Genomic DNA, 57,243 nt, shown 5'->3' on the forward strand with positions numbered 1-57,243 from the left:
TTCATCACGCCTGCTGAGGAGTCAGGCGTCAGTCGTGATTCACGCGGGCGCGCTTGAGCAGTTTCTTGCAGCGTTCGGACAAGTGCAGCACGCGCAGGTGCTTGCCAGCCTTGGTGTAGCGATCTCGCAGCGCATTCAGCGCGGCGATGGCCGAGTAGTCGACGAAGCTCAGGTGGCGACAATCGATCGTCACGACGGGCGGATCGTTGGCGGGATCGAACTGATTGAGAAAAGGCGCCGTCGAGGCGAAGAACAGCGTGCCATGCAGAAGGTAAAGCTTACTGCCATCGGCTTCGAGGTGACTGTCGGCATAAAGCTCACGGGCCTGCTGCCAGGCGAAGTTGAGCGCCGCAATGATGATCCCGCAGAGCACGGCGGTGGCCAGATCGGTGAACACCGTTATGACCGTTACCGCGATGATCACCAACACGTCGTTCAGCGGCACTTTGTTCACCACCCGCAACGAGGCCCAGGCAAACGTCTGCTGCGACACCACGAACATCACCCCGACCAATGCGGCCAGCGGGATGCGCTCGATCAGCGGCGAAAGGAAGAGGATGAACAGCAAAATCATCACCCCGGCCACCACACCGGACAGCCGACCGCGCCCGCCGGAACTGAGGTTGATCACCGTCTGCCCGATCATGGCGCAGCCGCCCATACCGCCGAATACACCAGAGACCATGTTGGCCGCGCCCAGCGCCACGCATTCGCGATCCGGATAGCCACGGCTCTCGGTGATCTCGTCGGTCAGGTTCAGGGTCAGCAGGGTTTCCAGCAGACCGACCAACGCCATCAATATCGCGTAAGGGGCGATGATGCGCAGGGTCTCCAGGTTCCAGGGGATGTCTGGCAGCGCAAAGGTCGGCAAGCCGCCGGCGATGTGCGCCATGTCGCCCAAGGTGCGGGTCGGCAGGCCGAGCAGATAAACCGCCAGACCCACGCCCAGAATCGCCACCAGCGCTGGCGGCACGGCGCGCGTAAGACGCGGCATCACGTAAACGATGGCCATCGTCACGGCAACCAGCCCTGCCATCAGGTACAGCGGCGTGCCGCTGAGCCAGACGTCACCGCTCTTGAAGTGTTCCAGCTGCGCCAGGGCAATGATGATCGCCAGGCCGTTGACGAAGCCGAGCATCACCGGGTGCGGCACCATGCGCACCAGCTTGCCCAGTTTCAGCAACCCGAATGCGAGCATGATCAATCCGCCCAGCAACACGGTCGCCAGCAAGTACTGCACGCCGTGCTGCACCACCAGCGCGACGATCACCACGGCCATCGATCCGGCGGCGCCGGACACCATGCCCGGCCGCCCACCGAAAAGTGCGGTCAGGGTGCAAATGATGAAAGCGCCGTAAAGCCCCATCAACGGATTGAGGTGAGCCACCAGCGCGAAGGCGATGCATTCGGGTAGCAGGGCGAAAGACGTGGTGAGTCCGGCCAGGACATCGGCGCGCAGACGTTTGGGTTTCATGGGTGACCTAAAATACAGGCGGGGAAAGAGGGGGCGGATGTTACGGAATTGAGGGCGGCCCGGCCAGTTATTGGGCCGCCAGAAACGCAATCGCGGGCAAGCCACGCTCCCACAGGTTTTGCATCGTTCGCGAAACTGATGAACGACACAATACCTGTGGGAGCGTGGCTTGCCCGCGAAGAACGATGACGCGGTCTACAGCGAACTCAAACCATCTCGTCCCGAATCCATTCAATCACCGATGTACGCTTCGGCGCCCAGCCCAGCAATTCGCGCGCCTTTTTACCGCGAACCCGGCTGTTGGAGCCCAGGCCATAGTTGGCCATTTCATAACCCCACTCGGCTTCGGCCTCTTTCAGCGGCCAGTCTTGTGGCTCATCCAGATTCAGCGCTTGGGCGATCGCAGTGGTCATGTCGATGAACGACGCTTCACCGCTTTCGACGAAGTAGAAGGTGCCCGGTACGTTGTTGGTCAGCGCCAGCAGGTACAGGGAAACCACATCTTGAATGTGCACGTTGGACCAGATGTTCTGGCCGCTACCGACATGCCGGACCACGCCACTTTTACGCGCCTGTTTCAGCAAGCGTGGTAGCTGCACGCTGTCACGATTCACGCCCAGGCTATGGCCGTAGATCAGGGTGTTGCAGATCACTGCCGAGTTCACCCCGTCCTTGGCTGCGGCGAGGATCAGGTTGTCGATGGCCACGCGAGCAGCCTTGTCGACGGTAGGGGCCGGCAGGTTGTCTTCGTAATAGATAACGTCACTGGATTTGCCGCCCGACGCATCGCCGACGATGCTTGAGCCGCTGGTGTGCAGGAACACTTTGTTGGTACCGCGAAGTGCATCGAGCAACGCTTCTACCGCGCCGCGATGGTCGCTGCTGGCGGCGTTGATCACGGCGTCGGCAGCGCGGGCCTGGTCGGCCAGCAATGCGCTGTCGTCAAGCGTGCCGAGCACCGGGGTGATGCCCAAAGCACTCAGTTCATTGGCTTGTTCGGTACTGCGCACCAGGCCGGTGACCTTGTGACCCGCCCGGACCAGACCGGTGGCGATGGAGCCGCCGATGAAACCCGCTGCGCCGGTAATGAATACGTTCATGGAGAAACTCCCTGCGTTAATAAGTGATGCAGCCAGTATCGAGGACCGATGCCTGCGGAAACAGACAGCGTTGCCCAATTCACTCTTGCGCAGGGGTCACGAATCAGCCCTTGAAATCCGCGTTCGCGTAAGCCGCCAATTTGCCCTGGATGAAGTCCAGGAAGCACTGAATCCGTAGGGCTAGTTGCGAGTTGCGGTAGTACACCGCATTGATCGGCTGGCGATACCCGCTGTTGAAATCCGCCAGCAGCACCTGCAAACGACCGGCGCGAATGTCATCAATCGTCATGAAGTGCGACAGGCAGGCAATGCCCTGACCTTCCAGCACCAGGTGCCTGATCGTCTCGCCGCTGGAGGCGCTGATCGACGCCTGAATCGGCCAGCGATCACCGTGAACGTAACGCAGCGGCCATTGGTTGAGACCTTCGTTGTTGGTAAAACCCAGCAGCGTGTGCCCGGACAAATTCGCCACTTCAGCCGGTACGCCATGCTTTTCAAGATACGCCGGGCTGGCGACGATGTGCAGCGGGCTGCAACCCAGCGATCGAGCGTGCAAAGTCGAGTCGGCGAGCGTGCCGATGCGGATGGCGATGTCGGTACTTTGCTCGAGCAAATCGATGATCAAATCGTTGCTGTTGAGCTCCAGCTGGATGTCCGGATAGAGCCGGCGGAATTCGTCGATGTACGGCACGATAGCGTGCAGCATAAAGGGCGATGCGGCGTTGATCCGCAGACGCCCGGACGGGGTTTGCTGACGTGAGGTCAGGCGTTCTTCGAGCTCGTCCATCTGATCGAGAATCAGCTTGGCGTGCTCGAAGAAGTACTTGCCCTCTTCGGTCAGGTCCATACGCCGCGTGGTGCGGTTGATCAGCGTGGTATCGAGTTTCGCCTCCAGCCGCGACAGCGTACGGCTGACCGCCGAAGGCGTTTGCCCGACCTGTTCGGCCGCAGCGGAAATCGACCCGCATTCAATCACGCAGACGAAAATCTGCAACTCATCGGATCTGGCTTTCACGGATGCCCCTCATTCAAAACTGGCTTGATAGTAGCTGGATGCGGGGCAAAAGGAACCTTACGCCGGCAGGCCGAACACCTCGGTCAAATGCTGCTCATAGCGCGCGACATCGGCTTCGACATTCGGGCGCTTCATCACATCGACGGCCAGGAACGTCGGCAAACCGGTCATGCCGAGGAACTCGTTGGCCTTGTGGAACGGGAAGTACACCGCGTCCACACCCTTGGCTTCGAAGAAGTCGGTCGGGTCGTCGAAGGCTTGCTGCGGCGCGTTCCAGGTCAGGGACAACATGTATTGCTTGCCCTGCAACAGGCCACCACTGCCGTACTTTTGCGACGCGTCGGAACGGGTGCGGCCGTCGCTGGCGTAAAGGCTGCCATGGCCTTCGGTGAAGACTTCGTCGATGTACTTCTTGACGGTCCAGGGTGCACCCATCCACCAGCCGGGCATCTGATAAATGATCACGTCGGCCCAGAGGAATTTGGCGACTTCTTCGGCGACGTCGTAACCCTCGTCGATGAAGGTGGCTTTCACGTCGACACCGCCGCGATCCAGCACGCTCAGCGCGGCTTCATGCAGGGTGGTGTTGTAGCGGCCATCGGAGTGGGCAAATTTTTTGCCGCCATTGAGCAACAGGACTTTTTTCATGGGAAGTCTCGGAAGGTTGGAATTCGATGGCGGCAGAGTAGCGATCTGCCTCGCGCGGAATAAGCGCTGAATTCACAAAATTCATTTGACCAATACGCACGAATCGACAGGTGATTGTTGCCATAGACTTGCGCCGATTCTGAACTTGAGGAGATTTTTGATGAGTGAAATGCAAGGCTTCATCCTGCACGCCAAGACCCGCCCGGAAAAATCTGACGCCTTTGAAGCGTTTTTCAGCGGCTATGTGGAAGCAAGCCGCGCCGAGCCCGGTTGCATCGAATACCACATGCTGCGCGATAAACAGGACCCGACGCTCTTTATCTTCTTCGAGATTTGGCAGTCCCAGGCCCACCTCGATGTGCACTCGAACCTGCCGCACATGAAGCAGTTCCTCGAGCAGCGCGATGAGTACCTGGAGCGGGATTTCGATATCCGCGCCATCGGCATGCTCAGCCCGTCGTCCGCTACCCGCTGATCAGCAAGTGGCCGCCGAGCACGCCGAGGCCGATGAAGAACACGCGCTTGAACAACACGGCGCTAATCCGCTGGCGCAGCCATTGCCCCAGCAACATGCCGAGCACCGCCGGGATCAGCGCCAGCAACGACGCACTCAGCTCGCCGCCGCCTAGTGCGCCGCGCCATAACAGGCCGGCGGCCAAGGCCAGGGTCGAGACGGTGAACGACAGACCCAGCGCCTGCACCAGTTCATCCTTGCTCAAGCCCAAGGCTTGCAGATAAGGCACGGCCGGAATCACGAAGACGCCGGTGGCCGAAGTGATGACGCCCGTCAACACACCGCAAAGCGGACCGAGCCAACGCTCGGTGTGACGGCCGACGCGCAAGGTCGGCAGAAACAATCCGCTCAACGCATAGAGCAACAGCGCCGCGCCCAATCCCCGCACGACCCAATGACCACCGGCCATGCCGATCCACAACGTGCCCGCCCCGGTGCCGATGAAGATCGCCAACAGCATCGGCCACAGGCGTTTGATCAACCCTCGCAGATGCCCTCCGAATGTCAGTTGCCAGACATTGGTAAGCGTCGCGGGGATGATCAGCAGCGCGGCAGCCTGCGACGGAGCCATAGCCAGACCGAGCAGGCCCATTGCGATGGTCGGCAGGCCCAGGCCGATTACACCCTTGATCATGCCGGCCAGCAGAAAGGTCGCGATGACCATCAAGGAAAGGGCCAGACCGAGGTTTTGATAGAACGCGGCGAGAGTATTCATGGCGCTATCGTGAGCCCGGATTGGCTGCTTGAAAATCTGCCATATACTGAGACAGCCTCTTGTTTTGGTAGAGGCTCGACCTTCGGAACACACTATGCACTTCGACCTGACCGACCTGCGCCTCTACTTGAACATCCTCGACAGCGGCAACATCACCGCCGGCGCCGCTCGCAGTCATCTGTCCCTGGCGGCGGCGAGTGCACGCATCCGCGCCATGGAGGCTTCGTTGGGGATCGAGTTTCTGCAGCGAGGTCGCCGCGGTGTCAGCCCGACGCCGGCCGGCAAAGCCTTGGCACAACACGCCCGGGTCCTGCTGCAACAAGCCGAACGCATGCAGCAGGACCTGGCCGAATACGCCAAGGGCGTCAAAGGTCAGGTGCGACTGTTGTGCAATACCACGGCGATCACCGAGTACCTGCCGGAGTTGCTCGCGGACTTTCTGCGTAAACACCCGAATCTCGACATCGACCTTCAAGAGTTACCCAGTGCGCGCATCACCCATGCGTTGCGTCAGGGGGCTGCGGACCTCGGGATCGTGTCCGACGCCGTGGACACCGATGACCTGCAGACCCGGCCGTTTCGCGATGACCCACTGGTGCTGATCCTGCCTTCTGACCATCCCCTGGCCGAAACGCCGTCACTGACCTTCGCCGACACTTTGAGCCATGACTATGTGGCGCTGGGCGCCAGCAGTGCATTGGCGATCCACCTGGAAGAACAGGCCCTGCACATTGGCCAGCGCATGCCGATCCGCATTCGCGCCGACGGCTTCGACGGGGTCATTCGTATGGTCGCTCGCGGCGCAGGGCTGGCCATTGTGCCGCGGATGGTCATCGAGCGCTGGCCGCAGGTGCAAGCAGTCACGATCCGGTCTCTTCCCGAAGATTGGGCCAACCGCACCCTGAAAATTTGTGCCCGCGACTTCGACAACCTGCCTGGTTACGCCCGGGCATTGCTGGAAGCACTGACCCCGAGAACGCCTTGACTCTACCGTTAGGGGCAGACTCTATGCTGCGAGCTTCATTTCAGGAGTACACGCGATGAGCAAACGAATGCTCGTGATTCTGGGGCACCCCTCCACCGACAGTTTCTGCGGGGCACTGAGCGAAACTTACGTCCAGGCCGCCAAGGATGCCGGTCATGACGTGCGCCTGCTGCGTCTGGATGCGCTGGACTTCGATCCGGTCTTGCACGACGGCTATCACACGATCCAGCCGCTGGAGCCGGACCTGTTGCAAGCCCAGGCCGATATCACTTGGGCCGAACACCTGACGTTCGTTTATCCGATCTGGTGGGGCGGAATTCCGGCCCTGATGAAGGGCTTTCTTGACCGTATTTTCCTGCCCGGCTTTGCCTTCAAATACCGTGAGGGCAAGGCCTTCCCCGACAAATTGCTCAAGGGACGGACCGCACACCTGCTGGTGACCATGGACACGCCGCCCTGGTATTACAAATGGGTCTATCGCATGCCCGGCCTGCACCAGATGCGCAAGACAACCCTGGAGTTCTGCGGCATCAAGCCGTTGAAGACACTGACGTTCGGGCCGATCCTGGGTTCCAAGTCGACCCAGCGCGACGCCTGGCTGGAACAGGCCCGGGTCACCGCCGGCAGCTGACACCCCCTCGCTGTTTGCTGACGACGCGTCCTCGCCGTCAGCCCCTCCCCACGTCCCCTTCAAGCGGTCGTTCGTCGGTTGTGCGCGTCATTTACATGCTGCTGCAATCTTTGAACGCTATTCACTATATTATTCGCTCCGATCAGTCATGAAGTCTGGTCGCGCTACACCCTGTTTGATCATCGAGACGGATCTTTATGTATATCGGCAAAGCCGCCCAGCTGTCGGGCACCACAGTTAAAAGCATTCGCCATTACGAAGAAATCGGCCTGTTGCCCGAGCCCAAGCGTGAAGGCAAATACCGCATCTACAGCCAGCAGAGTGTCGAAGTATTAACGTTCATCAAGTGCGCCCAGCAACTGGGTTTCAAGCTCAAAGAGCTGCAGGTGATGTTGAACAACTACCACGGTGAAGAATTCCCGTGGGACATGGCGCAAAAAGCGATCGCCGAAAAAAAGGCCGAGCTGGTCTCCCAGATCGGCGCTCTACAGCAACTGCACAACGGCCTCGAAGAATTCGAAAACAACCTCAACGATGCCCGAGAGGAATGTCAGTTCGAGCGTATCGCCCGCTATGGCGAAAAAAACCCGAGCAATACGCTGAACTGAAGACCCTGCTGCGCCGGATGACCCGGCTCGCAGGTCACTTGCGCGCCTGCGTTACCGGTTATCAGGTCAGCTCAACGCTGGCTCCCGCACTGCTCGATCTTGTCCAGGCACCGGCGCGACCGGAACAATCGTCGCAAAGAACCACGGCGACACCAGCGTTACCAGCAGAATGGTCATGACACCGCTGGAAAACAGCGCCATCGCTACCAGTGCGCCCAAATCGACAATCGGCTTGAAGTCGGAAAACAGCAGCGCCATGAAGCCCACGGAGAAAATCACCACGTTGACCACGGTCGAACGGCCGACGCTGTGCATCGCCTGCAAAATGGCCGCATCGACATGAATTCCTTGCTGCACCAGCAGTTTGATTCGTGACAGCAGGTGCACCGCGTAATCGACCACACCGACTACCAGGAACGTCACCAGCGTCGTGCCGATGTTCAGCTCGATGCCGAACAGGAACATGCAGCCATAGACCGTCACCGAGGTGGTCAACAGGGTCAGCATGCCGAGAACGCCCAGGCGTACCGACTTGAGCCAATACATCATCATCAGCGTGACCACCACCAATGCCAGGGAAAAACTCAGGACCTGGCCCTGGGTGATTTCCTGCAACACGCCGGTCCAGATCAATGGCGTGCCGGCGTGCGTCACTTCGAGGTTGGCCGGTTTGTTCACCAGCAACCAGGCATCGAGCCGATCCAGCATGTCCTGGTAGTCGCTGGCCACCGAGGACGTCATGGTGTACAGCGTCAGCGCCTTGGAGTAGTCGGCATTGAGCACGTTGTTGAGGTCCGAGCCGCCGCCGTTCTCGAACAGCATCACGTGTTGCTCGATCAGCGAATTGCCCGGCACCTCGAACCGCTCGACCTGTCCTTCGTCATTGACCGACGTGACCTGCTCTGTCGCCTGGGGCACGCGCAAGTAGTCTGGGTTCATGTCGTTGAGCACCAGGTTCATGCGCTTGACGTAAGTGGCCAGAGAGTAGCCGTAACTGACATGCGGTTGCTGCTTGATGAAGTGGTCGAGCTTGTCGATGAACTGCACCACCTCTGTGGTCAGCACGCCGCGCGGCTCTTTGCTGTCGATGGCGATCCAGCCCGGTGCCGTGCCCGCGACCTTGGCGTGGTTGATGAACTGGTCGGAAACGCGGATATGACTCTCGGACTTGAAATAGGCGATGCCCGAGTCTTCGATATCGACGCGGAACGTAAACACCGTCATCAGGACCAGCAACGGCAGCGTCACCACCAGGATCGGTTTGCGCCACTGAATCAGTCGCGCACAAAACGCCACCAGGTAACGCGAAATTATCGACTCCTTGTGCACGGCAGCTAGAGTTTTAGGCGTCTGGTCCTTGCCCCAGATCGAGATCCAGGCCGGAATCAGCAACAGCGAAATGATCAGCGCCGCCGTCAGGCCGATGGACATGAACACGCCGAAATTGCGGATGCTGACAATGTTATTGGTGGTAGAAATCATGAAGGTGGCGATGGTGGTCACCGTCGTCAACACCACCGGTATAACCATCAGCCGTTGCGTCTCGCGATTGGCTTCGCGGTTACTTTTACCAGCGCTTTTCTGTTCGTAATACTCCGCCATCACATGGATCGCATCTGCGCAGCAAATGGTGAACAGAAACACCGGCAGTACGCTGGTCAGCAAGTCGAATGGCACCCGCAACAGGGCCATCAGGCCCAGGGTCCAGATGGTGCAGAACAGAATATTGAACAGCGGTAACAACACGCCCAGCGGTTTGCGGAAGAAGAAAATCAACAGCAGGGTGATCAGCAAAAAGACAATCGGAAACAGCACGGCCAGGTCATGGTCGATGATCTCTTGCTGGGCCGCGATGAAGATCGGCATACCGGCAATGAAAATCTCGTCCTTGAACTCGGGGTGCGCCGCCTGATAGTCCGCGACGATGCCACGCACGATCTGGTAGGCGCGCAGTTGCGCCTGGGCATCGTCTTGCTTGGTGCCCAGCTCGGCCACCAGCATCGCGACTTTCTTGTCCTTGGAGACCACCCCCTCGACCATCAGCTCGTTGCCCATGATCTGCGACTCGACCAACGCCGGGTCCATGTCGTAGGCGTTGAGGGTCTTGTGGATCAGCAACTCGCCATCGTCGGTCAGCACGATGTTTTCCAGATCACCCATGGACGCCATTTCGCGGATCGGGTTAATCCGCTCGGCGAGAAAGGTCAGGAACTGCTGATCATGGGCATCCCAGTTCTGGCTCTGGGCGTAATCACGCAGGGCCTTGGCCTGGGCATAGTCGTTCTGGGAAAAACCGTTCTCCAGAATGTCCCTCACCAACAATTGCGCGCGGCTGTCGTCCGGATATTTGGCGACGATTTGCGTCAACTGCTCCTTGTCGGCGTCGTTGGCCAGGATCATCTTGCGCATCGATTGCGACATCGAAAACAGGGCGTTGAGGGTCTGCTTGTTGAACACCGTCTGCGGGTTGTTCAGCGCCAGCATCACCGAGTCGAACGTACCGGTGAACTCGCTTTGCAGATCGATGATGGTTTTGCGCGCAGGATGGCTTTCCTTGAGCAGATAAGGGTTGGTGTCAGAGATCAGCGCGCCCAGCGTATAGGTGAAATACGCCGTGACCGCCACCAGCAGGAAAACGATCGCCCGCGCATAGCGCTCGACGAAGTTCAGGTATCTTTCCATAGTCATGCGTTCCAGGGTCGTCAGGGTCGGCGCTTAGCGGGCAGACACGGCAAAGTCGGGCACGTCGCCGGTTTTCAGCCCGCGCTTGATGGCGGTCTGGGTGAACAAACGGTCTTCCAGTTGCACGTTGTATTGCAGGTGGTTGAAGCGCATCTCTGAGCGCGTGCCGTCGATGAAGTGCTCGGTTTCGCTCAGCACGATGCTGTCAATCGAGTCGATGGTGTCGACCTTTTGCGTGCGCATCTGCTTGACCAGCACGCCTTTGACATCGAAGAAGTCTTGGCGCATGACCAGGAAATTCTGTTTGTCGATCCACACTTTCAGTTTGTTGTAGCCGGTCTTTGCCAACACCTCCGGTGACGCTGGCTCACGCTCGATCACGTAACAGTCGCGGCCCTTGACCTGCTCTTCGCCGACCAGCGTCTGGGTGTAATCCTTGACCCGGACCTTGTCCAGGTCGGCGTAGGAGTACTCGCTGCCCATGAATGAGCCGCGCTTGTCGGTGGTGGAGATCCGTCGTGTCTGGCGGCTGACCGGCAAGTACATCCACTGGCTGTCTTCCAGGCCCAGCGTTTCGTGGGGGTTTTCGATATGAAAGGCAACGTCGCGCACGTCCGTGGGGGCGGAAAAATACATGCTGAATTTGTCGCTGTCCGGGTAATCCTTTTGCAGGTAGGTGAACTCACGAACCCGGGTATTACCCTTCTTGTCGTGGAGGATCAGCGACACTTGGGACATGAAGCTTTTACCGTCGTTTCGATCCCGCACCTGACGGATGATTTCATCGGCATTCTTGCCGTCGGCGGCGGTGGCGCAAGCGCCGCTCAGGATCAATGCGGCAGCGGTCAGACTTTTGAATAGCGGCAACATGGGAACTTCCCTTTTCGTCAGATAAATACGGTCGAGCCAATGCGCCAGGGGCGCGCAGGCGTCATGGGGTTAAAACAGGTAACCGGCGGACAGCCGCACTTGATCGCGGTTGTCGTACTCGCCGAAGGTTTTGTCGGGCTTGCCGAAGAACACATCCACTTCAAGCCCGAGCTTGATCCAGTCCACCGGTTTGTAGGTGAAGATGCCTTGCAACAGCGCATCGTCCTTAAAAGGTGGCGAGGCGGCGACCACCAGCCGGCTCTTGAGTCGGTCCTGCCAATGGGTGCCTTCGGCCGACAAGGTGAACAAGTGTTCGCGCTTGTCTTGCAGCATGCCGTCCTGCCAGTCGAGCAGTTGCTGTTCCTGCCATTGCAACGAGATCAGCCAGTCGCGCAGCAAGTAATCGACGCCCAGCAACGATTTGACCATCGGGGTGCTGTCGGCGCCGTAGGCGCGGGTCGGATTGGTCACCCGCCAGTTGTCGAACCAGGCAATTTCGCTGCGCACCACGATGCTGTGACCGGCGTCGATCGCCAGCCCCGCACCGCCCATGGTGTAACGGGGAAACTGGCGCTCCAGCCGAGTGCGACCGTCATCGGCCAGGCCTTCGACGGCGTACACCGGGTCTTTCTGGCGGGCGTTCAGTGCGACGAAACTGGTGTCCACCGAACCGATCCGGCCGTTGGCGCTCAAGCCATACGAAAAGCCCTTGTCACCGTCGTAGCCGGGCTTGGAATCCAACAGAAAATACTGTGGATCCGGCACAGCAAACAGTGGTGCGTCGAACTCGCTGCCCGCCACCGGCGGCTGGTTTTTGACAAAATCGGTGACCCACAGCGCCTCCAGTTCCCACTCGCCCACCGGTTGCGCAAACCGCACCATGGGCACCGCGATCCGGCTGTCTTCCAGTAGCGGAGTCAGGCCGTCGCGATAGTCCACCGGGTTGACCTGATCGAGTACCCGCAACTCATCGGCACGGCCCCAGACCACTTGTTGCCAACCGATGGTCACCTCGCCGTCGCCCACCGACTGGCCCCAGTACAAATGCCGCCAGTCGGCGTCGAAGCGGTATTTGTCCCGCGCCCGTTCGCTGTACGGATTGTTGCCGTCATACCGGGCGTCGTAACGCACCCGACCTTTGGCCTTGTAGTAACCACCGTCCCAGTTGTCTTCCAGGTTGGCCTTGAAATACATGGCCTTCTGAGTGACCTGGTCGTCACCGTGCAAGCGCAGCGCGGTGGCCACGCCGACTTCGGCATCGGCGTAATCCGGCTTGAAGTCGTCCACCGTCAATTCAGCCAGCGCCGGCGGCGCGGCCATGCACGCCAACACCGCCCACGCGGTGCGGCTAAAAGAAGATCCCTGCATGGCTACATTCCCAACCCGACACCGCCGTCGATCACCAGGCTCTGGGCGGTTACCCCGCCCGCTTCGGGGCTGGCCAGGTAACGCACCATCGCCGCGACTTCTTCGCTTTGAATGAAGCGTCGCATCGGCAGTTTCTTCTTGGCGTTACGCAGGATCTGTTCCTGGGTCAGCCCGGCAATGGCCGCTTGCGCCGCCAGTTCACCTTGCAGCATTGGCGTATCGATCCACGCGGGCAGAATCGCGTTGACGGTGATCTGCCGGGGCGCCAGGTCCATCGCCAGGGCTTTGGTCATGCCGACGATGCCGTGCTTGGAAGCGCAGTACGCGGTGTTGCGGACCTTGCCGGCGCGGCCCAGGATCGATGACATGTTGATGATCCGCCCGCGATCCGGCATCAACGGCAGGCATAACGAGGTGACGTAGAACGTACCGTTGAGGTTGACCGAAATCACTTTGTGCCAGTTGTGCAAATCTTCCGGTTCATTCTCGTTGCAGATGCCGGCGCTGTTGACCAGCACATCGACGTACTCCACTTGTTTGGCCAGCACTTTGAAGAACGCTTCCATGCCTGGCAGGTCGGCAATGTTCGCGGCATGGGTTTCGACCCGTGCCTTGATCTGCCCTTGTTGCTCATCGACCCAACGTTGCAGTTCCGGCAAATCCAGGTCCAGCAGGATCAAGCGGTGCCCGGCGTCGGTGGCAAAATTCTCCGCCACCGCCCGGCCGATGCCCTTGGCGGCGCCGGTAATCAGAATGGTCCGGCTCATGGCATTTTCAACCCGCCGTTGACCGGCAGGACCTCACCCGTCAGGTACAAACCACGATCGGCGATGTACAGCACCGCCTCGGCAATTTCATGGGGTTCGGCGTAACGTTTAATCAGCAGGCGCGACTGGATTTCCTGTTCCTGACTGCCAATCAGTGCCGTGCTCATTTCGGTGTTGACGATGCCCGGGGCCACCGCATTCACCCGAATGTTGCGCGGCGCCAACTCCACCGCCAGGGCACGGGTCAGCGCTTCGACGCCGCCCTTGGCCGCGGCATAGTTGCTTTGACCCTTGCCGGGTTTCTGTGCGGCCACCGAGCTGATGTTGACGATGCAACCGCTGCGCTGGCGCATCATGGACGGAACCACCTGCTGACAGCAGAGCAAGGTGCCAATCAGGTTGGTCTGGATCACCTCGATGATGTCACGGCTCGGCATCGTCGCCAGCAACCCGTCACGGGTGATCCCTGCGTTGTTGACCAGCAGGTCGATGCGCTGGAAATGCTGTTCGACGCGTTCGAAAAAGCCCTTGATGCTGTCGCCGCTGCTGACGTCGCATTGCAGCGCCAGGCATTCGAGGCCCAGCGCCTCGACCTCGTCACGCAAGGACGCGGCCGACACTTCGTCGCGCACAAAACTGAACGCGATCTGATAACCCGCGCCGGCCAGGGCCAGGACGATCGCCCGGCCGATGCCACGACTGCCACCGGTCACTACTGCTACTTTATTCGGCATGACCGTTCCTTAGAGTGAGTTGTCAGTCTTGAACTGCGCGAGGCTGAAGCCGTGGGTCGCGGCCAGGGCACGAATCTGCTGCACCTGCTCGCGACTGATATCGCCGTAGGAGTAGTGCTGTTTCATCCCGGACAAGCCCATCAACACCGACTCCGCCATGCAGGCATACAGCTGACCTTCCTTGAGGTAGGCGCGCACGTTGCGGATCAGGCCATCGCCCAGCGGGGTCTGGACGATCCCGCCGTGCATGTACAGCACGTCAGTCCGTTGGCCGGAGAGGTTCTGATCGACGTTCAGCGGCACCGCGATGTCGCAGATCACGCTGTTTTCAGCGAAGTGCCCTGCACCGAGAAACGGCTGGGGAGCGTTCGCAGCACAGAGCACGATGCGCGCCTGCTTCAGCACATCAAGGTCATTGCTGACCGTGATGAACGCATTCGCGCCCAGGCGTTCTTCGACCAGGCGCTGCACCCGCTGACCGAGGTCGGCGCCGGCACCGTGGGCCTGCAACAACGCGTCTATGCCGTCGAGTTTCTGCAAGCGGCTGGCGAGGCGGTCGTGCTCGGCGACACCCTTGAGAATCGCACGGGCGGCGTCGGCGTAAATCAGCTGGGCGGTCTTCTCCAGACGCCGCAGGGAGCCGTCACGACCGCTACCGATGAGGATCAGGTGCTCGACACTGGTGGACAGCAACGAGGCGTACGTCGAGGCAATGTTGCCGGCCGCGCCGACCACGGCGGCCGTCTGCTGGCTCAGTTCCAGGCCTTGCTGCTTGCAACCCTGCTCGATCGCTTCCAGGCCCATGCCGATGGTCAGCGCGTTGCCCGAGGTCAGCGCCATGTCGGGGATTTTCAGCGCCTGACAGTTGTTGGTGACGATCGAGGTGTACATGCCCAGACCGGCCACGCTGTAGCCATCGGCACGGGCATCACGGATGCGATTGCCGACTTCATCACGAATGGTGTCCAGGTCACCACTGGCGATGTACGCGGCCATGGCATCGGAATCCATGCACAACGGGTACAGGGTGAATTCCACGGCGGTGCCGAGTTTCGAGCGAATCAGCACCGGGCCGATCGGCGCGGCACGCCGCTCCGGAGCCATGCGTTTGATGAACTCGCGCTTCTGTTCGGCGCTCAGGGTGGACAGCGACGGGTCGACATCACTCAGCATGTCCGAATCGATCAGGTGATTGATGAACGCCACGCGCGCCACCACGCGAACGCTCTCGTCAGGCTTTGGGAGGTTTTCAGGCTCCTTGAAGCTCACCTCGCGTGCAGGCACTTCGCCGATGCTATCGGCGCACACACCGGCCGCCAGCGGAAAAGCATCACGGCGACGCAGCATGTCGCAGACCTTTTGCAATGAGCCCATCAAGCCGTCGATTTCCTCGAAGGTGATGCACACCGGCGGCTCCAGGCGAATCACGTTGGCGTTGCTGCCCGACGGCGCGACCCGCAGCGATTCGAATTGCAGCAGGTAGCCGGCGATGATGTAACCCAGCGCATCGTTGTACTGCGCAGACGCCTGGACCAGCGAACTGGTGCCGGTCAGGTCGTGCAGTTCGAACCCCAGCAACAACCCGCGACCACGCACATCGGCAATCACGTCCGGGTACGCGGCTTTGAGTTCGAGCAACGACGACTTGAGGTATTCGCCTTTCCTGTTCACATCCTTGAGCATCGCGCTGTCGTTCTCGAACAAGCGGCGCAACGCCGACAGGGCGATATGACACGAGGCATCGTCTTCGGCGAAGGTCGAACTGTGGATGTAGCTGAAATCGTTTTCGTAGTGGCTGGCGCGGATGACCGTCGCGGCGATTTTCATCAGGCCACCGCCCAACGCTTTGGACAGGCAGTAGTAATCGCCCTGCAAGTTGAAATGGCTGGAGCCAAGCAAAGTGCCGGTGCGACCGAAGCCCGATTGCACTTCGTCGATGATCAGCGGGGATTGCTGCTCGTTGCACAGGCGACGCAGGCCCAGGTAGAACTCGCTGGCAAACTCGTTGATGCCGCCCTCGCCCTGGATCGGCTCCAGCAACACCGCAGTGATCGCACTGAACGCTTCACGACGCACTTGCAAGGTCTCGCCGCTCCACTCCAGGCTCAGCCAATGCCGAGTGTGACGGGCCGGCAAATCCTTGAGTTGCTGAGGTTGTTGCGGGTCGATGAACTCGACGTTGAGACCAAATCGGGCGAACGGCTGGCGGTACTGTTTGCCGTAAGTCAGCTGGACGGTATTCACCAGTTTGCCGTGGAAGCTGCCGCGCAGGGCGACGAACACCGGCTCGACATGCAGTTGCGCGAGGTTGTGTTGACGCACCGCTTCCACCACTTGGCGGACGGTCACGTAAGACAGATTGTCCGGCAGCAACCCGACAGGCAGGTCGAGCTCGTCGACGTCCAGTTCGACATAGGCCTTGTCGCTGGCGGTCAGGTTGGCGAGGGCGAAATCCCGTTCGTCAAACTGCTTCTGCAAGGTTTTCTGGCGGCGGTATTCGGCATGCTTGACGGCGATTTCCACCGACTCGGCGCCACTGTTGGAGAAGGTCGAAATGTAGCGCTCGCTATTGTTCAACTCCCGGTTGAACGCCTCGCTGAGCTCGCGCCCCAGCAGACCGGCCGCGCCACGCACGGACATCTGCGCATTGAACGGCACATCGGCGCGCAACAGGCCGCAGAGTTGATCGACGAACTGCGGGTCATTGTGGCCAAACAACGCAGCGCCATAACCGCCGAGAAAGTCGGTGACGGTCACATCGCAGCCCTGTTTGTCGCGGTAGAACAGCTTGCTGCCCAACGCCCGATGGAACTGGCACTCCAGACCCAGGGCCTGCATCAGTTCAACAAATTTCGGTCGTACGTAATCGCGATAATCCATGACAGCCATATCCCTTGATTAGAAAAATAGAAGCGATTCAATGCGCTCAAAACGGCTAGTCGGCCGCCTGATAATCGAGCTGGTAACAGGCGCTGAAACCATTGTCGTCGCGGTTGATGACCAGGCAGTCGCGCAGCACCGCGTCCCGCCCCTCACCGAGCACAAACGGCAGGCGCAGATCCACCGGTTGCTGCAACCCGATGATCGGCGGCACACGCTGGGCATGCAGCGCGTTGCGGGCCAGGATCAGGTCGACCAGGCTCGGCGCACCGCTGAGGATGCCGGTCACCGGCACGCTACTGGTGATGTGCGCGGCACCGGCGCGGGCCAGCGTTCGGGCCAGGTCGGCGTCCTTGTACGGATCGCCGCTGGCGCTGCTGACCAGCAGATCGATCTGCTTGTCCGGCAGGTTCAACGACCCCACACGCGGATGGGCGGAGAGTCCGGCCAGGCAGGTCTGCGGCCCATCCGCCAGATCGTCGGCCCGGCGCAAAATCAACGCCGCCGCCCCTTCGCCGGCAATCCCGCCGGTGCCTTGGCGATCGAATGCACGCAAGGTTTGAGAACCATCGGTGCTGATCACGCCAGCCTCGGCCAATGCGGCCAATGCCAATGGATCGAGTTCACTGCCGGCACCGACCACAATCGCCGCATCGATACGGCCGCTTTGCAACGCCGCGCACGCCTGGCGCAATGCCGCCAGATTGCCGGCCACGCCTTGCATGTAAGCGTTGCATTCACACTCCAGTTTCAGCGCCAGGCTGACAATCCCGAGCAAGCCGTTGCTCAGGCTTTTGAGTACCAGGAACGGGTCGAGCGCACGCTCCTGCAACACCCGTTGAGCGAGGCGCCGCATGTCGGCGCCGGACTCATTGCGGCACTCGTGGAGCAACTCACCATAGGCCACCAACGACGGATGGGTGTAACCGCCCTGACAGCAATAGAGGCCATAACGCAGACCGTCATTGCCCGGTTCAAGCCCGGCTTCAGCCAAGGCCTGGCGCACCGCGCTGACACCCCAGATCACTGCTGGCGGGCAATAGCGCTGGAGGTTCTGGGCCACGTCCTGGCGGCTGGTTTGATGGTCTTCATCACTGACAAGCCCGAAGGCCGTCACGCGCTCACTGTGAAACCATTTCGACTGCAGCAAAGCGATGCCGCTACGGGCTTCACTGGCCGCCGACCAGAAGCGTTGCACGCCCCAGCCGCTGGGTAATACGCAACCGCTGCCGGCGACCGCAACACGCACAGTAGCGTCAGTCATTGTCCGTGCTCCCGATATTTGCCAAGGGCCAGGGAGGTGTTGAGGCCGCCAAAACCGAAGGAGTTGCTCAAGGCAAAATCCACTCGGCGGCTGACCGCTTGCCCGGCGCAATAGTCCAGGTCGCACTGCTCATCGACGTCATGCACGTTCACGGTCGGCGTGACCAGATCGTTCAGGCACGCCAGCGCCGTGACCATGCATTCCGGCGCCCCGGCGGCGGCAATCAAGTGGCCGAACTGCGACTTGTTGGCACTGACGGTCAGGGACCGGTAGTGCCTGTGCTCGGCGAACACACTTTTGATCGCCAGGGTTTCCGCAACGTCATTGAGCGGCGTCGAAGTACCGTGGGCGTTGATCAGATCGATTTGTTGCGCGCGCAGGCCGGCGTCGTCCAGCGCAGCTTGCATCGCCAGCGCCGCGCCCCGGCCTTCGGGTTGCGGGGCGGTGACTTTGTAGGCGTCCAGGCTGCTGCCAAAGCCGAGGACTTCGGCATAGGGCGTCGCCCCTCGCGCCAGCGCGTGTTCAAGGCTTTCCAGCACCACGAAACCACCGCCCTCGCCGGCAATCAGGCCACTGCGATTACGGTCGAACGGCCGGCACAAATCGACACCCCAGCGCTGTTCGCTCGATGCCGCGCCGAGCAGGTACAGCGCGGCCATGGTGTCGAGGTTCAGCACCGAATCGGCGCCACCGGCAATCGCCACGTTCACTTCACCGCGACGAATCATCTGGAAGGCATTGCCGATGGCCTGGGAGGCTCCGGCGCACGCGCTGCTGATATTAATCACGGGGCCTTCACAGCCCAGTCCATCGGCAATCACCCGCGCCAGCCGATCATTGCTCTGGCGCAACGAGCCCTCGGCATTGACCTGTCCGGCACGAGGCATCAGGTGTTGCCAGCCTGGGGCACTGCCATCCGGTGCCAGCGTCAACAGCATGTCGGCCAGCATGTGCTGGGGCGCGCCCGAGGCGCAGAGCACGGCGGCTTCACGTAGTTGATCAGGCGCAAGTCGGCTGTCGTTCACCGCTTGGGTGGCGGCCACCCAGCCAAAGCGACTGCGCTTTTCCAGCGCAATGTTCCAGGCGGGATGGTCCTTCAAGGCCTCGGGCAACAGGGTCATATCCACGGCTGCGGCGTAGCGCACCGGGAACGTGCCGTCGCCCACCCCGTCGGGCTGCCATGGACATACACAATGTTCGGCGCCGAGCATTTTTTCCCAGAGGGTCTGCCATTCGAAACCGAACCCGGTCACGGCGCCCATGCCGGTGATCACAATCCGTGTCGCACTCATGTGTGCTTCTCCAGGGTTTCACTGGCCAGCAGCAAAGCGCCCCAATGACCGGCGCGGCTATGGCTGACAAACAGCGTGTGGCCCGGTGTCGCCGAGGCACTTTGGGTGTGGTGCAAGGCCAGCGCGATCTCGCTCAGCAACGTGCTGGCGCCAAGATCGCCGGTCATGTCCCGAGCGCTACGAACGCCCCGTGGGTGTTCGGCGAACAGGCTCATCAATTGCGCATCCTCGGGGTTGGCGACGATCTGCTCGACGTCACCGAGACACAGTTTTTCCAGGCTCAGCGCTTGGTCGATAACCCGCCGGGCAACCGCTGCGCCACGTTGCGGATCAGCGCTGTAACCCCGAGCGAACCCGGCGATGCGCAAGGCGTGCGGGGTGGTGCGCGAAGGGGCCGAACTCAGCAGCAGCGCCGCGGCCCCCTCACCGAAAATCGCCTCGGCTGACGGAGTGGGTTCACGCAGATACAGGGCCGGCGTCAGGTTCGGACTGCTGCTGACCACCAGCGCGGCGTCGGCGCGTTGCTCGACAATCTGCTGGCAGGCTTCGACGAGGGCATCAAGCCCGGCGTTGTCCTGGGAACAGAACCCGCCCATCGGCCCGTGGCATTGCAACGCTTCGGCCACGTAGGCCATCACGCTGCTGTTGAGCAGCGTGATGGCGTGCAGTGGCGGTGTGTTGGCCAACAGTTGTGCCAGAGGCTTTTGCGGTTGCTCGCTGATCGCTTGCACCGCGTCCCAGCAAGGACTTGGCGCGTCGACCTCCGGAATGGCTGCCGTGAGGGCAATCCGTGACGGCGGCAGTTGCAGGGCCGCCAGCGCGGGGGCCAGGCGTGCCACGCAATGCAACAGGCGCAAGCCTTGTGGTTCGACGCTGCGCTGGATCTTGCGGTCGAACAGATCGCTGACCAGACGCGGTGTCGGCAGCGCAAAAGCCCGCCGCGTCGCGTCGAATGCCAGCGGTTGCGGCGAGGGCGGCGTCCCGAGCAGGTCGGCACATTCGCTGCCGGCGGCGTTCAATACGGCCGCCGAATGGATGTAAACGGCAATGCTCATGTCATGCCCTCCCCAGAACCAGCGAGCTGTTGACGCCGCCGAAACCGAACGAGTTGGACATCACCACGTTGATCGACTGGCGCATCGGCTCGCTGAGAAATGTCAGCGAGGGGTATTCGGCGCGGTCGTGATCGTAGTTCAAGGTCGGCAACAGTACGCCGTCCCGCAGGCTGATCAGCGACAGCACCGCTTCAATCGCGCCGCTGCCCGCCAGGGAATGACCGATGGCCGATTTGTTGGCGGTGAACGTCACGTGTTCCTGGCACTCGCCGAACACCCGCTGCAAGGCCAAGGCCTCGCAGCTGTCGTTGGCCTGGGTGGATGTGCCGTGGGTGTTGACGTGTTGCACGGCACTGCTGAGCAGCCCCGCGTCTTCGATTGCAGCTTCCATGCATTCCTCGTATTTGCTGCCATCCCGGCTGCTGGAGGTCATTTTCTGTGCCTCGCACACATTCGCATAACCCAGCACTCGCCCCACCGTCGTGGCTTTGCGACGTTGGGCATGCTCGGCGGATTCGAGAATGACCATGGCCGCACCCTCGCTGATCACGAAGCCGCAGCGGTCCGGCATGAACGGTCGGCTCTGCTCGCTGGCCGGCAGGTCGGCCTGGCACAGCGCGCCGAGGCTGTTGAACATGTAATACGGCAACTCGTTGGCCATCAGTTCGACGGCACCGCAAATGGCCAGATCGATTTCGCCACGCTCGATCGCCCGGTAGGCGCTGCCGATCGCCATGGTGCCGGCGGCGCAGGCATCGGAATGAGTCGAAATGTGATCGCGGATCCCGAGCGTCTCGGCCAGGTGCAGGGTCTGCTGATCGACCCGGCGCCCGAAGAGCGCGCTCGATGGCGCCGGGTTATCCAGCAGCTGATCCAGATCGACACGCCCGGTCTCACCCATGAAGCGACTGACCCGATGCAGGTCGTGACTGTCCGCGCAGTGCTTGTTGGCCCCCAGGAACAATCCACTGCGGGTGTGAGCAAAGGCTGTCGGGGTCAGGCCGGCGTGCAGCAAGGCTTGGCGGGCGACAAACTCGGCCAGCACGCTTTGCCGCGGGTGCAGCGCGGCATTGCCGCCGAAACCGGCGGCGATCTGCTGCCACTGGCCGTCGTCGATAAACCCGGCAGCGCTGTTGTTGAACCCCAGCGCCTTGAACCGTGGATGTTCGCGAACACAGGACTGCTTCTGGCAGATCCGCTCGAACAACGTGGCGGCGTCCAGCGCCATGGGCGCCACCAGACCGAATCCGGTCACATAGACTTCTCGTGTCCGCATGTGAACTCCTACACCGTCTCTTGGGCGAGAGTGGCCACAAATTTCTCTACCTGGCGGCGTGAAACCTCGTCGCCGTCGGCCGGCACCAGCCGTGCACTGCAAGCGCCGCAGACCACTTGCTGACGTTCGTTCAGTACGGCTTGATGAGCGCCGCAATCGGGGCAGTTTTGCGGCAGATAGTTGAAGAGGTTGCGGCACTGTTGCGCCCAGTTGCGCACGGTGGTGGCGGCAAATACCTGCGCCGGCTGCATACCGGTCTTGAGTTGATCCGGGGAGTAGCCGCTCAGGCTTTGCTCAAGCAAGGCCTTGCCGTTCTCGGTGATGCGACCGTTGACCAGGAACTCACTGGCGTCGCCACAGACTGCAACGGCGTGATCCAGCACGCTGGTTTTGGGCAAGGTGCAGCCATATTGACGACCGAGTTGAAAGCTCAGATCTACGATGTCCAGAGAATCGGCACTGAGGTCCTCGACGATACTGCTGTTTTCATCGATATCATCGGCGCTCATCACCAACAACTGCGCGAGAATCTCGCGGGTGCTGGCAATGACGTTTTCCAACTTCAATGGGTTGTTCATCTCTATCTCCCTATATCGTGATTTCTTCATGAATTCCGTATGTGAGAAGTAACTATTCCCACAGCAACTTCTCACGCGGCGGAAATCTAAACTCTGCCCTTAAGGGGAGAGTCAACGAACTATTCAAAGTTTTTTAACAACTTGAGAGTGGCGTCCGAGCCAGCCTGCGCGCAGCACTCGATTGGTACCAAGCCTCGCGCCAATCGACTTATTTACTTAACAAACGCTGCGTATGGTGGGAGAGCGCACTCAATCGTTGGCTAAATAGAGAGGGGCGCAAAAGTATCAACTTCCAGATCGCAGAACAGACGTGCAAATAATAGAAACCGGACAAGTAAAATAGTTATAACTTCATAACCATCGCTCTATATCCGCTCAGCCGTTAAATAACGCGCCTTGAGAATGTTCAAGCCGATCCGGGCAACCCGGCACAGCGCTTCTGGGTAACTGAGTGTCGAGCACAGACAACTGACCGGGCACGGGGCGCTATAGGGTGCGACTTCAGTTCTCTAGTCCATTGCCCCGGAGTCCACATGACCGCACCTATTACCGTTCTTCGCGACACTCACCCACTGCCGGTGCTCGATGCCTGCAAATGGGAAAAACTCGAAGGCGACCCGCACACCGTCAACCTCAACGCCTACACCAGCGAAGACGGCAGCAAAATCATGGGCACCTGGATCTGCACGCCGGGCAAGTGGTATGTGGAATACGTGAAGTGGGAATACTGCGATTTCCGCGAAGGCTATTGCATCATCACCCCGGAAGGGAAAGAGCCTATCCACCTGCGTGCTGGCGATATTTTCGTCATTGAGCCGGGGATGAAAGGTACCTGGGAAGTGGTTGAAACCGTGCGCAAGTATTTCGTGTTTGCCTGATGCAAAAAAACCGGGAGATCACCCGACGTGATTTCCCGGTCAATACGTTTTCAAGAGCGAGACACAACCTGTGGCGAGGGAGCTTGCTCCCGCTCGGCGGCGAAGCCGTCGTAAAGTCAGCCAATGCGCTCTGACTGAAACACCGCATTAGCCCCTATTGGGTCCGCTTCGCGAACCAGCGGGAGCAAGCTCCCTCGCCACAAAAACATCTTTCCAGAATCCCGGGGCAAACCTCTTACTGGGGTTTGCGATAGCTGTTGATGATCGCCGAGAAGTCTTTACCACCTTCCCCACGCTGGCTCATCGCCTGATACAACTGTTGGGCCACCGCGCCGAGCACCACCGGTTGATGCGCCTGACGTGCCGCCTCAGTGGCCAGCCCCAGATCCTTGAGCATCAGTTCGGCACCGAAACCGCCGGTATAGCCGCGCGAGGCCGGCGCCGTTTCGACGATGCCCGGCCATGGGTTATACATTTCCGAACTCCAGCAACGGCCGGTGGAACTGTTGATGATCCCGGCCAGTACTGTCGTGTCGATCCCGAGAGCATCACCCAGCGCCATGGCTTCGCTGACACCGACCATCGAGATCGCCAGCAGCAGGTTGTTGCAGATCTTGGCAATTTGCCCGGTGCCGACTTCGCCGCAATGGACGATGTTGCGGCCCATCTGCGCCAATACCGGTTGCAGGGTGGCGAACAGTTCAGGCGTGGCGCCGACCATAAAGGTCAGTGTCCCGGCTGCCGCACCGCCAGTACCGCCCGACACAGGTGCATCCGCCATGGCCACGCCTTGCTTGGCCGCCGCCGCAGCAACATCACGCGCCGTCTGCGGATCGATGGTGCTGCAATCGACTGCCGGCACGCCCTTGCCGATACCCGCCAGCACGCCGTCTTCACCCAGCCACACGCTGCGCACATGCACAGCGGCTGGCAGCATGGTGATCACCAATTCTGCGCCTTGAGCGGCTTCACGCGCCGAAGCGCTGATGCTCCCGCCCAGTTGCTCCAGCTCTGCCAGAACGGTTTTGTTCAGATCGACCAGCCGCAGTGCATGGCCAGCCTTGATCAGGTTGCGCGCCATTGGCGCGCCCATGTTGCCGAGACCGATAAAAGCGATTTTCATGTTCGGCTCCTTAACGCAAGTTGATGGTGGTGTTCACACCGTCGTTGACGCTGTTGTCATCGAACCAGCGACTAGTGACAGTCTTGGTCTGAGTGTAGAACTGCACCACTTGCTTGCCATACGGACCGAGGTCGCCGAGTTTGGACCCGCGCGAACCGGTGAAGCTGAAGAACGGGACCGGCACCGGAATCGGGATGTTGATGCCGACCTGGCCGACGTCGATTTCAGTCTGGAATTTACGCGCCGCCGCACCGCTTTGGGTGAACAGGCCCGTGCCGTTGCCGAACGGGTTGGCGTTGACCAGTGTGATGGCCTCATCGAGCGTATCGACTTCCAGCACCACCAGCACCGGACCGAAGATTTCCTGGGTGTAGATCTGCATCTCGGGGGTTACGCCGGAGAACAGGGTCGGGCCGACAAAGTTGCCCTTCTCGAAGCCTGGAACCGTGATTTCGCGACCGTCCAGTTCCAGCTTGGCGCCTTCCTTGATGCCGCTCTCGATCAGATCCAGAATCCGCGCCTTGGCCTTTTTGGAAATCACCGGCCCCACATCAGTGCCCGGCTCGCTGCCGGCATTCACTTTGAGTTTCTGCGCCAGCGCCTTCAGATCAGGCAGCCATTGTTTGGCCGCGCCCACCAGCACCACGACGGATGTGGCCATGCAGCGTTGCCCGGCCGCACCAAAACCGGCACCGACCAGCGCGTTGAGCGCTTGTTCGCGGTTGGCATCCGGCAGCACAACGGCGTGGTTCTTCGCGCCCATCATCGATTGCACGCGTTTGCCGTGTTTACCGGCCAGGTCATACACGTGAGTGCCGACGGCGGTCGAACCGACGAAAGAAACAGCCTTGATGTCCTTGTGGGTGCAGAGCGCATCCACCACGTCTTTACCACCATGAACGACGTTGAGCACGCCGGCCGGAACACCGGCTTCGATCGCCAGTTCCACCAGCAGCATGGTTGACATCGGGTCCTGTTCGGACGGTTTGAGCACGAAGGTGTTGCCGCAGGCGATGGCCATCGGGAACATCCACAGCGGAATCATCGCCGGGAAGTTGAACGGCGTGATGCCGGCGCAAACGCCGATGGGTTGACGCAGGGTGTAGGTATCGACGCCGCCAGCAACGTTCTCGGCGAACTCGCCCATTTGCAGGCTGCCGATGGAGCAAGCGTGTTCGACCACTTCCAGGCCGCGGAAGATATCGCCTTCAGCGTCGGCGATGGTTTTGCCTTGCTCGTTGCTGAGCACCACGGCGATGCGCTTGGAGTGTTCGCGAATCAACGCCTGGAGCTTGAGCATGATGCGCATCCGCGCGCCGATCGGCGTCAGCTTCCAGGTCTGGAAGGCGCGATGGGCGGCGGTGATTGCGGCGTCCACTTCCTGTGCGGTTGCGAACGGTACTTTCGCCAGCACTTGCTGGGTCGCCGGGTTGACGATGTCGTGCCACTCGGTGGTTTGGGACTCGACCCACTCGCCGTCGATCAACAGCTTTACCGTTTGGACAGTGGTTTCGTTTGGCGTGAGCGAAGCGTTCATGTTGGGTCTCCGGGACGTTGTTCTTATTTAGAGAGCTCTCTAGAGAGCCAAAGCGATAAAGTCGCCTTGAAATGAGGCGTGTGTCGCGAATTGATTGTCGGACTGTTTTTGGAGTATAGATGTGCAAACTTCTAATAAGAACGCACATAAAAGCCGGTCCATCATGCAAAAAAACATCACGTCTCTTGGCTCGTTGAACTGGGATGACCTCAAGTTTTTCCTTGAAGTCTCCCGCACCCGCAAGGCTAGCACCGCAGCCAAGCGCCTGGCGGTCGACTACACCACCGTGTCGCGGCGCATCAGTTCGCTGGAAGCGGCGTTGGGCACTTTGCTGTTCGAGAAATCCCGGACCAGCGGTTTTGTACTGACCGCCGAAGGCCAGCGGTTGCTGGGTTACGCCGAGTCGATAGAAAGCACGCTGCACATGGCCTGCGAGCAGGTTTCGGGGTCTGGCGTGGCGTTATCCGGGCATGTGCGCATGGGCTGCACCGAAGGCTTCGGCAGCTTTTTCATCACCCCGCAGCTCAGCCATTTCGTCGACGCCTACCCGGCAATCTCCGTGGACATCCTGCCGCTGCCGCACTTCATCAGCCTGTCCAAGCGCGAAGCGGACATCGTCATCGCCCTGGAGCGCCCGGAGCATGGCCCTTACGTCTGCTGCAAACTCTGCCACTACAAATTACAGCTCTACGCGACTCAGGATTATCTCGACAAGCACCCACCGATCCGCCGCCCGGCTGACTTGGGCAAACACTCATTCATCAGTTATGTCGACGATCTGGCGTTCAGCTCGGAGCTGTTGTACCTGGCGAATGTGTTGCCCGGCGCCAGTGCCAACCTGCGCAGCACCAGTGTGATCGCGCAATTCGTGGCCGCACAGCAAGGGCGGTCGCTGGCGATTCTGCCATGCTTCCTGGCGGCCCAGGATCCGCGCTTGCTGCCGGTGTTACCGGAGGAGATCAACATCACTCGGCAGTTCTGGATGTACTGCCGTGAAGACCTGCGCAAGCTCAAGCGGATCACCCTGTTGTGGGATTACATCCGCGCGGTCACCGAGCAGAATCAGGGTCTGTTGATGGGTGAAAGCCGGGAGATGCTGTTCGCCGATTGACAGTTTTTCAAGGAATCAGGTGACGGAATCGTAACGAGGTCAGCAAGCCTTTTCCAACGGTTTGTAACAGGAATTGGTACTCAACTTGTAACACCTCGATATCGAAATTCAGAGACGCACAGGCATGGGATAAGGGCCACGCGAGGGCTCCCATGGTGGGGACGCCTGCACATACCCGTACTGAGGTGGTCATTCAGATTTTTCTGCCAGATTCTTAAAGCCTCCTGCAAGTCCCAGTCTGAGTTCGGCCATACTCAAGCCCTACGTCAAGGGAGCTAATCATGAGCTGGGAAGAAGTACTCAAACTGTTCGGTGCCGCAATCTTCTCGCTCGGAGGCGGGGGAGTTGTTGTCTTTGCCCTCTCCTCTTGGTTAGGGAAAATTTGGGCAGGAAGGATATTGGCAGAGGACACCCACCAACTCTCTACGCGGCTTGAGGAGACCAAACGGGATCTCGATGTCCTCAAGGAGAAGACTCTCCGATTTCAGAATGACAAGATCCTTGCTTACCGTGAAATTACTGAAATCATCGCAAAGCTCCTCGCCATCATGGATGCAGAAAATGGGCGGATAGTAGGCTGGGATACCGACAAGGGCCCGGTTCACGAGTTTAATGAACAACGACTGAAGCTTTATGGCTATCTGGCCATGCTTGCCCCACAGGCAGTCATGGACGCCCAAGACGATCTTGTCGATCACCTCTTACTCACCGCCTCCGGAGACGTCGATTACAAGTGGTCTGAAGTCCGAGAGAAAGTCCTCTTTCTACTAAACGCGGTCCGTGAAGACATCGGCTTAGCCGCAGGCTCAATAGTCTATAAGGGCAAGCTTTGAAGGTTCTCATGGGCCCTAACCGAGAACTTCAAGTAGTCTTGCACCACGCCGCCATAGTTGTTGGCGTACACGTCTGCAATGGAGTGTTTCCACGGATGTTGACTCATAAAGCCCCTACTATTCCTTGTTCTTCAAGTAGTACGCTCGACCCTTAGGGGTGAATCTAAAATACGCACCACGAGTACCAGTAACCTTTTCCAAAAGTCTTCGCTCTATTAAAACATCAATAGCGGCGTGAGCTTCCACATGCCCAGCAGGTAGTGCAGCGGCAATCGTGGACAAAGTTGCTCTGACCTCTCTATCAGTACACCTAGCAATGATTGCCAGCACCTTGAGTCCATTAGCAGACACCTCAACCTCAACCGCCTCCACCGCTTGACGCCTCTCATGAAGCTGCTGCTGGAGCAAAACATTGTGCGCCTCCAGTGCAATATTACGTTGATGGCTGCCCGCTAAAAGGGCGGCGGTGGCGGCAAGGCGGTCTTCCTCATCGGCTGTGGCGCGTGGTTGATATTTGACGAACAAAGTTCCTGCAAAGCCTATGCACACCAGAATCAGGACAAGTGACCAAAGGGGAATGGAAATCTCAGATGCGAGCCAGCTTGCAAGCCCGCCTAGTTTCTCGGGCATCCAAGGGGGCAACTGCCCATTTTCAGTGACGTACCCGAGAAACGATTGCCCAATCACAATGGTTATGGCGAGCCCCAAGGCTCCCAAACCTTTCCAACTGCCCTTCAGTTCCATGAACGCCCCAGCATGCAAATACACCGAGTCTACCAGAGCAGGGATGGCACATTGCCCTAATAGTAGTTTGATCATTCAGGAAAATGTCCAAGCCCCCCGACCCGAGACAACGTGCATTTCGAGACGGCACGAAGGAGCTTGCTGCCCTGAAGATTGAGCATGAGCGGTTGCGTTGGAGGTTGAGCGAGTTCTATCGAGCTGACGCTGAACGGGAGACAGCGAAGATGGGATACCAGTACGGTGACTATTCGCAGCTAAATAAGTCCTGACCAGAAGGTAACCACCGCCCGTCACAGCGTGCTGCGACCACCTTAATACTGCGAAACTACGCGACAGGGTTCGCGCCCTTAAGAATCCAGATGACCGTTTTCAATCATTGAAAATCAGTGCAAAACGGTCCGCTCCAGCTACGTCGCGGCCTACACGCCCGTTCCACGCTTCACACACAATTTACGCACAGGTTTATCCACAGGTAGTACGTTGCAACACCCCCGAATGCGCATTATCTTGTAGCTCAGTCGCAGAAAAAACCCTACATGTAGGGTTGTGAGGTGACTCGCGGGCCTCATCAGAGGCAGGGAAAGGAAAAAGCATACGAGTGAACACGCTGTCGGTCGCCAAACTTAAGCGTGCTCACCCGCACCAATCCAGAACCTAAAACCGATGTGAATCGTCAGTCCTGATGGGTTACTCATTGAGCCAAATGCGCGAGCGTTTGGCAATCGTTAATAACGGTCGGTGTGTCCCAGAGGATTGGCAAAACCAATGCTATGTTAGTGGAGAAATCGGCAATGCCGACACTACTGATCACCTGCAACGCAGGTAAATTGGGCGTCAAACGCCAACAGATGATCGCTGAAATCTACAAATTCTCAGCAACCAGGCTCACGGCATCCGTCTATGCAATTCAGACGGACTGTACGCCGAAGGAAATTTTCAAGCGTCTCAAGCCGTTCATCGAGTACGACGAAACGCTTTACGTATCAAAGATCGATGCCACGGTTGGTCACGGAGACTCGGACGTCAACAAATGGCTGGAGATGAGCTTGAACGGTCAAACGCTGCACTGATTTGACACTGATGTGAGGAAACCCCGGAAACGGGGTTTTTCTTTATCTGAATCAAACTCCAGTAATGACACGCGGTTCGATGGCACCGGGCCATAGCCCTCAGTAAGATCAAGCCATCACTCAGAAGGAAGTCGACATGAAGGCATGGATTGGGGCGGTTGCACTGTTGGCGTTGGCGGGATGTGCCAACCACCCAGTAGATTGTTCGATGGGCATAGCATGGGACGACTGCCTCCCCGACACCAAGGGCTATGCGAACAGACAGGAGCACCTGAACGACCTTTGGGTGGCGAAGGAACAGCAAGCAGCCAAAGATGACGCACAGTGCCAGTCCTACGGGGCAACACCCGGCTCTGATGCATACGTGAACTGTCGTGTGCAACTGGACAAGACCGCTACCGACCAATTAGCACAGGCCGAGAAGGAAAGGCGCCAGCGTGTCGTGCGGATGTTGAATTCGCAGAGCCAGCAGTACCAGCAACCGGCGCCACAACCTTACGTGATTCCCAAGCAAACACATTGCACTTCGACCGCGTACAGCCAGACAGTCGACACCAACTGCTTCTAACACCACGGAATCGGAGAGTCAGCATGAAGAAAGGGATGATGGCAGCGGTTGCACTAGCTGGGTTGGCGGTATGTGGTCAGGCAATGGCAGATGGGAATAGCCTATTGACTCAATGTCAGGCTTCGATTCGATTCATGAACAATAACAACGACAGCACGAACGAATTCGGACAAGGAAAATGTCTTGGGATCGTCGAGGCCATCATCGGCACAGCAATCATCCGTAACGATCAGCTTCCCAAAGAATCGAGGGTCTGCTTCCCCAAGGGCGGCATATCCAACGGACAAGGCATACGAATTGTCGTCAAGTATTTGCAGGAAACTCCGTCCCTTCTGCACATGTCTGACACGCTCCTAGCCATGGTGGCAATTGGACAAGCGTACCCCTGCAAGTGACTCATCGTGTGAGTCTCAGCCAAGACCGCTCTCCACAGAATCCATGCCCCGCCCCGAAAATTTCGGGCCACTCGCACATCGGTTTGAGAATCAGGCTGGAAAACAATGATGGGGCTCACCCGGCGTGACGTACTGCATCCAGCGAAGACGGGCACTGTCCACACCGGGCGAGCGGGACAGATTGTAGGTTGCTGCTCTCTGGCTGTCAGTGATTAAAGGCGTAATCGCATGATTGCGTCAGTGATCGCTTGTCCATTCGTATCCAGCGTTTCCATGGCAACCATGGCGTTAGCGGCGACAATCCCGACACCGTTCTCTGAGAGCCACTTTGTAACTTCTTCAATGGCCGCAGCTAAGGCGTGCTGGTTGTAAAGAAGCAGCGTCAAAGCATCCGCCGTTGCGATCTTGCTTTCTGGGCTATCTGACATGGCTATCGTCCTTGAGTGATATTGCGCGAAGCCTAGTTCATCTCACCGCTGGCTGGGGCTGGGTAAGTAATTGCTCAGGCCTACCCAATTGTCTGCATTCGACATGAACAGTCCTTTGAGCTGGATTTGACCAGCACTCTTCGTGGTTATGACCGGCAGAAGGCGACCCATAGCCGACGCTCGCGACGCTGGCATCCTAGTTACAAACCCTCTGCATCGACCTCTTCAGGCTCAAAAATATCATCTAAAGAGCCGTGTACATCGTGGAATTCAAAAGCTCCCAACGCCCGCTTACCTACCTGAAGTCGGCTTGTTATCTCGATTTCGATGGTCATGGTACGTCCGGAAACAGAGCTGTCTCGGCGATGACTACCTTGAGCATCTGCCTGAAGCTTGGCGGAAAACCCTCGATCAAAAGCTACGGTATTCATTGAATCTAGAGTTACCTCATCAAAAAAAGTATCCGACTCAGCTATCGCGCCTGATACACCCTCGTGGTTTAGGATCGAGTAGTTATGCTCCTCGAAGAACTCAACGCATTTCTCCTCTAGTGCGTCTAGATCAACAAAGCAGTAAGGGAGATCATCAAACATTAGAATAATATAATCGAATAGTACTTCAGAAGTTAGATTTATGCCTAAAATCGGTTCATCTGAAATAACAGATTCCAGTCGTGAGGCCAACCACTCAGAGTCATAATAAACGTACTCGACTCGGGAGAAGGCGTCATTGTTAAAGCCCTCATCATCTAAAACTTGCCGGAAATCTTCGTATCCGAATATCGCAGCAACTACCGTCCCTAACCCCGTAAGAGAAAGTTGCAAATCATCGAGCCTTAGGATTTCGTCAAGCTTGGCGATAAAAAGATACGCCGACGGGAAGCGGTGTGAAGCCGCTGCCGCTCGCAACTTGGAAATATTTACATTAAAGCGTTGCCGCTCAAGTTCCGTTTGGTTTTTTTTGTGCTCTTCGTCTTGCTGGGCGATACTCGCTCTGCTTTTGGCTTCAGCAGCATTCGCCTCTGCCTCTGTAGCTTTATGTCCTTGTTCAACAGCCTTTGATTTTAAGCGTCCCCCCCTGTCTTTCATGTGCTTCAATATCTCCGACTTACGGTCGAGATCCGATTGCACGCTTTGTTCTATAAACTGCTTGTCTGGGTCGGATAGTAGTCTTGCTTTGTTTAGATCCTCTTGCTGTCGCACTCTATACAGCTCTACACTTACGGCTTGTTTGTAGAGCTTGTCGTTTACGACCTGGAGACATGCCTTAACAAACAATGAGGCCCAAGGAAAAATAAAGAGATAAAATAAAGTGAATGTTAAGGGTGCTAAGAAAATCGCATTGAACGCAAAAAAATCAGTTGTTGTTAGATAAAGATAAAAACTATTAATGCGCTCCGATGGCTTGCCCTCTCCCCAAAGAAGCAAACCTATCTGGTTCCAATTGCAAATTAACCAAGATATCGTAAAAGTCCCGATGAAAGGGTCATTGATCCTGACCTTAGCAGCACCGGAAACAGACGACCATAAATCATCTAAAATCTTCATGAACACATCATCCTGACCTGAGAAATGCAACCCTTGCGCATCAATGCCTTAATCGGCCACGGGAAGGCAATGGGGACTACGCCCATCCGGTACCGGCTTTGAACAGGGGTGACGGAAATACTGGAACGATACAATACCTGAGCTGGGCGACTTCCACCTAGGGGATGCGGTGTGCTCTGCCCAAGCCCCACCAGGCTAAAGCTCTTGTCATCGACTCCCTGTGCGTGAATTGCAGGCTTCCTGGTGCAGGGCCATCCTCACGAGCATCTGGGCAGTCGAATGGAACCCTGCACTGACCACCCTGCAGATAATTGTTGTGAATGCCTGCTTTTGGCCGATATCTGCCCTTTAACGGCGGCAGAAATCGCTCAATAAGTAGCTACTTTTGGCCGTTCAAGTCGACCAAAAGGAGTGGAAGTTGGTGGTCAGATATCCAGGGACGCCTCACCTAAGAGGGCATCCAGATCATCAAACATTTCTGAGTAGTCATGTTGAATTGGCTTCATCGAATCATCGAAGTGAATTCGCTGACGTCTCAACTTGAAATTGGAGCTCGGTTCCATAATTTGCCAAAATCTCACAGCCGACGTCTCCCCCCCGAACATTGACATGATTGATTCAGTAATAGCACGCGGGCAGTTCATACCGAATGTCACGGATTTGATCGGTGCAGGACTGCGGTCCAAACCGATTGGCCCTAGCAACCTCCATTCTTTCTCGTACCTCCACTCGCTAGATTTCGTCAGCAATGATGCTCGTTCGACTTCATGTTGCGAAATCAAATCTCCGCCTTCTATCCACCTAAGCAAACAGTCTGCGGAAATCTGGCGGTCTCCACCATATACAACCCGTCGGATCGATGAAAACTCCAGCTTAGAAACATCGTACTCAATGCACACGCCACGGTGTTGTTGGCCGTAGTGTGACCACATCAGAGGACTATCGACCTTTTCACTTAGGCATAGAACGCCAGTCGCGTGCGTTTTCTTCACTTCATCTTGAATGAGGTTTAACAGTGCTTGTTTGAAATACGCAGCTGGATCACGAACGTCAGGGTCGGTAATGTAGTACTCGATACCTCGTATAACCTCATTGACTTCACTATTCCCAAGCTTGGCGCGATGAACGTCTAATTTCTCTCCTCGTAACCTCAGGCGCTTCAAAGATGCTGACGTCTCTTTTTCAACCCGTCGGAGAACCATCAATTTTAGAAGCAACTGTAACCCATCTATAGTTTGAGTCCCTGCCACCACAACAGGTCGACAATCTAGCGGATCATTGAATGTTCCTGGATCTGCAAAGTAAACCTTACCGTGGTAAAGCTGCTCCACCATGCGATCACTGAAACCGAGATATTTGTACAGGCTTTTAGGCTCTTTATTTGTCATAACAGCAGGTCCCTGTGGGCGGCAGCAATCATAGCGTTGGACAACCTTCACGAGTTATCACCAATTTTATCTACTATACAAGGCCTGTGAGTCGCCTATGAATTAGTAACACATCTGAATGACCGCTAGTGGCCGATTGTTGCCTGTCGTGACGGGCCGCAAACGACCCAGGCTGACGGACAGCAAGTGCACTCATCGTGGCGCCCTTTTAATCCATTAGGGCCTGTCTTCCCCGTGCTTGCTTTTTAATCTGGCAGACCAGCATAACGTTGCTGACGGCTTACAAACTCAAGTACGTGGTCGGCCAAGAACTCCCAGCCGATTGCAACACCTGATTGAACCGCCATTTGTGCATAAAAGCCTTTGCCGTACCTAGGATGGTAGGTGTGGAGCCACAATACTTCTCTCCCGTGCAGGCTTATCACTTTTACTTTGGGCTCCAGCGTTGCAATAACCACGGAATGACTTTCTATGGCCCACTTAGCCTCGGAACCTTGAGTCACAATCACGTCAGGCTTGAGTACCCCTAGCTCTGTAGGCAAGTACGTTTGGCAGTTCTGGAATAGGATGCTATTTGCCTTGGAATTTTGGGCTTTCCCCATGTTGCATTTCGCTGAGTTGGCATGCGCAAAGTACTTTCTTGCTTCAGCAATGACGAGGCCTGGAACGAAACGCTTAAGGATGTACCAAGCAAGTTGGTGTGTCCGATACCAATGTCTAGCCTTATTGAGACTTGCGAAGTCTCGATTGAGCTCTTCATATTTGCGGACTTGGGAAGGGAGCCTTGCTTCCGGGCCCAGCGTCTTGTCAGTACTACCTGGATCCAGTGAAAGAAACAATAGCCGTGGCACCTTTCCAGAAGCGTATCCGCTGCTCACGAATGCGGATTTTGCTTCACTGAAGTTATCACAGCCAGCACTACATTGGCTCTTATACCGGCATGCAAAATCTGTCGCCAATATTCCTTCACGGCGATACATGGATTCCAACTCATCGATCATGTAAATATCCTTTAATCTCCGTCGAATGCTGGATTTACACACGTTTTTGCGATACGAGAAAGCACTGTTTTCTACATGTTTGAGCCCCTGTACCGAGATCAAACGGCAAGGCATACAGCGTGATGGCCATGCCTTATAGTTACATCAACCCTATCGGCTGCAAGCGATGACCGCTTTTGGTCGTTCTCTGTCGGTCGTAAGTCACTCTTTGAAATACGCTGATACCCAAACTTTTCAAAATCGGCACCTGCCCTTGGCCGAATATTGCCTGTGAATCTGTGGCGGAATATCAGATAGGGTATCTGGAGAATCGGTCAAATTCCGACTCAGAATGGGTCGGCATCAAGCCCGTATACACTTGCCCGTATAGCCGTAAAAAGCTCTTTTTCGAATATCAGCGGGGGTGACAACAGGCGCCACCCATAGATCGCTGCTGTAATCGCTTCCTACGAGCCTACAGAGGCTGTATTCGCCTTGTTCAACTCCAGTCCGAGACGCTTCATCACACGCATGGTGGCGGTAGGGGCCATTGACCACAACGGGCGGAGGGGATGCCGCGAGAGATAAGGCAATCGGCAACTGCCTGGAGGCTGCTTGCTCCCTTTAGTGCGTACAGTTCAATCGCACCTTGGCGTGAGCGCCTGCGATGGACGTTAAGCGATATGTATCGAAGGGAGTCGGAGCGAGAGACGGCGAAGATGACGTATGCGTATGGAGACCACTGCAATCGTAAGTCGTAGACCCAGCATATCGAAGGTGAAAGACTGACCTATTAAATCGGAGGGCGGACAATCTCGCCATGGATGTGAATTTTCGGCTACAGCCAATCGATGGCGAAATCGTTATTGTTGAGGACGATGCCCTCTTACGTGATCTGATGCGAGAAATCTTGGTGGATGTTGGCGCTCAGTGTGTAGCGTTCGCCACGGCGGATGACGCCCTGATCCACCTGCTCCAATCTGGTACGCAGTGTGCCCTGATCATCGCGGACCATGGGCTACCGGGGCAGGTTCAAGGTGCTGAACTGGCTGAGCTTGTCCATAGCAGATGGCCCAAGATGCCAATAGTTATAACAAGCGGCTGGACTGAGACCTTTATCGGCCTGCCCGAATCTACTAACTTCCTTCCAAAACCATGGACATTAGAAGGTCTGGTGATGGCTGTTGCTGAGTTGCTACAACCCGGAGTCCCTACTACGAAGATTGCTGGACGACCGAACAACGGCGACTGATAGCCAGGTCGAACAGCGGCGTGGCTGCAGTGAGATCGCGAGAAGAGTTAATGTCTTGGGTCTCAGTCGAATTGCCGCTATGGGTCGTATTCAGCCCCTCGTGACAGGGGGCAATCGACCTAAAGCAGGTCCTGACACTACTTCTCGGTGAGTTCGACTGCCGCCTGCCACGACCCTGCACGTTCACACCTTACGCAAGCTCCTTATTCAACACCGACATTTCACTCTGCAATTCGCCGACCAGCTCCGCGATGGCTCGACTGGACGTTAATGTCTCGGTTCTAACCCCAGTGACCAATAACTCGACATGACCAGACGACGGTTCAATCACTTTTATCATGAGTGATCCATCTGGATTTGAAGTGCAGATGCAGGAAAGAGGCAGAAAACCACACTCGATGATGTGGCGAAGCTCAAGAATGGAAATCATGACTCACGCCCTCCAAGTCAAAGGTTGTTTGGGTTTCTGTTTAGTAATAATAGGCAGCCTGCTTCGTGCTGACCGAGATCGCGACCAACTGCATCACCGCTGTTTGCTAACCTTCCCTTCACGTCTCGATATCCGCTATGGGCAGCTCTCTACTGATCATGGTGACTAGGCTTGCTAGTCAAATTGAATGCAATTCCGCAACACCCAACTTTTCAATTTTTGCACCTGCCCTTGGTGGAAATCACCCGTAAATCTGCCGACGGAATATCAGAGGGTATTTGGCAGAACGGCGAAAATCCCGCAGTTCTCTCTTGATGCAGTACACGATTGCAATACTCGATCCATATGCCGGGACCCATACAGCAAGGTTGTGCCGCGCATGGGTGATCGCTTTCATGGGTGCACTCGAGGCGGGGCAATTAGGTCAGTGGAACTTGAGCAAAAATGTCAGTCCGACACCTGTTGCGGCTCCCATTGCGCCAATGAGGCAGGCTACGACCATCATCGGGAATTGCTTGCGTTCCAGAGCGGACTTACTGGCTTCAGCATTCAGCTTGGCCGTTTCAGCCATCAGCTTGCCAATATTGGCGTGAATCTGTTCCAGTTCAATCGGTGGGAATCGAGGTTCAGAAGGCATGACTTCATCCTTTCAGGTTGCTTGATTTAGTCGAGTGCCCCACTCATGCACTTATAATAGCCTGCCGGGGGCTATGTACACGCGGTTCTGCCTTGTTTGACCACACCAAGCGTAGCTCGTGATCCCCATCCTGTGGACTCGTCTGGTTACTCCATGGGGTCGCCCCCATTTGGCATGCCCAGCATCGGAAATGTGAACTTCGGTTACCAGTTTGCCCCAAACCGGCTACCGGCTACCGGCTACTTGCCATGTTGGTGTACCGGCCCTTTTCCCGGAAATGTGGCGGAGTCTTTAACCCCCTGCCGGGCTGCCAGATCGCTGTCTGGCTATGATTTTAAAATATCCAAGAGGCACTATCCATGCCCTCGCGCCGTTGCTACTAATGCACCTCAGTCCCTCTGACGTAGTGGTTGAATGGAGTCGACGCTGTAAGAGCCAAGCTGTCGTTGGCTGTAAGGCATTAGGCCTGACTCAGCTCTCGTCTGATGCGGTAAACAGTGGCTACGCCGCACTTGGCCAGAGTTGCAACATCATCCGCAGACATCTTCGGATGCTTCTCCATCAGCCGCTGAACTGCTTCCCACTTGGCTGCATTCCTGCCCTTGCCCGTAGGCCTCCACTCCGGCTCAGCCGCACGCTTGTTCTCCAGCCCCTGCCGGATACGCTCTACCCGCTTTACTTGATCCAGCCGGGCCATGGTGGCCATGAGTTCGATCAGCATATCGTTGATAACTCGCATGATGGCTACATCGATACTGTCCCCCTCAATCATCTTGTGACTGGTAGGCAAGTCAGCCACAACCAATCGGAGCCCCTTGGCCTTGATGGTTGCCTTGAGAGTGTCCCAATCGGCTTGGGAGAGACGGCTAAGGCGGTCTACAGACTCCACCAGCAGCAGTTCGCCTGGCAGGGCAGCGTCCAGCAGCCGCATCAGTTCAGGGCGAAGGAGTTTGGTGCCGCTGATGTTCTCGGCGTACACACCGACGATGTTCAAACCCTTTTCAATAGCGAACGATTCAAGTGTGACTCTTGCACGGTTGGCGTCCTGATCCTTGGTACTGGCTCGCAGATAGAGATGGGTGTTCATGGCCGACTATCCTTTGTGCTTGGATTTTATAGACCTATGATAATACGGCACAAACACTATCAGTTAGCTATATTTTAAGGATATATGATAGGTCCGATAGACGGTTATCGAACTACCAGACTTGTCTACTTCTCTGATAGGTCTAGGGGCAAGCGAGCTAGGCCTTCCGGCTCAAGTAAAAAGCTTCTGGGGCTTGTACTTCGGTTCAAAGTACAAAGCGCGAAGCGCCAATGACGTATTTGTACTTCAGTTAAGAGTACGAACGACCCCGGCTGGGTAGCATGTTCAGAGTTGATCCTTCATTGCCACCGAGATCACGGCACCAGGCAATCACAATCAACAGTATATGGAATACAAAAGAAGGGCGATTTGCTTGATACCGATGTTTGTATCCCCCGGAAACACGGACTTTGGCGAGTCTAGGGTGGTGTAGGGGATGTCACCGACGCCTGCGAGAGGATAGATGCTGGTTAGTTTTTGATCAGCTAGCTGCAAGGTGGCTGAGGGGAGGTCGACATCCTTCACTTGCTTAGAACAAGGGCCTCCACATCGGCGATGAGTGCAGATGGCTGGCATTTCAATGCAGCGGCAAGCTTGAAGATGATGGTAATAGTCGGCTGGTTGACGCCTCGTTCGATGAGACTCACGTAGTTCCGCTGCACATCAGCCTCAAGGGCCAGCTTTTCCTGGGTCAGTCCTGCCAGCTTCCGTCGCTCGCGAAGAACCCTACTGAATGCCAACCCTGCGTCCAAGCCATAACCCCCTAAGTGAGGGGTGAACTGTCGTGCCCAGGGCTTACTACGTCTTCACAATATACTGTGAATATTTGGTTCTACATGGCACCATTCTCCCTAACGCTGTTGGCATTTTCGGTCAGCCTGAGGGCCGGGCTAGAGCCACCGTGTGAGCTAGTTAAATTGACTACATACCCCCTAGGGAGCTGCGAGATGAACGAACAGAAAGGTACATCCCCATGTGTCGCTGATGGCGAAGGTGAAGCCTTATACGCCAACCCATCAGCCTTTATGGAGTTGAGTCGGTTGAATCGAACGAATCCGCACGCTGTGTCAGTCATGCTTACGCTGACGTCGATCATGGGTGGCAACGGAGTTGTACAGACTACCCAGGCGAAAGTGGCCAAACACTGCAACTCCACACTGCAACAGGTCGAAAAGGCCATCACCGACCTTGCGGATGCCGGTTGGATCACCTCCGTAGATGCGAGCACCGAACCTGGAGGTCCTCTGGTGTGCTGTGTAAACCCTGACCTGGCTAGAGCGGAAAAGCCTGACGAGCAGAAGTGAACCAACTCCCGGCTCCATGGTAGAGAAGTGACTGATGACTGATCGAGAATTACCCAGTAGCCAAGCAGTACATGTTCCACGGTATGCATTTGAGGCTATGGCGGCTTGTACAGCGCTGGACGAGGACAAAGTCGCAGTGATGCTGCTTCTGCTGGTGCGAATGGACCGTAACCGTTCTGTGAGGATTGACACGTCGCTGTTGCCTGATTTTCTTACGCTCAGCAGTGAACGGGTGGAACGTGCGATCTCAAGCCTCATCAAGAATGGCTGGGTAGATTCAGTTGATGAAGATGAGATGCGGCACCGTGTCCTCGATTGCGTTGTCCACTCAGCGTTCATCCACGCAGACTTCGATACGCTGATGAGGATAGTAAACACCCGCTTAACGGCGGTGGATGTTCACTAGGCGAAAACTGCCCCAAGCTCATCTCTGCACATTAATGATCACATCTGGACGTTAACGTGTGTGGGATGGGCTGACCCTAGCCCATCCAGGTGGGCTACTTAACAGCATCTTGTCTTCTCGCTGCATTCCGATGCTTCGCTACCTGCACCCTAAGGCGCATTGAATGAGCTATCCCTAGCTCATTTGGTGAGCTTCTTTTACGGCTAACCCATGGAATAACCCTGCACGATACCAATGAGTTCATTCACGCTCCTTCTGCGGTTCGGCATGGTTATCATCAAGATCAAGTGGGGGGCATTCCACGCTTCTGAATAGAATGGTTATCTATGCCTCGCGGCATGACATCTAAACAGTGGGGTAGGGGCAGACAAACCCCACACGCTTTTGATCTGAACCGTGCAGGTATGTGGTGACTGATAGTCACGGATAACTGACTTCGAAGTCTGCAACCTCCATTTCTCCTACCTGTGCCTCGGGGCACGATTAATAACTGTATAAGTTCCAAGGGAGGAAAGGGGGGGAGCCCCCTCCCGCTTTTGCTTTGAATTGTGCAAGGGGAACTCGTGCCTGAAGGCACAGACTAATTCCGCGTGACCATAGTCACGGCTAACCTTCTTGCATTGATTAAACGTGGCTCAGGCCACAAGTTACCTCAGCAAGGTTCAGAGCAGGATCAAGAGCGGGGAGGGGCTTCTTGCCCCCTCTCTCCCCTTAACTGAATAGAGTTATAATCGGTGCCTCGGGCACAGGATTATTTTGCCGTGGCGTAGACGCCACGATGTAACTGTATAGGCGTGCTTTATCTCTAGGTGGACGCACTGGAGTTGCTTGCCCATTCCATCTTGCGTTAGGCGTGTCCACTCATGCAGCTAGGTGAATCCCTTACTATAAGAAAGCAGCGTCAACCCGTCATACCCGTCATGACATCGCCACAGCCCTTGCTGCGTGGGGCGTACAGCCATGACGGGTTATTTTACAACCCGACATGAACCCGTCATACCCGTCATGGCCCCCTTGTGCTTGAGTAGACTCTTCGCAGCTCGGCGGGCGGGGATGATTCCGATAGATCGCCTACCAAACCCCTGGGAGTGATCCACATCCTTCCATCGGTAGTTCGTTTCGCCTTGCATCCCAGTTCGGACAACTTCTCAGCTACGGCACGGTTGCCCAAGATTTCCCCGGTCGCTGTGTGGTATTGGGCTTCGATGTCCAAGGCTTTCACAACAAGATGTTCTTCAATGTAATCAGCAACGAACTCGGCTAGCCTTTCCTTGGGGCAGAAACCGATCATTTCCCGTTTGCTGACGGTCATCGGTGGATCACCCCACGGATGGAACTCAGACAAATCCACTGTCTCTAGTAAGTCCCGCACAATCTGCATCCCGCCTTGCTCCAAAAGCCAAGGTTTGAGAATAGTATTGATGAACAGCATGGTTTCTTTCTTCGACTCCTTGTGCGTGATGAAAGCAGGCACCCAGAAGCGGCGGTCCTCCTGCTCCAGCGGCAATGGGAAATGGTCATTGCTCGACATGATGAAGTTCAGGAAGTTATCCACCGTGGTATCGGGGATATGCTTTCGTCGCAACACGATCGTCTTGCTCCCCTGGATGGATTTCAGGGCGTTAACCGTCGACTCGGGTTTTTTGTAAACCTCGTCAATCAGAATGATTGTCTTGCCCACAAGGGCATCATTGAAGTTACCAACCACGTCTCCTAGGGCCACTGTTCCTACGCTAGACTTCCCTAGCAGACCAGGTAACAGTGTTTCAGCCAAGAAGCCCTTGCCGACCCCATGCTCTGAACGCAGCAAGACTGTGGCGTTGATTCGCTGGCCGGGATAGCGGACTGCATGAGCTAGCCAATCCCGGAAGTAGTACCGCTCTTCGTGGATGGGGAACAGGCGTTGCAGGAACTCAATAAAGGGTGCTGCATCGCGTGTAGACACCGGCATACCACTCGGGCGGATATCTGGGCCGGTCCATAAATTCAGCAGTCTGTTACCGCCGTACTCCATGATTCGCCGGTAGTCACCGGGGCGGAAGTCCTCGGCGAATACGATAGGCAGCTTGTTGAGCAGACCTTCCCCTGTAATGTCTCCAGTTCCGCCAGCATCTCGGTAAGCCTGGACTAGCATCATCGGGTTGCCTTGTGGAGCAACTCCCATGTTTCGAAGGTCGCGGAATTTTGGGCGGCTATCCGTCGAAGGTACGATCACGAATCGATCCTGCACACTACGAATTGCAGTAATATTTTGGTTTGCTAGTTCAACTACAGTTGCGGGCATATATGTCTCCTTGATTTTAGTGTTCAAAAGTTGCTTATCCGTAAATCGGGGACTTCCCGTAAGTTAGAATGATTGAGTCTGAGTGGCATGATTCCAATCACATCCTTTACCTTTCTCCAGGCAACACGAAACCCGCTCTGCTCAGCGGCCTATTGGCTTGAGCAACCGAGGTAACTTCTGTGTGGCTAGAATGGTGCGGGGGAGATAGCTAAGATCGTCTGGTAGCTCACTGCGTTCTTCACTACGTCGTAGTATTCACCTTCGGTGCGTCTGCCTCGACTTTCTGCTCCAGTCGAGCGTTCTCTTCTACTAGGGCCTGGGCCCGCCCAATAATCGCCTGGACATACTTCAGCGGGTTATTCAGAAGATCTAGGGCGGCGTTCTCGTGGACAGCCACACCGTCAGTAACCATGCGGTCGTAGGCACGGATTACCTTTAGGTGGTACTCAGGGCTGATCCACATCGCATAGGCGTAGAGCAGTTCCTTCACTACGAAGGTGCCGCCCGTGCGACCCCGCTTGGTGATGTATGATTTAAAGCGGGGATTTCCCGTATTATCCAAACTTTCCACCAGCTTAATCGTCTCAGGCCGTCGCATGAACTCATGCAGCTCCACTGTCCGTGGGGTATGGCCGACCGTTGCGGCTTTCTGGACATCATTGAGACAATACCGGCCCTCGGCGTCTCGCTTGACGGTGATGCCATCGATTAGAACTTCTTTCGTCTGGTAGTCAGACAAACTTAAAACTTTACTCATATTTTACTAATGCCCTCCTGGGCAAATAGAGCGTCAACGAATGCCGACGCTAGTATGTTAGGCTGCGTCTTGGTTTTTCCAATATTGCAGTATTTCTTCGGTTTCTCTTGCTTTACATTCTTTGCGGTACTCATTGTACAGCGGCAAACGTTCACGCAAGTCGCCTGCAAATAAGTACAGATGCTTACCGTTGTCTAGAACGTCAATCAACTCATCCTCGATAAGAAATCCCTGGTAACTTCGCTCAACCCACTCAAAATTGACCCGCTCCATAAATGCAACACTTGCACGGATATCCGATTCTCTTCCGTAACCCGGGGCATAAGAGCATGAGTGAATCATCATCGTGCTACTGTCATATATCACCCAGTCATCGGCTTGTAGGGCAATGGCTGAAGCGACTGAGGCACATGTAAAGCCGATCTCGACTGTGATCTTTGCCTCACACTCATCCATCCGGCGGCATAGGTAGTCGCAAGTTTCCAAGCTTCCACCGGGTGATGAGAGCCGGATATACACCTCATCCTCTTCTGTTGCGCATGCCAGGATGTTAACTAGTTCGCCATACTCGTAAATCTCACCAATAGGGCTCGTAATTGGTATGGTGTATTGGGTCGCACTTCTCGCTCTTGTAATGATGTTAGTTAGATGTCGGCTGCCCTCAAGTTTAACGATTTGACTGCTAGTGTGGTATTTCATAGGTTATCTCTTTCTATTGCGGTTTTTAGGTAATGGTTGCCCGCCGCTACATGTGTTGCGTTGTGATTGGCGAGTTTATTTCTTATTAATGGTGTAGCCATTTCGAGCGCTAGAAGATGGCTGGCATGAAGTCACCAGCCATCTTTATGGTCTATTTCGTCCAGATCGGTGCATAAGGTCGTCCTGGGCTAATTACGTCCATGTCGTTAGCGCTGTGTCAGTTAGGTACCGGCATTTGGCTTAAGGGTAGACTTGGGTTTCACGCTGTTTGCCAGAACGAGTCTCTTACAATCCATCTCGGCCGTGCTTAGCAATGAACTGTTCGATCCAGATGACTCCTTTTCCTGTGAAGAAGGGAGTGGCCTTGCACTCAATTTCTCCAGTCACCTCATCCTTGTAATTTCCCCATTTTACCTGGAGTCGTCCCGCATCCTGGTGCTCTTGATATGGCTCATTAAACTTGTAGCGCTTCGACATTAGAATCTTGTGCTCACGCATATAGGCAAACAGGCGCTTCTGTCCTGTTCCAAGCGTTTTTGCAACTTGCATCACGCTGAAGAGCTGAGCCGTATCTGCCATGTCTTTATAAAACTCGACCTTCGGCGCGTTGTCCTTGACCTGCTGCTCCAGCGTAAGCACGCGCTCTGTATAACCTAGAAGCAAGTGTTGAAGGGTCGGCACGTCACTTAGGGCTTGCATTGGCGTCTTCATCTGACATTCCAGTTCGTGCCAGCGATCAATAACTTTGGCCCGCAGAGTAGCACTGTATCCAGTTAGTAGGATTTCCACCTCGCGGCGGGGGAGCTTGAAACACGGGTTACGTTTGCCATTCTCGGCTGTGTAATAGCCAGCAAACTTGCTGCCTACTCCCAAGCTGGTTAGCATTTTCCGGATGTCACGCAGCACGTCCGCATGCTTCTTCTCAGTCAACTTCGCAATCTCCAGGCTACTCATCGTGAGAGGGGCACCTGTGATACCGCTGTAATCCACAGAGGCTCCCGGAAACTGATAGGCGAAGGGTTTTCCGTTAGCCATGATGACAGCGCTAGCGGTTTGGTTGTGTGCAGCGTTGGTGTACGCGTCTTGCATTTTCATATAATTGGTAACTCTCAAAATTAGGGTGTAGCTGCCCGTCGCTACAACTTAGTAGCGTTTAATGCGGGCGATGGTAAAGATTGTCTCGCGCATTATTTCAGTACTGGGCGAGGTCAGTGCGTGTTCAGGTTGGCGCTAGGTCATAGTTCAGTCCTATAGTTTGTTGTTCGGGTTTTTCCGAGCAGCAGGAGGCTGTCACGGAAACTTAGAGTCCGTTGTATTAGTAGGGTTTGGAATCGAAGTGCTTTAATGGCTCTATGCTCAGCCATGTATGCGAGGGCGATTCTCTTATGTCATTCGTTGCTCTCCATTCTTGGTTAAGGGTGTTTCACGGGGCGAATTTATTTTGCAATTATGGCATGGCGGTTACTCGTACAATTTAAACTAGGGCTAGGAAGTCTGGAATTTGCTAAATCCCGGACACGACAAAAACCCTGTGCAGTTCCCGGTAATTTCCGAGCTCGGCAGAGAGTTGTGTTCTTACTTGTCCAATGGACCTGTTACATCTTGGCGGGGCGTGCTGCGAATCTTAGCGAGTTACTCGCGGAAGTCAATAGCCTTACGCGAAAATATTCTTGGCTCTGTACTGTCCCAGGTTCTTGTGGGCTATTTTTCTGTCTTCGTTCTCGTTGGGCGAATGTTAGCAGGGCGAAGTTTGGTGTCAACAGTTTTTTCGCGAAAGTTCGCCGTACTCCAACTAGCAGTACACTTCGATAGCGATAAGCCACCAACTTCCGCGGTCAACAAACGCTATTTTCTTGGTCCGGCGTGGCGATCTTTCCTTTATATGGGGATTTGCTTCAGTGCTTCCGTCATGGCCTTTAACGGGCTGCGACTGCCGTAGATGCTGAAGGTCACTGCACCGTCTTCGTGCCCGGCAATCCGTTTGATCAGCGAGTCCTGCACCCCGGCACCCCGCAGGTCGCCAATGAGCGTGTGGCGGAAACTGTGGAAAGCCTTTCTCGGGTCGGAGATGTCTTGCTTGGTTTTGTACCGACCGAACCACTTCGACGGTGCGTGACCAAGCTTCCCCCGCACAGCTTCCAGTTCAGGAAACAGGCGATCTGCTCCGGTGCTTCTGACTGACTCGACGTGGAGCAACAACCCCAAGTCGATCAAGGCCGGGGGCAAGGGCAGCATGAGTCGGCTGGCGTTCCTGAGGTTGTCCTTCACGACTATATCGATGCGGATGCACGGGATGCCCTGTTGGTGAGGGCATTCTGTGTCAGGTCGGGGTCGACAGGTAGGGAGGCGTCAGAATAGTCCCCAGCAAACCATCACTGATTAACGCCAACGAACAATTCCGTAAGCATCTCCGCGATGGTCGCAACGGGCACCCCTGAACCGTAGACATCAAAAGTTATCGTGCCCGACGCATGCCCCATCACGGCCTGTGCGTAAGCCGTAGGAACTCCCTTGGCCTGCATCAAAGACGCCAGCGAGTGTCGCATGGAATGGAACACCAAGCCGGGACCGAATGAATCACCAAGGGCCGCAGGGATTGCTTGTTGGTTCGCCCACTCCCCCGCTGTCTTGTAGCCAATCTGGGCTAATGAATCCGACCCACTGAGCCTGCACGCTTCGACGTACCGTAAGAACGCTGCAAGGTCGAACCCATAAGCACCGTCAGTCAACGGCACCAATCGTTCACTACGCTTGTTCTTGATTGACTTGCCCTCCCCCGCCTCGTTGATGTGGATCGCAACGATTCCCGCCTCCAGGGTCAAGACGTCACTCGTGGTCAACTGGGATATTTCGTTCAGGCGCCCACCGGTGATAGCCCCGAGACTCAGAAGCCAGCGCTTCCACGAAGTCTCAGGCAGCGTATTGGAGTAAGCCACCAGCTTGCCTACCTGATCCTGGGTAAACGCCCTACGACTCGACTCAAGGCCCTTTGTAAGCTTCAGCTTCTTGTCGTAAGACTTGGGGATGTGGCCATTTTCAACTGACCACGCAAGAACAGCTGACAGCTTAACGAGCAGCTTATTGACCGTTGAAGGCATGCGACCAGCTAAAAGGCGATCACGCAGAGCCACGAGGTCAGCCCGCGAGTGCGTCCGCATGTCCAGTTCACCGAGAGCCGCAGAGATGGTCCCGTGGCAAATCTTGGTTTCCTTCAGGGTCGATGCCTTCTGGTCCTGTGCACGGTCAGCCAAGTAGAGGCCCGAGAGAATCTCAAAGGTCATCGCTGGGGCCAATACAGATATCGATACCGGAACGTCCGCTACTGACTTCAGGGATCGCGAAGAGCTACCTACAGAACCCGAGTAGCCATCATGCAATCCGCCCCACACCTGCGTAATGTCGCCATCACGTCCAGACGCAAACAGCTCCACCGAGACAACACGGAAATGTTCTTTCAGCTTGCTCCACGAAGCATCAGCGTTATCCAAATGGAACGCCCTGACGAACCCCGCAAGCTGTTCTGAAGCGTCCAAGGCGTCCCGCCTGTTGCTCGTCTTGAGGGAAACTGAAGCGAACTCAGTGGTGCTGCCCGTGGCCCTGAGACGCATGTAGTAAATCCCGTTACGCCTGAAGTGATACGGCTTGGCGAGCCTGGTTGTCGGCTTCACGGGAACAGCGAGGTTTGTAACGGTGTTTGTAACAGCAGATCGAACTTCAAGGATACTCATGGCGGTTAGCCCCCGTATTCATTGGGTTAACCTGTATTCCTTGAAGTTCTGGATGTACTGCCGCGAGGACCTGCGCAAGCTCAAGCGGATTACCCTGTTGTGGGACTACATCCGCGCGATCACCGAGCAGAATCAGGGTCTGTTGATGGGTGAAAGTCGGGAGATGGTGTTCGCCGATTAGTTGGCGCTCACCTCATCCAATTCCAGCATCAACCCGCTCAAGCGCTTGACCTTGCGCCGCACCGCCTCTTCGAATACGCCGGAGCGAGGTTCGATCAAGGTGAACCAGTTTTTGGCCCGGGTAATCCCTGTATAAATCAATTCCTTGGTGAGTACAGGGTTCAGGGCATCCGGCAGAATCAACGCCGTATGGGCAAATTCCGAGCCCTGGGATTTGTGCACTGTCATGGCGTACACCGTTTCGACATCATTGAGACGGCTTGGCAGAACAAACCGCACGCCGCCCTGCCCATCATTACGCGGGAACGCCACACGCAACACCTGCTTCCCAACCTCTGGCCCCTCGCGCTCCGGCAGCTTGAGGGCAATGCCGATGTCGCCGTTCATCAAACCCAGACCATAGTCGTTGCGGGTCATCAGCACCGGTCGGCCTTCGTACCACTGCTGGTCGCTGTCGATCAGCCGAGCCTTGAGCAGCGCGGCGGTCACGCGTTGATTTAAACCTTCAACGCCCCACGGCCCTTTGCGTACGGCGCACAACAATTGGAAGGCGTCGAAGGCTTGCAGTACCTGGCGAGCCCAATCGGTCCAGCAGGGATCATCAAGCGTGCTGTCGAGCGGTGGTCGCAGGCTGCGCAGGAGACTCAGGTAATGGCGATACCCCTGCGGCCCATCGCCATGCCCCTCAAGCAGCAAGCGTTCCAGCGCCCGGTCTTGCTCCCCCTTGAGGGACAGGGAAAACACGTCGTCATGGCTTCGCGCTGCCAACAACTTCCGAGCTTCCTCGGGTTGCTGCTGGTTGACCCAACGAGCCAGTTGGCCGATGCCGCTGCCCTCGCCGAACCGGCGTGAATGACGCAGCATCACCACTTGCTGGGCCAGTGGATGAGTCCCTTGGGTGTCTTCCTGCAAACCGCTGGCATCCAGGTTTTCACCGCTGACCGCTTGCAGCCACAGGCGAGTCTGTGGGTTGTACCAACCAGCCTCGGCGTCGCGGCACAGGTCACCCAGAACGGCGCCGGCCTCCACCGATGCCAGCTGATCCTTGTCACCGAGCAGCACCAGACGGGCATGGGCCGGCAACGCGTCGAGCAGGTTGGCCATCATTTCCAGATCGATCATCGAGGCTTCGTCCACCACCAGGACATCCAGCGGCAAGCGATTACCGGCGTGGTGACGGAAATGTCGAGTACCGGGACGACTGCCGAGCAGACGGTGCACGGTGGTGACGTCTGACGGGATCTTCACTCGTACGGTTTCATCGACTTCCAGGGTTCTGACCTGCTGACTGATGGACTCCGTTAGTCGGGCTGCAGCCTTGCCGGTGGGTGCCGCGAGACGAATACGCAACGGCTTGCCCGCCTCCACTGCCGGCGCCTGGAGCAACGCCAGCAAACGCACGACCGTCGTCGTCTTGCCGGTCCCCGGGCCACCGGTAACGATGCTGAATGCGCTGCGGGTTGCGAGGGCACAGGCGAGTTTCTGCCAGTCAATCACTTCGCCGGGCCTGGCTGAGCCGAACAAGCTGGTGAGCCGTTGGGACAAATCATCCGGCGTGGTTTCGTGTTCCACCAGGCGTTGGCGCAGCGAGTTGTCGATACGCCGTTCGTAAGCCCAGTAGCGACGCAAGTACAGGCGTTTGCCCGATAACACCAATGGCCGATGCTGCGCCGCCTCGCGACCATCGACCGCCAATGCGACCAGACTGCTGGAGGCCAGGACCTTGCACCAATGGGCACCGTCCAGCGCCTCAAGCAATTGCGACGGCAACAACATCGCGCCACTTTGCACATCACCTTCCGGTGGCAGCGACAGGGCGAAGTCCGGTTCCTTGAGCGTCTCGAACAAGTCCAGGCACACATGACCGTGGCCCAGCTGATGACTGGCCAACGCGGCGGCCAGCAGCACCAGCGGATCGTCGCCGGGAGCCAGTTCGTGAAGAAAAGCGACGAAGGCTTTGTCCAGCGCTCGCAACCAGCCGCGCTCGACCCAGCGTGTCAGCAATAGCAGCAGATCATCGGCGCGACTCAACGGCGCCAGATCCGCCAGGCTTTCGGCGGTCAACGAAGTGGGCAGCAAATCAGCGAAAGTGCGACTCATAGCAAAACTCCCTGTTCCCAGGCGGGTTCGGCCTTGGGTTCTGGCTTACCCTGGAACAGCCGGTCCAGACGCTCGATCAACTCCCTTGGAGGCCGGGCGAAATACACGCCCTGGCTGGCCGCGCGCGTACCACGCAGGAACAGGTACAGCGCACCACCGACATGCCGGTCGTAATCGTAATCGGCAAGTCGCGCCTTGAGCTGGCGATGCAGCGCCAACAGGTACAGCACGTATTGCAGGTCGTAACGGTTGTCAAGAATCGACTGCTCCATGGCCTGCTCGGTGTAGGCCGCGTCATCGACGCCCAGCCAGTTGGATTTGTAGTCGGCGACGTAATAGCGGCCGTCGTGCTCGAACGTCAGGTCGATGAAGCCTTTGAACATGCCATTGAGCAACACCGGCTCGGCAGCCACCCGGGCCACGCCGTTGTGGGTGTATTGACGCACCAGTTCATCGAGCTTGAGCACATCGACCTTATGACTGGCGAACCAGAACTCCATCTCGACCCTGTATTGGGTGAGCTGCTCGAATACCACGGGGGGCTGCCCGCCACCGATATGCAGCGGGGACGTAAGCAGGTGCTGCAGCCAGTCGCTCAGGGCAGTTATCCAGCCCTCCCAGCCACGTCGATTGCAACGACGGGCAATGGCGTCTTCCACCGCTTGCGGCGTGGCGGCAAAACCTTCGTCACCGGCCCATTCGAGCAAACCATGAAGAAAGGTGCCGGGGTTCGGCCCACGAGGGAATCGATGGATATCAGCACCACCGGCCACCACTTCTCGTGGTGCTTGCGGATCGAGGCGTTCGTCGTCGAATAGCTTTTGCGCCTGCGGGCTCTCCGGCGCTTCATCAGTGCCCACGCTCATGCTGTCGCCAATGCGCAGGGCACTGTAGGAAGCAATCCACCAGTTTTCGCTGGCCTTGCGCTTGGGTATCAGCGGAGCAAGCAACGTCGCATCGTCGTGCGGCGGATGGTAGTGCTCGACGGTCGCTTCAGGCATTTCACCGTAGTTCAGCGCTGCACAATCCTGCTGCAGGTCTTCCAGCCACCGCTTCAAACCTGCCGACTCGGCCAATGGTGCTCCGCCGCCCAGCAGATAACCCAATGCTGACAGGTGCAGCACCGAGCTGTTGTTATTACCGCGTTTGAGATCAGTCACTCCGAGCCAGCAGGCGTGTTGCGCCCGGGTCAGGGCCACGTAAAGCAAGCGCAGATCCTCGGCAAGACGCTCATCATCCGCCTGAACTATCAACTCGGCCGTCGGCTTCAAGGTCACTTGGGCCTTGCCCGTGGCGTCGTGGTAATGCAACGGCAGACGGCTGCCATCCACCGGTTTCGCCGAGCAAATGAATGGCAGGAACACCAAGGGATACTCAAGCCCCTTGGACTTGTGAATGGTCACGACTTTGACCAGTTGTTCGTCACTCTCCAGCCGCAGGATCTGCTCTTCGCCGGCCTGACCGGACAACGCCAGATGCTCGGACAAATGACGGATCAGCGCTTGCTCACCATCGAGTTCGGCGGCGGCCTGTTGCAGCAACTCGGACAGGTGCAGCAAATTGGTCAACACCCGCTCGCCGTCGCTGCGCGTGATCAATGTCTGTGGCAGCTGGAAGTCATGCAGCAATCGCCGCAGCATTGGCAACACGCCCTGCTTGCGCCAGAGCTCGCGGTAATGGCGGAACTGCATGACCCGCGCTTCCCACGCCAGTTCATCCTGATTCAGCCGCTCCAGTTCAGCCAGCGACAGGTTCAGCGTGATGCAGGCCAATGCGGCCCGCAGCGGGCGCTCGACATCCGGCTCGGCACAGGCCTTGAGCCAGGTCAGCAGATCGTGGGCCTCCTGGGCGGCGAATACCGAGTCCTTGTCCGACAGATAGACGCTGCGCACGCCCCGGGCGGAGAGTTCGCCACGCACAGCCTGGGCTTCTTTACCGTCGCGGACCAGGATCGCGATATCCGCTGGCAGCAGCCCTCTGAAGTCCTTGCCGTCCTGTATGAAACCCGCACGACCTTGTTGCCCGCCGTTGAGCAAATCGGTGATTTCACTGGCGCAGGCGGCGGCGAGTTGTTGTCGGTACACCGCGCCGGACAGCGGCTGATCGGCGGACAAGTGCCAGATGTTCAGGGCGGGCACGACCTGGCCGTCAATGTGCAGAACTTCTTTGCGTCCTTGGGATTCGACGGGCAGGAACGGTACCGGGTTCTCACCGTTCTTTTCACGAAACAGGAACGCGCCTCGCCCCGACTCGCGAGACTCTGCACGCTCGAACACATGGTTGACCGCACTGACCATGCCATGGCTGGAGCGGAAATTCGTACCCAGGGTATGCAATCGGCCAGCGGTGGCCTGACGGGCGCGCAAGTAGGTGTAGATGTCGGCACCGCGAAACGCGTAGATCGCTTGCTTGGGGTCGCCAATCAGGAACAGACCGCATTCGGGATTGTTGTCTTCGATGCGATAGATGCTCTCGAAGATCCGGTACTGCACCGGGTCGGTGTCCTGGAACTCGTCGATCAACGCCACCGGAAACTGCTCGCGAATCAGGGTCGCCAGCCGCTCACCGCCATCGGACTGCAACGCTGCATCGAGGCGCAGCAGCATGTCATCGAAGCCCATCTCCGCACGGCGACGCTTTTCTTCCTCGAACCGTGTACCGACCCACTGGGCGGCGTGTTGCAGCACGGCGGCATCAGGAGTCGGCAATCCATCGAGACTGGCCTTGAGGCCGGGCATGGCGTCCAGCCCGGGATGACGGGGTACTTCGCCCTTCCAGGCTTCAGCCATACCTTCGGGAGTCAGGCGCGTGAATCCGGTGCCGATATCCAGTTGCTCAAGGGATTCGTCTTCAGCCCAGGCTCTGATCTTTTCGAACCAGGGTTCGAAATAGCGCGCCTGCATCTTGCGACCGTCGACGCTCTTGCTCGCAACACCCTGGTGACAGATGGCAAGCAATTCGTCCGCCCACTGGCGCCAGGGCATCTTGAGTTCGAGCAAGGCGGCCCGTCGCTCTTGCAGACACTCAGTGATCAGCTCGGCAGGCTCTTTACCTTCAACGCTGTCTCGCTCACTGGCGAACAAACCACGTACTCGCGACAGTAAAGCCGCTGGACCGCCCCAATTTCCGCGCACCCAGTTCAGCGCATCGCCTTGCATCGGGTAACAAAACAGGCGCCAGTAATCGCGCAGGACTTCGCCCAGCAAATCGCTGTGATCGGTTTCCAAGGATTGTGTAAACAGGCTGCCACTGTCGAACGCGTGTTCGCGCAACATGCGCTGGCACCAACTGTGGATGGTTGAAACGGCTGCCTCGTCCATCCACTGCGCGGCGATGTCCAGGCGGTTTGCGCACCCGGACCACTGCTCGGGAAGGTATTCCTTACGAAGCTCCGCGATAAGGCTATCGGGCGCCGGTGTTTCATCGCGAAAAAATCGCGCTGCTTCAGCAAGACGCGTGCGGATACGTTCGCGCAATTCTTTGGTTGCAGCATCGGTGAACGTCACAACGAGGATTTGCGGCGGCAACAGTTCACGTCCGAAGCCGCTCGACTCTGCGCCGTGGCCAAGGACCAGGCGCAGATAAAGCGCGGAAATGGTGAAGGTCTTGCCGGTCCCGGCGCTCGCTTCGATCAGTTGGCTGCCACGCAGGGGAAATGCCAAGGCCAGAGGTTTTGTGGTCATCAGCGCGCCTCCTCGCTGTTCAATGAACGCCAAGGCGCTTCAAGCAACGGCCGGTACAACGCGTTGCACCAATCCGGGAACGTTTCGTCTGCGGTAAGCGTGTCGTAGTCGGCGAACTGCCGTGCGAGTGCCGGGCTTTCCCGACGCTCACCATCGGTAGTCAGGCCATCGCCTTCGTACGCCTTGCGGGCTGCGGCTTGGGCTTTGACCGGATCCGTTTGACCAAGCCATGCGAAGCCGGTCTTCACCGCAATCGGCAGTGGTTGACGCATGCCGGTTTGCCAAGCCATTAACAGGTCGCCCAGAATCCGCAAGGCTGCATCCTCCTCCATCGGACCGAGCTGAAGACTGTCGTCGCTGGCCACCAACGCGGTGGTCATCGCCATACCACTGGCGCAGGCAACCAGATGATTGACCCATGGCCGTGTCAACCGATGCCATTTGCGCGACTTGATCGAGCCGATGCTGTTGGGGATTGTCGTGACTGATAGCAAACCACCGTCCGCTCGTTGATGCAGGCCGCTGAGCCAACCTTCCAGACGCAAACCCTGCAACTCCAGATTGACTGGCAGAGCGTTGGTGAGCGGTGTTGGCCATAACGACAAAAGCTGTTGGTAACGCTGCAACAGATCCGGCAACGGTTCGATTAACTCTCGCTGAAGGCATTCGCCGAATCCGGCCATGGGCAGAAGCCCACTGTTTTGCAGACGTTTAGCCTGTGCTTCCAGTACCTGGTCGGTGCTATCCAGATGTCCCAGCGCCGCTTCGAGCAAGCTGTCGCTGAGGCTGTAGCGTTGCAACGCATCGAGTACAAATGGCTCTTCATCCGCCAAGGGCACTTCAGCCGCTTCGAAGTACACCTTCAGTCGTTGACTGAAGAAATGTCGCACAGGATTACGCAGGAAGTCCTGCAGTTGACCGAGACTCAGCGGCTCTTCCTGAATGTAGGGATCAAGGACCTCGATATCAGTCGACGGCTCACTGGTTTGATGCAGTACCTGCCATTCATTCGCGTAGCTGAACAAATCATCGCCTTCATGGAAGTAGCGGGCGCTGAACGGTTGCAGTGGGTGTTCCTGAGTGATGGCCTCAAGCAGATTTTCGTCGACATCATGCAGTCGCCAACCGCTGGCCAGATGATCTCGCAACTGGCCAATCAGTACCGACGCTGGGCGTTCACTGTTATCGCGAATGCTGCGACCGACCCAGCTGATATAGAGTTGATCACGTGCCGACAACAGCGCTTCCAATAGCAGATAGCGGTCATCTTCACGTCGGGAGCGATCGCCAGGGCGGTAGTCACTGCCCATGAGGTCGAAGTCCAGTGGCGGTTGGGCACGCGGATAGTCCCCGTCATTCATGCCCAGCAGGCAAACCAGTTTGAACGGGATCGCGCGCATGGGCATCAAGGTGCAGAAGTTAACCGCACCGGCCAGAAAACGCTGGGACAGGCGGCCTTGGTCGAGGCCGGCAAGCCAGGCTTCTCGGACCACGGTCAACGGCAGTTCATCATGCAAGCCAACTGACTCGCAGGTCTCAAGCCAGGTTTCACGCAGCTCTTCGAGTTGGACCAACACGTAGTCGTCATGCTCGTTACTGGCCAGGAAAAATAACTGAACCAGTGCGTGCAATCGAAAGCCCCATTGTTTTGGAGCTGCGGGCTGAGTGAGCTCCTGGTGGGCAATCTCTAATGCGTCCAGCAACGCGACCAAAGGCCCAATGAGCGCGGCATCCAGACCTCCGATCTCGTCGTAGGGTTCGATACCCTCGCAGGCACTGGCACTGCCCACGGCATAACCGAGCAACATCCGTCGCAGGCCGAAACGCCAACTGTTTTGTTCCAGCTCCTGCGGCAGACCAAGACCCGCGCGCTGCTCGGCATTCATGCCCCAGCGGATGCCTGCGCCTTCGATCCAACGGTGCAGGGTCGGCAGATCACGTTCCTCTACACCGAAGCGAGCGCGCAGTGCAGGAACATCCAGCAAATCAAGGATCTCGCTCACGGGGAAACGGCTATCGGGCAGTTTGAGCAGATGCTCGATAGCAATCAGTAGCGGATCACGGCCACGCTGGCCTTGATCGGCGAGCGTGAAGGGAATGAAACGCGGGTCGTGGCGTTCAAGCTGAGCAAAAACCGCACGAATATGCGGTGCGTAGCTGTCGATGTCCGGGACCATCACGATCACATCGCGCGGCCTTAAGTCCGGATCAGCACTGAAGCGTGCGAGCAATTGATCGTGGAGGATCTCCACTTCGCGCTGAGCGCTATGGGCAATGTGAAAACGGATCGATTCGTCGTTTGCCGGATCGACAGCCGGCCAGCGCTCGCGAGTCTCGTTCAAGGGACGCAATTCAAGAATGTCGTCCTGCAATTGATTGAGCATGTTCTGCGGCTGGCTATCGCTGAACAGATCGATACGACCATCGCGGAATGCCGAGCGATAGCTGTTGGGATCGTCGTAGCTGTCGAGCAGATTGATATAGTCCCGCCCCTGCTTGCCCCATGCCGCCAGTAGTGGATGGGCATGCTGGTGAAGGGTTTGCGGGTCGAGCACAACCGGCATTCCGCTCTTGCGAGCCTGACGCTTGTACTGGTGCCGCAACAGGTCTTTATCGGCGACGATGTCCGCCCAATGGTGACGACACGGGTTATGCACGCAGAGCAGAACCTGGCTGAACCGGGCCAGTCCCGCCAGTGCTTCCAGGGCTTGAGCGGGCAGTGAAGAAATCCCGAAAACGATCACCCGGGAAGGTAATCCGCTGGGGGCGACGTCGAGGCTGTTGATGCGCTCGATAAACCGTTGATGGACGCCGGCTCGGCTTTGCGCCATGCCTTGTTCACCCACATCCAGCAACAGCGCACGCCACAACTCTGCCTGCCAGCAGTTAGCCGGGGTCAGAGGCTTGGTTTCGCCTCTGCCATTTCGTAATTGATGGCGACCTTCGGCCCAGTCTTCAAGCCAATCGGCCCTGTACACCTGATATTGGTCGAACAGGTCTGCCAATCGCTCCGCCAATTGATAGCGTTTACGTAAATCTGTGTCATTCGTAAGGAAGCGCTGCAGCGGTTCGAAGTGCGGTTGATTGATCAACTGCGGAAGCAGACGCATCAGACGCCAGGTCAAGGGAGCTTTATCAAGCAGGGATTTGACCGGAATTTCGTCACGACCAAGCACCATGCGATAGAGCTGCCACATAAAGCTACCCGGTAACTGCACGTCGATGGCTGCTGCGATTCCGCAGCCGCCCATGTCATCGTCTTCAGGGTCTTCAGCCAGTGCCAGCTTCAGCCATTGGGCGATGCCGTTACTCTGTACCAGGGCAATTTCATTTTCCAAGGGTGCCAAGGGGTAACGCCGCATCCAGCTGACCACCAGGCTGCGCAACTCGTCCAGGCGGTTGCCGTGAACCACCATAAAACCAGCACTGAGGGACGTCGCGTCCGGCATAAAGGCTTCCTTGGGAAAATACAAAAGCTAGGGCCGAACCTTAGCATTGTCGGGAGACTGTGACAGCCGGGAGCCGTCCGGTAATGCTGTACGAACTTTCCTGCGGACAAAACAAAACCCCTACCTGCATACGCAGATAGGGGTTTCGGAATTTAATCTTGACGATGACCTACTCTCACATGGGGAAAC

Annotated in this window: 48 protein-coding genes and 2 pseudogenes; 14 read left to right on the forward strand and 36 right to left on the reverse strand. The window is 57.1% G+C overall.

All coding sequences use genetic code 11. The features are described from left to right. Positions 1-28 precede the first annotated feature (28 nt). The 4 genes from QF010_RS28085 to mdaB all read right to left on the reverse strand — a co-directional run bounded on the left by QF010_RS28085 (position 29) and on the right by mdaB (position 4,237). The gene (locus QF010_RS28085) at positions 29-1,474 is read right to left on the reverse strand and encodes a SulP family inorganic anion transporter (RefSeq protein ID WP_429534366.1); all 1,446 of its coding nucleotides are present in this window, start codon (positions 1,472-1,474) and stop codon (positions 29-31) included. Between the two features lie 206 nt (positions 1,475-1,680). Further along, the gene (locus QF010_RS28090; protein WP_429534367.1) at positions 1,681-2,574 is read right to left on the reverse strand and encodes an NAD-dependent epimerase/dehydratase family protein; all 894 of its coding nucleotides are present in this window, start codon (positions 2,572-2,574) and stop codon (positions 1,681-1,683) included. 103 nt (positions 2,575-2,677) lie between these two features. Further along, positions 2,678-3,589, reverse strand: coding sequence for a LysR substrate-binding domain-containing protein (locus QF010_RS28095; protein WP_429511158.1), 912 nt, complete (start codon positions 3,587-3,589; stop codon positions 2,678-2,680). A 57-nt stretch (positions 3,590-3,646) separates the two neighbouring features. Continuing rightward, a complete protein-coding gene (gene mdaB, locus QF010_RS28100; protein WP_033058190.1) occupies positions 3,647-4,237 on the reverse strand; it encodes an NADPH:quinone oxidoreductase MdaB in 591 nt (196 codons plus the stop codon). 160 nt (positions 4,238-4,397) lie between these two features. On the opposite strand from mdaB, the gene QF010_RS28105 reads away from it, so the two are divergent. Beyond that, positions 4,398-4,712, forward strand: a complete 315-nt coding sequence (locus QF010_RS28105) for a putative quinol monooxygenase (RefSeq protein ID WP_429511159.1) — start codon at positions 4,398-4,400, stop codon at positions 4,710-4,712. Here the strand turns inward: QF010_RS28105 and QF010_RS28110 are convergent. Then, the gene (locus QF010_RS28110) at positions 4,702-5,466 is read right to left on the reverse strand and encodes a sulfite exporter TauE/SafE family protein (RefSeq protein WP_429511160.1); all 765 of its coding nucleotides are present in this window, start codon (positions 5,464-5,466) and stop codon (positions 4,702-4,704) included. The genes QF010_RS28105 and QF010_RS28110 overlap by 11 nt on opposite strands. A gap of 94 nt (positions 5,467-5,560) precedes the next feature. On the opposite strand from QF010_RS28110, the gene QF010_RS28115 reads away from it, so the two are divergent. From QF010_RS28115 to QF010_RS28125, 3 genes are all read left to right on the forward strand, one after another. Continuing rightward, the gene (locus QF010_RS28115; RefSeq protein ID WP_429534368.1) at positions 5,561-6,451 is read left to right on the forward strand and encodes a LysR family transcriptional regulator; all 891 of its coding nucleotides are present in this window, start codon (positions 5,561-5,563) and stop codon (positions 6,449-6,451) included. A 55-nt stretch (positions 6,452-6,506) separates the two neighbouring features. Next, positions 6,507-7,082 carry an NAD(P)H-dependent oxidoreductase gene (locus QF010_RS28120; RefSeq protein WP_033058197.1) on the forward strand — a complete coding sequence of 192 codons (576 nt, stop codon included), beginning with the start codon at positions 6,507-6,509 and terminating at the stop codon, positions 7,080-7,082. Between the two features lie 197 nt (positions 7,083-7,279). After that, positions 7,280-7,690, forward strand: a complete 411-nt coding sequence (locus QF010_RS28125) for a MerR family transcriptional regulator (RefSeq protein ID WP_033058198.1) — start codon at positions 7,280-7,282, stop codon at positions 7,688-7,690. Between the two features lie 66 nt (positions 7,691-7,756). Here the strand turns inward: QF010_RS28125 and QF010_RS28130 are convergent, their stop codons facing one another. The 11 genes from QF010_RS28130 to QF010_RS28180 form a co-directional block, all read right to left on the reverse strand. Continuing rightward, positions 7,757-10,372, reverse strand: coding sequence for an efflux RND transporter permease subunit (locus QF010_RS28130; protein WP_429534369.1), 2,616 nt, complete (start codon positions 10,370-10,372; stop codon positions 7,757-7,759). A 33-nt stretch (positions 10,373-10,405) separates the two neighbouring features. After that, positions 10,406-11,242: an outer membrane lipoprotein-sorting protein gene (locus QF010_RS28135; protein ID WP_033058200.1), complete on the reverse strand. Its 837-nt coding sequence runs from the start codon at positions 11,240-11,242 to the stop codon at positions 10,406-10,408. Positions 11,243-11,311: 69 nt separating this feature from the next. Then, on the reverse strand, positions 11,312-12,610 hold the full coding sequence (locus QF010_RS28140; protein ID WP_429534370.1) for a DUF1302 domain-containing protein: 1,299 nt from the start codon (positions 12,608-12,610) through the stop codon (positions 11,312-11,314). Positions 12,611-12,612: 2 nt separating this feature from the next. Beyond that, on the reverse strand, positions 12,613-13,377 hold the full coding sequence (locus QF010_RS28145; RefSeq protein ID WP_429511163.1) for an SDR family NAD(P)-dependent oxidoreductase: 765 nt from the start codon (positions 13,375-13,377) through the stop codon (positions 12,613-12,615). Next, positions 13,374-14,111 (reverse strand): 3-oxoacyl-ACP reductase family protein, encoded by a 738-nt coding sequence (locus QF010_RS28150; protein ID WP_429534371.1) that lies wholly within the window; start codon positions 14,109-14,111, stop codon positions 13,374-13,376. Before QF010_RS28150 ends, QF010_RS28145 begins: the two co-directional genes overlap by 4 nt. Before the next feature lie 9 nt (positions 14,112-14,120). Then, positions 14,121-16,991 carry an aminotransferase class III-fold pyridoxal phosphate-dependent enzyme gene (locus QF010_RS28155; RefSeq protein WP_429534372.1) on the reverse strand — a complete coding sequence of 957 codons (2,871 nt, stop codon included), beginning with the start codon at positions 16,989-16,991 and terminating at the stop codon, positions 14,121-14,123. 55 nt (positions 16,992-17,046) lie between these two features. Beyond that, entirely contained in the window at positions 17,047-18,255 is a 1,209-nt protein-coding gene (locus QF010_RS28160; protein ID WP_429534373.1) for a beta-ketoacyl synthase N-terminal-like domain-containing protein, read from the reverse strand. Then, positions 18,252-19,547, reverse strand: coding sequence for a beta-ketoacyl-[acyl-carrier-protein] synthase family protein (locus tag QF010_RS28165; RefSeq protein ID WP_429534374.1), 1,296 nt, complete (start codon positions 19,545-19,547; stop codon positions 18,252-18,254). The genes QF010_RS28160 and QF010_RS28165 overlap by 4 nt, the downstream gene beginning before the upstream one ends. Further along, positions 19,544-20,602: a beta-ketoacyl synthase gene (locus QF010_RS28170; RefSeq protein ID WP_429534375.1), complete on the reverse strand. Its 1,059-nt coding sequence runs from the start codon at positions 20,600-20,602 to the stop codon at positions 19,544-19,546. The genes QF010_RS28165 and QF010_RS28170 overlap by 4 nt, the downstream gene beginning before the upstream one ends. Before the next feature lies 1 nt (position 20,603). Further along, entirely contained in the window at positions 20,604-21,878 is a 1,275-nt protein-coding gene (locus QF010_RS28175; protein ID WP_429511167.1) for a beta-ketoacyl-[acyl-carrier-protein] synthase family protein, read from the reverse strand. Positions 21,879-21,886: 8 nt separating this feature from the next. After that, positions 21,887-22,456: an acyl carrier protein gene (locus QF010_RS28180; RefSeq protein ID WP_429511168.1), complete on the reverse strand. Its 570-nt coding sequence runs from the start codon at positions 22,454-22,456 to the stop codon at positions 21,887-21,889. Positions 22,457-22,989: 533 nt separating this feature from the next. Here QF010_RS28180 and QF010_RS28185 point away from each other — a divergent pair. Next, complete coding sequence (locus QF010_RS28185; RefSeq protein ID WP_007946320.1) at positions 22,990-23,334, forward strand: cupin domain-containing protein; 345 nt, start codon at positions 22,990-22,992, stop codon at positions 23,332-23,334. Between the two features lie 235 nt (positions 23,335-23,569). Here the strand turns inward: QF010_RS28185 and mmsB are convergent, their stop codons facing one another. Next, positions 23,570-24,457: a 3-hydroxyisobutyrate dehydrogenase gene (gene mmsB, locus QF010_RS28190; RefSeq protein WP_283189826.1), complete on the reverse strand. Its 888-nt coding sequence runs from the start codon at positions 24,455-24,457 to the stop codon at positions 23,570-23,572. Between the two features lie 10 nt (positions 24,458-24,467). After that, a complete protein-coding gene (locus QF010_RS28195; RefSeq protein WP_429511169.1) occupies positions 24,468-25,994 on the reverse strand; it encodes a CoA-acylating methylmalonate-semialdehyde dehydrogenase in 1,527 nt (508 codons plus the stop codon). Between the two features lie 163 nt (positions 25,995-26,157). Between QF010_RS28195 and QF010_RS28200 the strand changes: the two genes are divergently transcribed. Together QF010_RS28200 and QF010_RS28205 are read left to right on the forward strand one after the other, a co-directional pair. Beyond that, on the forward strand, positions 26,158-27,105 hold the full coding sequence (locus tag QF010_RS28200) for a LysR family transcriptional regulator (protein WP_429534376.1): 948 nt from the start codon (positions 26,158-26,160) through the stop codon (positions 27,103-27,105). Positions 27,106-27,386: 281 nt separating this feature from the next. Then, positions 27,387-27,938, forward strand: coding sequence for a hypothetical protein (locus QF010_RS28205; RefSeq protein ID WP_429534377.1), 552 nt, complete (start codon positions 27,387-27,389; stop codon positions 27,936-27,938). Positions 27,939-28,055: 117 nt separating this feature from the next. Here the strand turns inward: QF010_RS28205 and QF010_RS28210 are convergent, their stop codons facing one another. Further along, on the reverse strand, positions 28,056-28,757 hold the full coding sequence (locus tag QF010_RS28210; RefSeq protein WP_429534378.1) for a hypothetical protein: 702 nt from the start codon (positions 28,755-28,757) through the stop codon (positions 28,056-28,058). 716 nt (positions 28,758-29,473) lie between these two features. Here QF010_RS28210 and QF010_RS28215 point away from each other — a divergent pair. The 3 genes from QF010_RS28215 (at position 29,474) to QF010_RS28225 (ending at position 30,715) form a co-directional block, all read left to right on the forward strand. After that, the gene (locus QF010_RS28215; RefSeq protein WP_429534379.1) at positions 29,474-29,752 is read left to right on the forward strand and encodes a hypothetical protein; all 279 of its coding nucleotides are present in this window, start codon (positions 29,474-29,476) and stop codon (positions 29,750-29,752) included. A 136-nt stretch (positions 29,753-29,888) separates the two neighbouring features. Continuing rightward, positions 29,889-30,320, forward strand: a complete 432-nt coding sequence (locus QF010_RS28220; RefSeq protein ID WP_429534380.1) for a hypothetical protein — start codon at positions 29,889-29,891, stop codon at positions 30,318-30,320. Positions 30,321-30,343: 23 nt separating this feature from the next. Further along, positions 30,344-30,715, forward strand: coding sequence for a Rap1a/Tai family immunity protein (locus tag QF010_RS28225; RefSeq protein WP_429534381.1), 372 nt, complete (start codon positions 30,344-30,346; stop codon positions 30,713-30,715). A 212-nt stretch (positions 30,716-30,927) separates the two neighbouring features. Here QF010_RS28225 and QF010_RS28230 read toward each other — a convergent pair whose 3' ends face one another. From QF010_RS28230 to QF010_RS28245, 4 genes are all read right to left on the reverse strand, one after another. Next, positions 30,928-31,143: a hypothetical protein gene (locus QF010_RS28230; RefSeq protein ID WP_429534382.1), complete on the reverse strand. Its 216-nt coding sequence runs from the start codon at positions 31,141-31,143 to the stop codon at positions 30,928-30,930. A 200-nt stretch (positions 31,144-31,343) separates the two neighbouring features. Next, on the reverse strand, positions 31,344-32,690 hold the full coding sequence (locus QF010_RS28235) for a hypothetical protein (protein WP_429534383.1): 1,347 nt from the start codon (positions 32,688-32,690) through the stop codon (positions 31,344-31,346). A gap of 425 nt (positions 32,691-33,115) precedes the next feature. Further along, positions 33,116-34,078, reverse strand: a complete 963-nt coding sequence (locus QF010_RS28240; protein ID WP_429534384.1) for a DUF2971 domain-containing protein — start codon at positions 34,076-34,078, stop codon at positions 33,116-33,118. Positions 34,079-34,323: 245 nt separating this feature from the next. Next, positions 34,324-35,079: a hypothetical protein gene (locus tag QF010_RS28245; RefSeq protein ID WP_429534385.1), complete on the reverse strand. Its 756-nt coding sequence runs from the start codon at positions 35,077-35,079 to the stop codon at positions 34,324-34,326. A 799-nt stretch (positions 35,080-35,878) separates the two neighbouring features. Here QF010_RS28245 and QF010_RS28250 point away from each other — a divergent pair. Further along, positions 35,879-36,310 (forward strand): response regulator, encoded by a 432-nt coding sequence (locus QF010_RS28250; protein ID WP_429534386.1) that lies wholly within the window; start codon positions 35,879-35,881, stop codon positions 36,308-36,310. A 190-nt stretch (positions 36,311-36,500) separates the two neighbouring features. Here QF010_RS28250 and QF010_RS28255 read toward each other — a convergent pair whose 3' ends face one another. The 4 genes from QF010_RS28255 to QF010_RS28270 all read right to left on the reverse strand — a co-directional run bounded on the left by QF010_RS28255 (position 36,501) and on the right by QF010_RS28270 (position 39,216). Then, complete coding sequence (locus tag QF010_RS28255) at positions 36,501-36,740, reverse strand: DUF1652 domain-containing protein (RefSeq protein ID WP_429534387.1); 240 nt, start codon at positions 36,738-36,740, stop codon at positions 36,501-36,503. 424 nt (positions 36,741-37,164) lie between these two features. Further along, positions 37,165-37,377 carry a hypothetical protein gene (locus QF010_RS28260; protein ID WP_429534388.1) on the reverse strand — a complete coding sequence of 71 codons (213 nt, stop codon included), beginning with the start codon at positions 37,375-37,377 and terminating at the stop codon, positions 37,165-37,167. Between the two features lie 460 nt (positions 37,378-37,837). Then, positions 37,838-38,464, reverse strand: a complete 627-nt coding sequence (locus QF010_RS28265; RefSeq protein WP_429534389.1) for a recombinase family protein — start codon at positions 38,462-38,464, stop codon at positions 37,838-37,840. Positions 38,465-38,985: 521 nt separating this feature from the next. Then, a complete protein-coding gene (locus QF010_RS28270; RefSeq protein WP_429534390.1) occupies positions 38,986-39,216 on the reverse strand; it encodes a helix-turn-helix domain-containing protein in 231 nt (76 codons plus the stop codon). Positions 39,217-39,411: 195 nt separating this feature from the next. Here QF010_RS28270 and QF010_RS28275 point away from each other — a divergent pair, with 195 nt between their 5' ends. Continuing rightward, positions 39,412-39,768 carry a hypothetical protein gene (locus QF010_RS28275; RefSeq protein ID WP_429534391.1) on the forward strand — a complete coding sequence of 119 codons (357 nt, stop codon included), beginning with the start codon at positions 39,412-39,414 and terminating at the stop codon, positions 39,766-39,768. A 34-nt stretch (positions 39,769-39,802) separates the two neighbouring features. Next, positions 39,803-40,174, forward strand: coding sequence for a hypothetical protein (locus QF010_RS28280; RefSeq protein WP_429534392.1), 372 nt, complete (start codon positions 39,803-39,805; stop codon positions 40,172-40,174). A gap of 1,003 nt (positions 40,175-41,177) precedes the next feature. Here QF010_RS28280 and QF010_RS28285 read toward each other — a convergent pair. The 6 genes and pseudogenes from QF010_RS28285 to QF010_RS28310 form a co-directional block, all read right to left on the reverse strand. Beyond that, positions 41,178-42,458: a primase-helicase family protein gene (locus QF010_RS28285; RefSeq protein ID WP_429534393.1), complete on the reverse strand. Its 1,281-nt coding sequence runs from the start codon at positions 42,456-42,458 to the stop codon at positions 41,178-41,180. Between the two features lie 241 nt (positions 42,459-42,699). After that, positions 42,700-43,215: a KilA-N domain-containing protein gene (locus tag QF010_RS28290; protein WP_429534394.1), complete on the reverse strand. Its 516-nt coding sequence runs from the start codon at positions 43,213-43,215 to the stop codon at positions 42,700-42,702. Between the two features lie 57 nt (positions 43,216-43,272). Continuing rightward, positions 43,273-43,914: an ATP-dependent Clp protease proteolytic subunit gene (locus QF010_RS28295; RefSeq protein WP_429534395.1), complete on the reverse strand. Its 642-nt coding sequence runs from the start codon at positions 43,912-43,914 to the stop codon at positions 43,273-43,275. Positions 43,915-44,199: 285 nt separating this feature from the next. Then, positions 44,200-45,009: a phage antirepressor KilAC domain-containing protein gene (locus tag QF010_RS28300; RefSeq protein ID WP_429534396.1), complete on the reverse strand. Its 810-nt coding sequence runs from the start codon at positions 45,007-45,009 to the stop codon at positions 44,200-44,202. A 783-nt stretch (positions 45,010-45,792) separates the two neighbouring features. Further along, positions 45,793-46,221: pseudogene (locus QF010_RS28305) on the reverse strand (site-specific integrase); the annotation flags it as partial. Positions 46,222-46,286: 65 nt separating this feature from the next. Then, complete coding sequence (locus QF010_RS28310) at positions 46,287-47,642, reverse strand: tyrosine-type recombinase/integrase (protein WP_429534397.1); 1,356 nt, start codon at positions 47,640-47,642, stop codon at positions 46,287-46,289. Between the two features lie 43 nt (positions 47,643-47,685). On the opposite strand from QF010_RS28310, the pseudogene QF010_RS28315 reads away from it, so the two are divergent. Beyond that, positions 47,686-47,823: pseudogene (locus QF010_RS28315) on the forward strand (LysR family transcriptional regulator); the annotation flags it as partial. Here the strand turns inward: QF010_RS28315 and recD are convergent. From recD to recC, 3 genes are read right to left on the reverse strand one after another with little or no spacing between them, the layout of a single operon-like run. Further along, on the reverse strand, positions 47,820-49,922 hold the full coding sequence (recD, locus tag QF010_RS28320; protein WP_429534398.1) for an exodeoxyribonuclease V subunit alpha: 2,103 nt from the start codon (positions 49,920-49,922) through the stop codon (positions 47,820-47,822). The pseudogene QF010_RS28315 and the gene recD overlap by 4 nt on opposite strands. Continuing rightward, positions 49,919-53,605 (reverse strand): exodeoxyribonuclease V subunit beta, encoded by a 3,687-nt coding sequence (gene recB / locus QF010_RS28325; protein ID WP_429534399.1) that lies wholly within the window; start codon positions 53,603-53,605, stop codon positions 49,919-49,921. Before recB ends, recD begins: the two co-directional genes overlap by 4 nt. Next, a complete protein-coding gene (recC, locus tag QF010_RS28330) occupies positions 53,605-57,054 on the reverse strand; it encodes an exodeoxyribonuclease V subunit gamma (protein ID WP_429534400.1) in 3,450 nt (1,149 codons plus the stop codon). Before recC ends, recB begins: the two co-directional genes overlap by 1 nt. Between the last annotated feature and the right edge of the window lie 189 nt (positions 57,055-57,243).

It is taken from the genome of Pseudomonas silensiensis (genome assembly GCF_050434865.1).
In the GTDB taxonomy this organism is placed as follows: domain Bacteria; phylum Pseudomonadota; class Gammaproteobacteria; order Pseudomonadales; family Pseudomonadaceae; genus Aquipseudomonas; species Aquipseudomonas fluorescens_W.

Bases quoted from the DNA above. Each gene is read 5' to 3' on its own strand.
- QF010_RS28110 (WP_429511160.1), bottom strand. From the start codon at position 5,466: ATGAATACTCTCGCCGCGTTCTATCAAAACCTCGGTCTGGCCCTTTCC.
- QF010_RS28165 (WP_429534374.1), bottom strand. From the start codon at position 19,547: ATGAGTGCGACACGGATTGTGATCACCGGCATGGGCGCCGTGACCGGG.
- QF010_RS28220 (WP_429534380.1), top strand. From the start codon at position 29,889: ATGAAGGCATGGATTGGGGCGGTTGCACTGTTGGCGTTGGCGGGATGT.
- QF010_RS28200 (WP_429534376.1), top strand. From the start codon at position 26,158: ATGCAAAAAAACATCACGTCTCTTGGCTCGTTGAACTGGGATGACCTC.
- QF010_RS28145 (WP_429511163.1), bottom strand. From the start codon at position 13,377: ATGAGCCGGACCATTCTGATTACCGGCGCCGCCAAGGGCATCGGCCGG.
- QF010_RS28105 (WP_429511159.1), top strand. From the start codon at position 4,398: ATGAGTGAAATGCAAGGCTTCATCCTGCACGCCAAGACCCGCCCGGAA.
- QF010_RS28195 (WP_429511169.1), bottom strand. From the start codon at position 25,994: ATGAACGCTTCGCTCACGCCAAACGAAACCACTGTCCAAACGGTAAAG.
- QF010_RS28300 (WP_429534396.1), bottom strand. From the start codon at position 45,009: ATGAAAATGCAAGACGCGTACACCAACGCTGCACACAACCAAACCGCT.
- QF010_RS28205 (WP_429534377.1), top strand. From the start codon at position 27,387: ATGAGCTGGGAAGAAGTACTCAAACTGTTCGGTGCCGCAATCTTCTCG.
- QF010_RS28285 (WP_429534393.1), bottom strand. From the start codon at position 42,458: ATGCCCGCAACTGTAGTTGAACTAGCAAACCAAAATATTACTGCAATT.
- QF010_RS28230 (WP_429534382.1), bottom strand. From the start codon at position 31,143: ATGTCAGATAGCCCAGAAAGCAAGATCGCAACGGCGGATGCTTTGACG.
- QF010_RS28290 (WP_429534394.1), bottom strand. From the start codon at position 43,215: ATGAGTAAAGTTTTAAGTTTGTCTGACTACCAGACGAAAGAAGTTCTA.
- recB (WP_429534399.1), bottom strand. From the start codon at position 53,605: ATGACCACAAAACCTCTGGCCTTGGCATTTCCCCTGCGTGGCAGCCAA.
- QF010_RS28295 (WP_429534395.1), bottom strand. From the start codon at position 43,914: ATGAAATACCACACTAGCAGTCAAATCGTTAAACTTGAGGGCAGCCGA.
- QF010_RS28175 (WP_429511167.1), bottom strand. From the start codon at position 21,878: ATGCGGACACGAGAAGTCTATGTGACCGGATTCGGTCTGGTGGCGCCC.
- QF010_RS28255 (WP_429534387.1), bottom strand. From the start codon at position 36,740: ATGATTTCCATTCTTGAGCTTCGCCACATCATCGAGTGTGGTTTTCTG.
- QF010_RS28310 (WP_429534397.1), bottom strand. From the start codon at position 47,642: ATGAGTATCCTTGAAGTTCGATCTGCTGTTACAAACACCGTTACAAAC.
- QF010_RS28155 (WP_429534372.1), bottom strand. From the start codon at position 16,991: ATGGATTATCGCGATTACGTACGACCGAAATTTGTTGAACTGATGCAG.
- QF010_RS28225 (WP_429534381.1), top strand. From the start codon at position 30,344: ATGAAGAAAGGGATGATGGCAGCGGTTGCACTAGCTGGGTTGGCGGTA.
- QF010_RS28210 (WP_429534378.1), bottom strand. From the start codon at position 28,757: ATGATCAAACTACTATTAGGGCAATGTGCCATCCCTGCTCTGGTAGAC.
- QF010_RS28240 (WP_429534384.1), bottom strand. From the start codon at position 34,078: ATGACAAATAAAGAGCCTAAAAGCCTGTACAAATATCTCGGTTTCAGT.
- QF010_RS28085 (WP_429534366.1), bottom strand. From the start codon at position 1,474: ATGAAACCCAAACGTCTGCGCGCCGATGTCCTGGCCGGACTCACCACG.
- QF010_RS28140 (WP_429534370.1), bottom strand. From the start codon at position 12,610: ATGCAGGGATCTTCTTTTAGCCGCACCGCGTGGGCGGTGTTGGCGTGC.
- QF010_RS28090 (WP_429534367.1), bottom strand. From the start codon at position 2,574: ATGAACGTATTCATTACCGGCGCAGCGGGTTTCATCGGCGGCTCCATC.
- recC (WP_429534400.1), bottom strand. From the start codon at position 57,054: ATGCCGGACGCGACGTCCCTCAGTGCTGGTTTTATGGTGGTTCACGGC.
- QF010_RS28265 (WP_429534389.1), bottom strand. From the start codon at position 38,464: ATGAACACCCATCTCTATCTGCGAGCCAGTACCAAGGATCAGGACGCC.
- QF010_RS28280 (WP_429534392.1), top strand. From the start codon at position 39,803: ATGACTGATCGAGAATTACCCAGTAGCCAAGCAGTACATGTTCCACGG.
- QF010_RS28235 (WP_429534383.1), bottom strand. From the start codon at position 32,690: ATGAAGATTTTAGATGATTTATGGTCGTCTGTTTCCGGTGCTGCTAAG.
- QF010_RS28275 (WP_429534391.1), top strand. From the start codon at position 39,412: ATGAACGAACAGAAAGGTACATCCCCATGTGTCGCTGATGGCGAAGGT.
- mdaB (WP_033058190.1), bottom strand. From the start codon at position 4,237: ATGAAAAAAGTCCTGTTGCTCAATGGCGGCAAAAAATTTGCCCACTCC.
- QF010_RS28115 (WP_429534368.1), top strand. From the start codon at position 5,561: ATGCACTTCGACCTGACCGACCTGCGCCTCTACTTGAACATCCTCGAC.
- QF010_RS28170 (WP_429534375.1), bottom strand. From the start codon at position 20,602: ATGAGCATTGCCGTTTACATCCATTCGGCGGCCGTATTGAACGCCGCC.
- QF010_RS28120 (WP_033058197.1), top strand. From the start codon at position 6,507: ATGAGCAAACGAATGCTCGTGATTCTGGGGCACCCCTCCACCGACAGT.
- QF010_RS28245 (WP_429534385.1), bottom strand. From the start codon at position 35,079: ATGATCGATGAGTTGGAATCCATGTATCGCCGTGAAGGAATATTGGCG.
- QF010_RS28260 (WP_429534388.1), bottom strand. From the start codon at position 37,377: ATGCCTTCTGAACCTCGATTCCCACCGATTGAACTGGAACAGATTCAC.
- QF010_RS28150 (WP_429534371.1), bottom strand. From the start codon at position 14,111: ATGCCGAATAAAGTAGCAGTAGTGACCGGTGGCAGTCGTGGCATCGGC.
- QF010_RS28130 (WP_429534369.1), bottom strand. From the start codon at position 10,372: ATGGAAAGATACCTGAACTTCGTCGAGCGCTATGCGCGGGCGATCGTT.
- QF010_RS28125 (WP_033058198.1), top strand. From the start codon at position 7,280: ATGTATATCGGCAAAGCCGCCCAGCTGTCGGGCACCACAGTTAAAAGC.
- QF010_RS28185 (WP_007946320.1), top strand. From the start codon at position 22,990: ATGACCGCACCTATTACCGTTCTTCGCGACACTCACCCACTGCCGGTG.
- recD (WP_429534398.1), bottom strand. From the start codon at position 49,922: ATGAGTCGCACTTTCGCTGATTTGCTGCCCACTTCGTTGACCGCCGAA.
- QF010_RS28160 (WP_429534373.1), bottom strand. From the start codon at position 18,255: ATGACTGACGCTACTGTGCGTGTTGCGGTCGCCGGCAGCGGTTGCGTA.
- QF010_RS28135 (WP_033058200.1), bottom strand. From the start codon at position 11,242: ATGTTGCCGCTATTCAAAAGTCTGACCGCTGCCGCATTGATCCTGAGC.
- QF010_RS28180 (WP_429511168.1), bottom strand. From the start codon at position 22,456: ATGAACAACCCATTGAAGTTGGAAAACGTCATTGCCAGCACCCGCGAG.
- mmsB (WP_283189826.1), bottom strand. From the start codon at position 24,457: ATGAAAATCGCTTTTATCGGTCTCGGCAACATGGGCGCGCCAATGGCG.
- QF010_RS28215 (WP_429534379.1), top strand. From the start codon at position 29,474: ATGCCGACACTACTGATCACCTGCAACGCAGGTAAATTGGGCGTCAAA.
- QF010_RS28250 (WP_429534386.1), top strand. From the start codon at position 35,879: ATGGATGTGAATTTTCGGCTACAGCCAATCGATGGCGAAATCGTTATT.